The organism is Pseudomonas sp. NPDC088429, from assembly GCF_044753305.1.
GTDB lineage: Bacteria > Pseudomonadota > Gammaproteobacteria > Pseudomonadales > Pseudomonadaceae > Aquipseudomonas > Aquipseudomonas rustica.
The window spans coordinates 1-57,049 of record NZ_JBIVMX010000011.1; the positions used below are offsets into that span (position 1 = coordinate 1).

Annotated in this window: 52 protein-coding genes; 21 read left to right on the plus strand and 31 right to left on the minus strand. The window is 60.2% G+C overall.

The features are described 5' to 3' along the window. On the plus strand, window positions 1-961 hold a 961-nt coding region (gene lipA / locus ACIP66_RS08640; RefSeq protein ID WP_400647159.1), incomplete at its 5' end, for a lipoyl synthase. Between the two features lie 107 nt (window positions 962-1,068). Beyond that, window positions 1,069-2,016 carry an LD-carboxypeptidase gene (locus tag ACIP66_RS08645; RefSeq protein WP_400647161.1) on the plus strand — a complete coding sequence of 316 codons (948 nt, stop codon included), beginning with the start codon at window positions 1,069-1,071 and terminating at the stop codon, window positions 2,014-2,016. Window positions 2,017-2,103: 87 nt separating this feature from the next. Here ACIP66_RS08645 and ACIP66_RS08650 read toward each other — a convergent pair whose 3' ends face one another. The 5 genes from ACIP66_RS08650 to leuS form a co-directional block, all read right to left on the minus strand. Continuing rightward, window positions 2,104-3,426: a lytic murein transglycosylase gene (locus ACIP66_RS08650; protein ID WP_400647164.1), complete on the minus strand. Its 1,323-nt coding sequence runs from the start codon at window positions 3,424-3,426 to the stop codon at window positions 2,104-2,106. Window positions 3,427-3,487: 61 nt separating this feature from the next. Next, entirely contained in the window at window positions 3,488-3,652 is a 165-nt protein-coding gene (arfA, locus tag ACIP66_RS08655) for an alternative ribosome rescue factor ArfA (protein WP_053124158.1), read from the minus strand. A 175-nt stretch (window positions 3,653-3,827) separates the two neighbouring features. Continuing rightward, a complete protein-coding gene (holA, locus tag ACIP66_RS08660) occupies window positions 3,828-4,865 on the minus strand; it encodes a DNA polymerase III subunit delta (protein ID WP_400647167.1) in 1,038 nt (345 codons plus the stop codon). Between the two features lie 39 nt (window positions 4,866-4,904). Then, on the minus strand, window positions 4,905-5,510 hold the full coding sequence (lptE, locus tag ACIP66_RS08665; RefSeq protein WP_053124154.1) for an LPS assembly lipoprotein LptE: 606 nt from the start codon (window positions 5,508-5,510) through the stop codon (window positions 4,905-4,907). Between the two features lie 87 nt (window positions 5,511-5,597). Further along, window positions 5,598-8,087, minus strand: coding sequence for a leucine--tRNA ligase (gene leuS / locus ACIP66_RS08670; protein WP_400647171.1), 2,490 nt, complete (start codon window positions 8,085-8,087; stop codon window positions 5,598-5,600). Between the two features lie 254 nt (window positions 8,088-8,341). Between leuS and ACIP66_RS08675 the strand changes: the two genes are divergently transcribed. Together ACIP66_RS08675 and ACIP66_RS08680 are read left to right on the plus strand one after the other, a co-directional pair. Then, window positions 8,342-8,665, plus strand: a complete 324-nt coding sequence (locus ACIP66_RS08675; protein ID WP_053124151.1) for a hypothetical protein — start codon at window positions 8,342-8,344, stop codon at window positions 8,663-8,665. A gap of 104 nt (window positions 8,666-8,769) precedes the next feature. Continuing rightward, complete coding sequence (locus ACIP66_RS08680; protein ID WP_053124148.1) at window positions 8,770-9,531, plus strand: YdcF family protein; 762 nt, start codon at window positions 8,770-8,772, stop codon at window positions 9,529-9,531. A gap of 88 nt (window positions 9,532-9,619) precedes the next feature. Here ACIP66_RS08680 and lnt read toward each other — a convergent pair whose 3' ends face one another. From lnt to miaB, 5 genes are all read right to left on the minus strand, one after another. Beyond that, window positions 9,620-11,143, minus strand: coding sequence for an apolipoprotein N-acyltransferase (gene lnt / locus ACIP66_RS08685; protein ID WP_212545748.1), 1,524 nt, complete (start codon window positions 11,141-11,143; stop codon window positions 9,620-9,622). A 17-nt stretch (window positions 11,144-11,160) separates the two neighbouring features. Beyond that, window positions 11,161-11,667, minus strand: a complete 507-nt coding sequence (locus ACIP66_RS08690; protein ID WP_400647175.1) for a transporter associated domain-containing protein — start codon at window positions 11,665-11,667, stop codon at window positions 11,161-11,163. A 5-nt stretch (window positions 11,668-11,672) separates the two neighbouring features. Further along, entirely contained in the window at window positions 11,673-12,167 is a 495-nt protein-coding gene (gene ybeY / locus ACIP66_RS08695; protein WP_400647177.1) for an rRNA maturation RNase YbeY, read from the minus strand. Beyond that, window positions 12,160-13,158, minus strand: coding sequence for a PhoH family protein (locus ACIP66_RS08700; protein WP_400647180.1), 999 nt, complete (start codon window positions 13,156-13,158; stop codon window positions 12,160-12,162). The genes ybeY and ACIP66_RS08700 overlap by 8 nt, the downstream gene beginning before the upstream one ends. A 284-nt stretch (window positions 13,159-13,442) precedes the next feature. Further along, window positions 13,443-14,771, minus strand: coding sequence for a tRNA (N6-isopentenyl adenosine(37)-C2)-methylthiotransferase MiaB (gene miaB / locus ACIP66_RS08705; protein ID WP_053124140.1), 1,329 nt, complete (start codon window positions 14,769-14,771; stop codon window positions 13,443-13,445). Window positions 14,772-14,904: 133 nt separating this feature from the next. Between miaB and ACIP66_RS08710 the strand changes: the two genes are divergently transcribed. Then, a complete protein-coding gene (locus ACIP66_RS08710) occupies window positions 14,905-15,234 on the plus strand; it encodes a DUF1820 family protein (RefSeq protein WP_003185742.1) in 330 nt (109 codons plus the stop codon). 122 nt (window positions 15,235-15,356) lie between these two features. Here the strand turns inward: ACIP66_RS08710 and ACIP66_RS08715 are convergent, their stop codons facing one another. The 4 genes from ACIP66_RS08715 to ACIP66_RS08730 form a co-directional block, all read right to left on the minus strand. After that, window positions 15,357-15,911 carry a tetratricopeptide repeat protein gene (locus tag ACIP66_RS08715; protein ID WP_003228518.1) on the minus strand — a complete coding sequence of 185 codons (555 nt, stop codon included), beginning with the start codon at window positions 15,909-15,911 and terminating at the stop codon, window positions 15,357-15,359. A 225-nt stretch (window positions 15,912-16,136) separates the two neighbouring features. Further along, complete coding sequence (gene hemL / locus ACIP66_RS08720) at window positions 16,137-17,420, minus strand: glutamate-1-semialdehyde 2,1-aminomutase (RefSeq protein WP_053124138.1); 1,284 nt, start codon at window positions 17,418-17,420, stop codon at window positions 16,137-16,139. A 17-nt stretch (window positions 17,421-17,437) separates the two neighbouring features. Further along, entirely contained in the window at window positions 17,438-18,061 is a 624-nt protein-coding gene (gene thiE, locus ACIP66_RS08725) for a thiamine phosphate synthase (RefSeq protein ID WP_400647184.1), read from the minus strand. Window positions 18,062-18,079: 18 nt separating this feature from the next. Further along, window positions 18,080-18,877: a hydroxymethylpyrimidine/phosphomethylpyrimidine kinase gene (locus tag ACIP66_RS08730; RefSeq protein WP_007909650.1), complete on the minus strand. Its 798-nt coding sequence runs from the start codon at window positions 18,875-18,877 to the stop codon at window positions 18,080-18,082. A 345-nt stretch (window positions 18,878-19,222) separates the two neighbouring features. On the opposite strand from ACIP66_RS08730, the gene ACIP66_RS08735 reads away from it, so the two are divergent. From ACIP66_RS08735 to ACIP66_RS08750, 4 genes are all read left to right on the plus strand, one after another. Beyond that, window positions 19,223-21,577, plus strand: a complete 2,355-nt coding sequence (locus tag ACIP66_RS08735; protein ID WP_053124136.1) for a hybrid sensor histidine kinase/response regulator — start codon at window positions 19,223-19,225, stop codon at window positions 21,575-21,577. Between the two features lie 95 nt (window positions 21,578-21,672). Continuing rightward, on the plus strand, window positions 21,673-23,322 hold the full coding sequence (locus ACIP66_RS08740; protein ID WP_400647187.1) for an acyl-CoA dehydrogenase family protein: 1,650 nt from the start codon (window positions 21,673-21,675) through the stop codon (window positions 23,320-23,322). A gap of 170 nt (window positions 23,323-23,492) precedes the next feature. Beyond that, window positions 23,493-24,992: an AMP nucleosidase gene (amn, locus tag ACIP66_RS08745; protein ID WP_400647190.1), complete on the plus strand. Its 1,500-nt coding sequence runs from the start codon at window positions 23,493-23,495 to the stop codon at window positions 24,990-24,992. 73 nt (window positions 24,993-25,065) lie between these two features. After that, window positions 25,066-25,701, plus strand: coding sequence for a pseudouridine synthase (locus ACIP66_RS08750; protein WP_053124132.1), 636 nt, complete (start codon window positions 25,066-25,068; stop codon window positions 25,699-25,701). Here the strand turns inward: ACIP66_RS08750 and ACIP66_RS08755 are convergent. Further along, entirely contained in the window at window positions 25,696-25,905 is a 210-nt protein-coding gene (locus ACIP66_RS08755) for a DUF2788 domain-containing protein (protein ID WP_003228500.1), read from the minus strand. The genes ACIP66_RS08750 and ACIP66_RS08755 overlap by 6 nt on opposite strands. A gap of 267 nt (window positions 25,906-26,172) precedes the next feature. Beyond that, on the minus strand, window positions 26,173-26,652 hold the full coding sequence (locus ACIP66_RS08760) for an Lrp/AsnC family transcriptional regulator (RefSeq protein ID WP_008081091.1): 480 nt from the start codon (window positions 26,650-26,652) through the stop codon (window positions 26,173-26,175). A 447-nt stretch (window positions 26,653-27,099) separates the two neighbouring features. Here ACIP66_RS08760 and ACIP66_RS08765 point away from each other — a divergent pair, with 447 nt between their 5' ends. Beyond that, window positions 27,100-28,218 (plus strand): DUF6515 family protein, encoded by a 1,119-nt coding sequence (locus tag ACIP66_RS08765; RefSeq protein ID WP_400647194.1) that lies wholly within the window; start codon window positions 27,100-27,102, stop codon window positions 28,216-28,218. Here ACIP66_RS08765 and ACIP66_RS08770 read toward each other — a convergent pair. Next, a complete protein-coding gene (locus ACIP66_RS08770) occupies window positions 28,212-29,108 on the minus strand; it encodes a cation diffusion facilitator family transporter (protein WP_400647197.1) in 897 nt (298 codons plus the stop codon). The genes ACIP66_RS08765 and ACIP66_RS08770 overlap by 7 nt on opposite strands. A 12-nt stretch (window positions 29,109-29,120) precedes the next feature. Beyond that, window positions 29,121-29,540 (minus strand): hypothetical protein, encoded by a 420-nt coding sequence (locus ACIP66_RS08775; protein ID WP_034153788.1) that lies wholly within the window; start codon window positions 29,538-29,540, stop codon window positions 29,121-29,123. Between the two features lie 362 nt (window positions 29,541-29,902). On the opposite strand from ACIP66_RS08775, the gene hrpB reads away from it, so the two are divergent. Next, a complete protein-coding gene (gene hrpB, locus ACIP66_RS08780) occupies window positions 29,903-32,422 on the plus strand; it encodes an ATP-dependent helicase HrpB (RefSeq protein WP_400647200.1) in 2,520 nt (839 codons plus the stop codon). Between the two features lie 25 nt (window positions 32,423-32,447). Here the strand turns inward: hrpB and ACIP66_RS08785 are convergent, their stop codons facing one another. The 9 genes from ACIP66_RS08785 to ACIP66_RS08825 all read right to left on the minus strand — a co-directional run bounded on the left by ACIP66_RS08785 (window position 32,448) and on the right by ACIP66_RS08825 (window position 42,564). Next, window positions 32,448-33,641, minus strand: a complete 1,194-nt coding sequence (locus tag ACIP66_RS08785) for a hypothetical protein (protein ID WP_400647203.1) — start codon at window positions 33,639-33,641, stop codon at window positions 32,448-32,450. Between the two features lie 113 nt (window positions 33,642-33,754). Beyond that, complete coding sequence (locus ACIP66_RS08790; protein WP_400647206.1) at window positions 33,755-35,041, minus strand: aminotransferase class V-fold PLP-dependent enzyme; 1,287 nt, start codon at window positions 35,039-35,041, stop codon at window positions 33,755-33,757. Between the two features lie 80 nt (window positions 35,042-35,121). Next, a complete protein-coding gene (locus ACIP66_RS08795) occupies window positions 35,122-36,018 on the minus strand; it encodes an EamA family transporter (RefSeq protein ID WP_053124120.1) in 897 nt (298 codons plus the stop codon). Between the two features lie 31 nt (window positions 36,019-36,049). Beyond that, window positions 36,050-37,279: an acetyl-CoA carboxylase biotin carboxylase subunit family protein gene (locus ACIP66_RS08800; protein WP_400647208.1), complete on the minus strand. Its 1,230-nt coding sequence runs from the start codon at window positions 37,277-37,279 to the stop codon at window positions 36,050-36,052. A 31-nt stretch (window positions 37,280-37,310) separates the two neighbouring features. Further along, on the minus strand, window positions 37,311-38,642 hold the full coding sequence (locus tag ACIP66_RS08805) for an acetyl-CoA carboxylase biotin carboxylase subunit family protein (RefSeq protein WP_400647210.1): 1,332 nt from the start codon (window positions 38,640-38,642) through the stop codon (window positions 37,311-37,313). 59 nt (window positions 38,643-38,701) lie between these two features. Continuing rightward, window positions 38,702-40,054 (minus strand): acetyl-CoA carboxylase biotin carboxylase subunit family protein, encoded by a 1,353-nt coding sequence (locus ACIP66_RS08810; protein ID WP_053124113.1) that lies wholly within the window; start codon window positions 40,052-40,054, stop codon window positions 38,702-38,704. A 15-nt stretch (window positions 40,055-40,069) separates the two neighbouring features. After that, window positions 40,070-40,822: a hypothetical protein gene (locus ACIP66_RS08815; RefSeq protein ID WP_053124111.1), complete on the minus strand. Its 753-nt coding sequence runs from the start codon at window positions 40,820-40,822 to the stop codon at window positions 40,070-40,072. Window positions 40,823-40,910: 88 nt separating this feature from the next. Continuing rightward, window positions 40,911-41,207, minus strand: coding sequence for a 2Fe-2S iron-sulfur cluster-binding protein (locus ACIP66_RS08820; RefSeq protein WP_158960136.1), 297 nt, complete (start codon window positions 41,205-41,207; stop codon window positions 40,911-40,913). Window positions 41,208-41,301: 94 nt separating this feature from the next. Then, entirely contained in the window at window positions 41,302-42,564 is a 1,263-nt protein-coding gene (locus ACIP66_RS08825; protein ID WP_212545761.1) for an MFS transporter, read from the minus strand. A 149-nt stretch (window positions 42,565-42,713) separates the two neighbouring features. Here ACIP66_RS08825 and ACIP66_RS08830 point away from each other — a divergent pair, with 149 nt between their 5' ends. Next, the gene (locus tag ACIP66_RS08830) at window positions 42,714-43,169 is read left to right on the plus strand and encodes a helix-turn-helix domain-containing protein (protein ID WP_053124106.1); all 456 of its coding nucleotides are present in this window, start codon (window positions 42,714-42,716) and stop codon (window positions 43,167-43,169) included. Between the two features lie 21 nt (window positions 43,170-43,190). Here the strand turns inward: ACIP66_RS08830 and ACIP66_RS08835 are convergent, their stop codons facing one another. Continuing rightward, window positions 43,191-44,105 (minus strand): LysR family transcriptional regulator, encoded by a 915-nt coding sequence (locus ACIP66_RS08835; protein WP_212545762.1) that lies wholly within the window; start codon window positions 44,103-44,105, stop codon window positions 43,191-43,193. A gap of 221 nt (window positions 44,106-44,326) precedes the next feature. Between ACIP66_RS08835 and ACIP66_RS08840 the strand changes: the two genes are divergently transcribed. The 4 genes from ACIP66_RS08840 to ACIP66_RS08855 all read left to right on the plus strand — a co-directional run bounded on the left by ACIP66_RS08840 (window position 44,327) and on the right by ACIP66_RS08855 (window position 48,794). After that, complete coding sequence (locus ACIP66_RS08840) at window positions 44,327-45,817, plus strand: aldehyde dehydrogenase (protein ID WP_400647213.1); 1,491 nt, start codon at window positions 44,327-44,329, stop codon at window positions 45,815-45,817. 352 nt (window positions 45,818-46,169) lie between these two features. After that, window positions 46,170-47,156 (plus strand): ABC transporter substrate-binding protein, encoded by a 987-nt coding sequence (locus tag ACIP66_RS08845; protein ID WP_400647215.1) that lies wholly within the window; start codon window positions 46,170-46,172, stop codon window positions 47,154-47,156. A gap of 10 nt (window positions 47,157-47,166) precedes the next feature. Beyond that, window positions 47,167-47,970 (plus strand): ABC transporter permease, encoded by an 804-nt coding sequence (locus tag ACIP66_RS08850; protein ID WP_008081110.1) that lies wholly within the window; start codon window positions 47,167-47,169, stop codon window positions 47,968-47,970. Then, window positions 47,958-48,794 (plus strand): ABC transporter ATP-binding protein, encoded by an 837-nt coding sequence (locus ACIP66_RS08855; protein ID WP_158960125.1) that lies wholly within the window; start codon window positions 47,958-47,960, stop codon window positions 48,792-48,794. Before ACIP66_RS08850 ends, ACIP66_RS08855 begins: the two co-directional genes overlap by 13 nt. 98 nt (window positions 48,795-48,892) lie before the next feature. Here the strand turns inward: ACIP66_RS08855 and ACIP66_RS08860 are convergent, their stop codons facing one another. Both ACIP66_RS08860 and ACIP66_RS08865 read right to left on the minus strand, forming a co-directional pair. Next, window positions 48,893-49,972 carry an endonuclease/exonuclease/phosphatase family protein gene (locus ACIP66_RS08860; RefSeq protein WP_400647217.1) on the minus strand — a complete coding sequence of 360 codons (1,080 nt, stop codon included), beginning with the start codon at window positions 49,970-49,972 and terminating at the stop codon, window positions 48,893-48,895. 75 nt (window positions 49,973-50,047) lie between these two features. After that, window positions 50,048-50,722: a YciC family protein gene (locus ACIP66_RS08865; protein WP_053124097.1), complete on the minus strand. Its 675-nt coding sequence runs from the start codon at window positions 50,720-50,722 to the stop codon at window positions 50,048-50,050. A 178-nt stretch (window positions 50,723-50,900) separates the two neighbouring features. Between ACIP66_RS08865 and ACIP66_RS08870 the strand changes: the two genes are divergently transcribed. From ACIP66_RS08870 to ACIP66_RS08890, 5 genes are all read left to right on the plus strand, one after another. Then, window positions 50,901-51,647: a DUF2076 domain-containing protein gene (locus tag ACIP66_RS08870; RefSeq protein ID WP_400647218.1), complete on the plus strand. Its 747-nt coding sequence runs from the start codon at window positions 50,901-50,903 to the stop codon at window positions 51,645-51,647. A gap of 215 nt (window positions 51,648-51,862) precedes the next feature. Continuing rightward, complete coding sequence (locus ACIP66_RS08875; protein ID WP_007949802.1) at window positions 51,863-52,342, plus strand: NYN domain-containing protein; 480 nt, start codon at window positions 51,863-51,865, stop codon at window positions 52,340-52,342. A gap of 22 nt (window positions 52,343-52,364) precedes the next feature. Further along, window positions 52,365-52,970, plus strand: a complete 606-nt coding sequence (locus ACIP66_RS08880) for a PolC-type DNA polymerase III (protein WP_053124223.1) — start codon at window positions 52,365-52,367, stop codon at window positions 52,968-52,970. A 231-nt stretch (window positions 52,971-53,201) separates the two neighbouring features. Beyond that, complete coding sequence (yedA, locus tag ACIP66_RS08885; RefSeq protein ID WP_400647221.1) at window positions 53,202-54,137, plus strand: drug/metabolite exporter YedA; 936 nt, start codon at window positions 53,202-53,204, stop codon at window positions 54,135-54,137. 52 nt (window positions 54,138-54,189) lie between these two features. Further along, on the plus strand, window positions 54,190-55,527 hold the full coding sequence (locus ACIP66_RS08890; RefSeq protein ID WP_007909704.1) for a DEAD/DEAH box helicase: 1,338 nt from the start codon (window positions 54,190-54,192) through the stop codon (window positions 55,525-55,527). 86 nt (window positions 55,528-55,613) lie between these two features. On the opposite strand, the gene ACIP66_RS08895 is transcribed toward ACIP66_RS08890, so the two are convergent. After that, window positions 55,614-56,861, minus strand: coding sequence for a TIGR03862 family flavoprotein (locus tag ACIP66_RS08895; protein ID WP_400647222.1), 1,248 nt, complete (start codon window positions 56,859-56,861; stop codon window positions 55,614-55,616). Between the last annotated feature and the right edge of the window lie 188 nt (window positions 56,862-57,049).

The window sequence follows — 57,049 nt, forward strand, 5'->3', positions numbered from 1 at the left end:
GCGTCCCAAGGTAGAAGCGGGCGTCAAGCTGCGCGGCGCCGAGAAGGTTGCACGCATCCCGGTAAAGATCATTCCGACCACCGAACTGCCGAAGAAACCTGACTGGATTCGTGTGCGCATCCCGGTTTCGCCGGAAGTCGACCGGATCAAGAGCCTGTTGCGCAAACATAAGCTGCACAGTGTTTGCGAAGAAGCGTCCTGCCCGAACCTCGGCGAGTGCTTCTCCGGCGGCACCGCGACCTTCATGATCATGGGCGACATCTGCACCCGTCGCTGCCCGTTCTGCGACGTCGGCCACGGTCGTCCGAAGCCACTGGACGTCAACGAGCCGGAAAGCCTGGCCATCGCCATCGCCGACCTCAAGCTCAAGTACGTGGTGATCACCTCGGTTGACCGCGACGACCTGCGTGACGGCGGTGCCCAGCACTTTGCCGACTGCATCCGCGAAATCCGCAAGCTGTCGCCGAACGTGCAACTCGAGACTCTGGTTCCGGATTATCGTGGCCGCATGGACGTCGCGCTGGAAATCACCGCCGCCGAGCCGCCGGATGTGTTCAACCACAACCTGGAAACCGTGCCGCGCCTGTACAAGGCTGCGCGTCCGGGTTCGGATTACCAGTGGTCGCTGACCCTGCTGCAACGCTTCAAGCAGATGCTGCCGCACATCCCGACCAAATCCGGCCTGATGCTGGGTCTGGGCGAGACCGACGAAGAAGTCATCGAAGTCATGAAGCGCATGCGCGAACACGACATCGACATGCTGACCCTCGGTCAGTACCTGCAGCCGTCGCGCAGCCACTTGCCGGTGCAGCGTTTCGTGCACCCGGACACCTTCGCCTGGTTCGCCGAAGAAGGTTACAAGATGGGCTTCAAAAACGTTGCCTCGGGCCCGCTGGTGCGTTCTTCGTATCACGCTGACGAGCAAGCGAAGCTGGTCAAGGCTGAGTTGATGGGTTCCTGATTCAGCACTGAATAAAATGCCCGCCGCGGCTTTAAGTCCGGCGGGCTTTTTTTTGCCTGCTTTCCTGACTACTGTGTGCGCATGACTTCACACTGGGAGCCCCATGGATGACCGTTCGACCGACCCACAGCCTTTTTCCGCATAAACCCGTGCCGGCGCTGCCGTCAGAGGGCGTGATCGGCGTTATCGCGCCTGCGGGGCCCGGTGCGCTGGACACCGACAAGGCGGTGCAGTGGATGCGCGCTCGCGGTTATGCGCTGAAGGTGTTTCCCGGCGTCTATGAAAAGGATGGCTATCTGGCTGGCAGCGATGAGGTGCGGCTTAACGATCTGCACGCAGCGTTCGCAGATGCCGAGATCGATGCAATCATTTGCCTGCGCGGCGGCTACGGCACGCCGCGCCTGCTGGATCGGATCGACTACGACCTGCTCAGCCGAAACGCCAAACCCTTTGTCGGTTACAGCGACATCACCGCGCTGCACCTCGCGATCAGTCGTTACGCCGGGTTTGTGACCTTCCACGGGCCGCTGCTCAACGCTGACCTGCTTGGTGACAAAGAGCCGCCAACGGTGACTTCATTCTTCGCCATGCTGCGCGGTCAGTTGAAAGCGGGGAGTGTGCTCAGCCATCCGGTGGCATATCCGTTGACCACGGTTGAGCCCGGCGTTGCCCATGGGCGTTTGCTCGGTGGCAATCTGGCGATGATCGCGGCGACGTTGGGCACGCCTTACGAAATTGATGTCGAAGGGGTGATCCTGCTGATCGAAGACATCAACGAGCCGCTGTATCGCATCGATCGATTGCTGACGCAGATGCGCCTGGCCGGGAAACTGGCGAGGTTGCGTGGGGTGTTGGTTGGGGATGTCGCGGGGGTGGATGTCGAGGCGTTGAACCGTTTGCTCAAGCAGACGTTCGAGCCGTTACGGATTCCGGTGTTGTCGGGGTGGCGCAGCGGGCATTGTGATCCGAACCTGACATTGCCGATGGGCGCGCTGGTAAGGCTGGATGCCGGGAAGAAGGAATTGATGCTGGAGCAGGATGTAGTGACCCGATAAAGCAAAAGATCGCAGCCTTCGGCAGCTCCTACAGGGAACGCATTCCAATGTAGGAGCTGCCGAAGGCTGCGATCTTTTGATCTTGCTTTACTGGGTACGCAAGCTCTCAAGCAGCTTGTGCGTCGGATACCCATCCGCCGGCCAGCCAAACGACTGCTGCGCACTGCGGATCGCCTTACGCGTGTTAGCGCCGATAATCCCGTCCGCTGTGCCCGCATCAAAGTTGCGCGCGCTCAACAGGTTCTGCAGTTCAATGCGCTCGCTGCGGCTGAGCGGCATGTCGTCTTTCGGCCAGGTGCCGTTGATCAAACCACCGCCACTGAAGCGCTCAGACAACAAACCGACCGCCAACGCATACGACGAAGAATTGTTGTATTTGAGGATCGCGCGGAAGTTATCCAGCACCAGGAACGCCGGGCCACGATAACCGGCCGGCAGCAGCAGGGCGGCGGACAGTTGCTCGGAGCCCGCCGGAGCCTGACCGCCATTCGGCAGAATCACACCCAGTTGGCGCCATTCAGCGACGGTTTTACGCATCACACCGTCAGCCAGTGTGTAGTTGAAACCGCTCGGCAGTTGCACCTCGAAACCCCACGGCTGACCCCGCTGCCAGCCGGAGCTTTGCAGGTAGTGCGCGGTCGAGGCCAGCGCATCGGCCGGGCTGCCCCAGATGTCGCGGCGACCATCACCGTCAAAATCCACGGCGTGCGTGTTGTAGGTAGTCGGAATGAACTGGGTCTGACCCATCGCGCCAGCCCAGGAGCCAAGCATCTTCTCCGGCGTGATATCGCCCTGTTGCAGGATCTGCAGCGCGGCAATCAATTGCGCATGGGCAAAGCCAGGACGGCGACCTTCGTAGGCGAGGGTGGCCAGCGAATTGATCACTGACTTTGTGCCCTGGAACTGGCCGAAGTTACTTTCCATGCCCCACACCGACACCAGCGCCTGACGGTCGACGCCGTAACGCTGTTCGATGCTTTGCAGAATGTCGGCGTACTGATTGATCAGCGCCTGACCTTTGCGTACGCGCAACGGCGAAAGCGCGCCATCGAGGTATTCCCACACTGGGCGGGAGAACTCCGGCTGGCTGCGGTCAGCGCGGATGATGCTCGCGTCGAAGCTGACGTTGGCAAATGCGCGATCAAACAGCTCAGGGCTGATGCCGGCGGCCAAGGCATCCTTACGGAAGCCTGCTTGCCATTCGGCAAAGGTCTGGGTTGGCTGAAGATCGAGAGGGTCGGCGGACGGCACTACCGGCGGGATGATCGCTGGGGCCGTGGCGACAGGGGCAGCTTGAAGAGGTTGCGCATCGGCGGCGGTGGGTTTTTCCGCGCAGGCGACAAGCAGGATGAAGCTGGAGGCAGCGATCAATTGGCGAACGGGCCAACGATGGGAAAGACTTAGGGGCATGCACAGTTCCAGGGGAAACGAGTCAAGTGCAGACCTTAACATGAGCGGGGGGTACTGCGCTTTAAGCAGCCAGAAAGTAAGAAGCCTCCCAGCTGTCAGACTGGAAGGCTTCGCGGCGGTAGCTGCCTTTACCCTTGGTTGGTCGTTCCTGGCGACTGCGGAACAGGGGCTGGGCGACGATGGATTTGGCCTTGTTGGGGCCATGCTTTGCTGGCTTTTTGCTCATGAGGGTTCTCTCATTGGGGTGGGTTTTGCGGGGGAAATAATCTGCCGATGTTGGGCGTCTGTCTATAGGGCAAATGTGGGCGCGCATTGTAGGAAACAAGAGCAAAAGATCGCAGCGTGCCGCAGTTCCTACAAGGATCGGTGTAGGAGCTGCCGAAGGCTGCGATCTTTTGCTCTTATTCAGCAGGCAGTGTCAGACGCTGCCCAGCCATCAACAATGCCAATCGGCTCAGGCTCATCCACGGCGAACCCGCCGCCTGGCCCTTGATCTGCGCATCAATGCGCTGAGCTTCCAGCAGCAACTGCGCCCAGCGTTGCGCCGAGTAGCGTTGCAGGGCTTTGCTCATCAGCGGTTTGCGCTTGTCCCAGACCGGCGGTTTCGCCTGACTGAAACATTTGTCCAGCGGCGTGCCCTGACTGTACTGCAGCGAGATATTGGCCAGCAGGCGCAATTCCCGCGCCAGTGCCCAGAGAATCACCGGCGGCTCGACACCTTCACCGCGCAAGCCTTCGAGCATGCGCAGAGCATGCGCTGGTTCGCCGTTGAGCACCGCATCGGTCAGGCCGAACACGTCAAACCGTGCGCTGTCGGCCACAGCGGCCTGCACGGTTTCAACGGTGATCTGTCCGCCTTCCGCCATCAGCTTGAGCTTTTCGATTTCCTGCGCGGCGGCGAGCAAGTTGCCCTCGACACGCGCGGCAATCAATTCGACCGCGTCCTGACTGGCCGACAAACCGGCCTGCGACAGACGCTGACGAATCCAGCTCGGCAACTGACTGGCATCCACCGGCCAGATCTGAATGAACTGGGTCTGCTGGCCTTCAACCAGCGCCTTGCCCCACTTGGTTTTCTGCGCACTGCCATCGAGCTTGGGCAAGCTGATCAGCAGCACCGTGTCTTCAGCGGGGCGCGAGCAATATTCGATGAACGCGGCAGCGCCTTTGTCACCGGGTTTGCCCGAGGGCAGACGCAGTTCCAGCAGGCGTTTTTCCGCGAACAACGACATGCTGGCGCCGGCCTGCAACAACGTACCCCAATCGAAATTGGCGTCGGCGGCAAAGACCTGGCGTTCGTCAAAACCTTGCTCGCGGGCAGCGCGGCGGATGGTGTCGGCGGCTTCCTGACACAGCAGCGGGTCATCGCCGCTGATGATGTAGACCGGCGCGAGGGCGCCTTGCAGGTGTTTACCGAGTTGGGCGGGAGCGAGCTTCATAAGAAAGGTCGAACGGGGCGCCTGAGCGCCCCGAACATCTTACTGCTGCGGTACTTCGAGCGGCGACTGACGCGGGGTTTCCGCTTCAGCTTTCTGCGCCGCTTCCAGGGCCTGGGCTTCTGCCTTGGCGCGGGCATCGGCGGTCGCCTGCAGTTGATCCAGTTGCGCCGGAGTCAGCTGTTGCAGACGCAGCATCATGCGCTGTACCAGTTCGCGACGGGTTTCGCGACGGGCGTCGTTGGCTTCCTGATCGGAACCGACGAGGTTGTTACCGTCGTGAATGAACACCTTCTGCACTTCAAGCTTGTCGCTCAGCAGGTTCAGGTTGTTGGCGCCGAGAATGTCGTAGCTGAGCACGGTGCTCACCTGATATTCGCCGGTGGTGCCGTTACCCGAGTAGCTGAGGATGCGCTGGTTTTCCTGCTCGTTGGACAGGAACAGCTTGTACGGCGCGCCGGAAACAACCTTCACGCCGCTGGATTCCAGCACTTGGCGCAGTTGCGTCACGGTTTCGCCGTAAGCGTTACGGGCGCTCAGGTCGAGCTCCTTGATCGCCAGTTCGTTGGTGCCGGTGCCGCGCAGCTGGAAACCGCAGGCGCTCAACAGAACGGCGAGGCCCATCACCAGCAGATTGCGTTTGATCATTGTGTTGCTCCCCTTGAAACCAGGTGGGCCGACCGTGCGGCCCGAAAGGTTTTACTTGGCGTCAGGCGAACCTGACGCCCGATCCAATTAGCTGGCGACGATGTTGACCAGTTTCCCCGGCACAACGATCACTTTACGAATAGTCAGACCGTCGACGAAACGCAAAACGTTTTCGTTGCCACGGGCTGCCGCTTCAACTTCTTCACGGGTGGCGCTGGCCGGCATTTCGATCTGGCCGCGCAGCTTGCCGTTGACCTGGATCACCAGGGTCAGGCTGTCCTGCACCAGCGCGCTTTCGTCCACGGCTGGCCAACCGGCGTCGATCACTGCATCGGCGTGACCCAGTTGATTCCACAGTTCGTGGCTGATGTGCGGGGTGATTGGCGCCAGCAACAGCGTTACGGCTTCCAGACCTTCGTGAACCAGAGCGCGATCCTGTTCGGTGCCTTGGGCGGCTTTTTCCAGCACGTTCATCAGCGTCATCACCTGAGCGATGGCGGTGTTGAATTTGTGGTTCTGGCCGACGTCGTGGCTGGCTTGTTTGATGGCCACATGGATCGAACGGCGAACGGCTTTCTGCTCGTCATTCAGGCTGGCGATGTCGAGCTTGCCCGGCAGGCCCTGACCAACGTGGGCTTGCGCCAGACGCCAGACGCGCTTGAGGAAACGGTGCGAACCTTCAACGCCGGAGTCCGACCATTCGGCGCTCATGTCAGGCGGCGAGGCGAACATCATGAACAGACGGCAAGTGTCAGCGCCGAACTGATCGATCATCGACTGAGGGTCGACGCCGTTGTTTTTCGACTTGGCCATTTTCTCGGTGCCACCGATTTCCACCGGCAGACCGTCGGATTTCAGTTTGGCGCTGATGACCTTGGCTTTGCTGTCACGCTCGAGTTCTACGTCCGCCGGGTTGAACCAGGTGTAAGCACCGTTGGCTTCGCGACGATAGTAGGTTTCGGCGATCACCATGCCTTGGGTCAGCAGGTTCTTGAACGGCTCGTTGGAACTCACCAGACCTTCGTCGCGCATCAGCTTGTGGAAGAAGCGCGCGTACAGCAGGTGCAGAATCGCGTGTTCGATACCGCCGATGTACTGATCGACCGGCAGCCAGTGATCCGCTGCGGATTTTTCCACCAGACCGCCTTCAAAGTGCGGCGAGGCGTAACGGGCGTAGTACCACGACGACTCGACGAAGGTGTCCATGGTGTCGGTTTCACGCTTGGCAGGCTGACCGCATTTCGGGCAGCTGCATTCGTAAAACTCAGGCATGCGCGCCAGCGGCGAACCAGCGCCGTCCGGCACCACGTCTTCCGGCAGAACGACAGGCAGTTGATCTTCCGGCACCGGCACGTCACCGCACGCATCGCAGTGGATGATCGGGATCGGGCAGCCCCAGTAGCGCTGACGGCTGATGCCCCAGTCGCGCAGGCGGAACTGAGTACGCGAGGCGCCCAGTTCTTTCTTGATCAGGGCGACTTCCATGGCGTCGAACGCGCCAGCGAAGTCCAGACCGTCGAACTCGCCGGAGTTGATCAGTGTGCCGTGCTCGCCGTAGGCGTCTTGCCACGGCGCAGGGTTGCTGTCGCCAGTGCTGGTACGTACGACCGATTTAACCGGCAGGTTGTACTTGTGGGCGAATTCGAAATCGCGCTCGTCGTGCGCCGGTACCGCCATCACAGCGCCGTCGCCGTAGTGCATCAGCACATAGTTGGCGACCCACACCGGCAGTTTCTCGCCAGTCAGCGGGTGCTCGACGAACAGGCCGGTCGGCAGGCCTTTCTTTTCCTGCGTGGCGACGTCGGCTTCAGCGACGCTGCCGCCCTTGCATTCAGCGATGAACGCTTGCAGCTCAGGGTTGTTTTTCGCGGCCAGGGTGGCCAGCGGGTGCTCGGCAGCCACGGCGACATAGGTCGCGCCCATCAGGGTGTCCGGACGGGTAGTGAAGACTTTGAGGGTGCCGGCTTCGCCGATCGAATCGACGTTGTACGGGAACTGCACTTCCATGCCGCGGGATTTGCCGATCCAGTTGCGCTGCATGGTCTTGACCTGTTCAGGCCAGCCAGTCAGTTCGTCGAGGCTCTCCAGCAGCTCATCCGCGTAGGCGGTGATCTTGAAGTAGTACATCGGGATTTCGCGCTTTTCGATCAGCGCGCCGGAACGCCAGCCACGACCGTCGATCACCTGTTCGTTAGCGAGAACGGTCTGGTCGATCGGATCCCAGTTCACGGTGCCGTTTTTACGGTAGATCACACCTTTTTCGAACAGGCGAGTGAACAGCCATTGTTCCCAACGGTAGTAATCCGGCTTGCAGGTGGTGACTTCGCGCGACCAGTCGACCGCCAGACCCAGGCTGCGCAGCTGGGTTTTCATGTAGGCGATGTTTTCGTAGGTCCACTTGGCCGGGGCTACGTTGTTCTTCATTGCGGCGTTTTCTGCCGGCATGCCGAAAGCGTCCCAACCCATCGGTTGCAGAACGTTCTTGCCTGGCTGTTCACTGACTTCAAAGGACTTTTGCTCGTCCCAGAACGACTGGGCGGCGGCTTCAATTTCACGGGGCTGATATTGTTCGTGCATGGCTACTTTTGTACTGGATAGGGGTGGCCTAATCCTCTTCAACGCAGGTTCCGGGGTTGGCCCGGACGAGCTGGAAGTGGAATTACAGGAAGCGCCGTAGCATACATGACCGCGCTTGGCCTAGGGAAACCCTGATTACAGCTACATGTCCCGCAATACTTGCGTCGGGGCCGTTGGTCGCGGCGTACAGCCGGTTTGTGCAGCGAAGCTAAGCTCTAACTGGGGAGTGAGTCTTATCTTCAATGAGGTGAGGGATGGTGGAGCAACGGCAAAAAAACGTGAATAAACCCGAGTTGTACGAGAGGTTGATCGACCGTCTGGGTATGGCCCTGGACGCAGTAAAAACCGCTGACCGGCTGCGCGACGAGCGCCCCCTGGAACTGGAATTGCGTGGCTTGAGCCCCGCTGAGTTCAAACTGGTCAAGGCCTATCTGGATCGCAGTGAGCGTGAAACGCACGGCTGCCTGTCACAAGCAGTGAAGCAGCTCGATGCAGCACATTCGGCCAAGGTCATCTGGCTCAAGGACAAGGCGCCCGGCAGAGACACCGTCAAAGTACGGGCTATGCAGGCCAAGTAAGCGCATGGCAGGTCAAGAAACGGATCTTTTTCAACGGGATCCCACCTACTGGTTGTAACGCGTTATTAACACTCTTAGGCTTCGGGCATCTTTGGAGATGCCCGATGCCCTTTCGCTATTTCATCAAACAACTTCTATTGCCGCCCGGCATTCTTTTGCTGCTGTTGCTGGCTGCGTGGTGGCTGCGCCGCTCGCGACCGCGATTGGCTGGGTTGTGTTTTGCCATTGGTTTTGGCGGGTTCTGGCTGATGAGCCTGCCGGTGGTAGTGCAATGGGGCGCCAAGGCGCTGGAGCGTGAGCCGCCGCTGGCGCGTGAGGAATGGGCGACGCTGGCGCAACGGGCTGACGCGATTGTGGTGTTGGGCTCCGGACGTGAGCGTGGCGATCTGGCCTGGGGCGAAGACCAGCCGACCGGCGTCGGGCTTGAACGTCAGCGTTATGCGGCGCGCCTGGCCAAGGCCTCGGGCTTGCCGATTTTGACCAGCGGCGGGCTGCACTATGGAACGCCGCCGACCGAGGCGAAGTTGATGGCCGATTCGCTGCGTGATGACTTTGGCGTCACCGTACGTTGGCAGGAAGGGGAAAGCCGTACGACGTGGGAGAACGCAAAACTAAGTGCTGACATTCTATTGCCGCAAGGGATCAAGCGCGTGGTCGTGGTGACGCAGGCGTGGCACATGCCGCGCTCGGTATGGAGTTTTGAACAGGCAGGATTTGAAGTGGTGCCGGCGCCGGTGGGCTTTTTGGGCACTGATAACGCGAGGCCGTTTGGTGGCTGGTTGCCGGAATTCAAATCGATCTGGCAGAGCGGGCAGTTGCTGAATGAAGCGGTGGGGCAGGTGGGGTATTCGCTGTTTTACCGCTGAAGATCAAAAGATCGCAGCCTTCGGCAGCTCCTACAAGGGTTGAATACAAATCCCCTGTAGGAGCTGCCGAAGGCTGCGATCTTTTGCTTTAAAGGGTTTTTGAGATCCGGCTAGCCATCAGTGCCCAGCCAAACAGCAGCAAACACAAAATCATCAGCGGCCACGAGCGGTATTGCAGATACGGCGTCAGGTTGTGCATCGGCACCACTTCGCCGTACAGCACACCCTGTTCAAACTGCGGAATCTGCTCGGTGATCTGCCCGAACGGGTTGATCAAACCGGTCACGCCATTGTTGGTCGCGCGGATCATCCAGCGACCCGCTTCCAGTGCGCGCATCTGCGCCATCTGCAAATGTTGCAGCGGGCCGATCGAGGTGCCGAACCAAGTGTCGTTGCTGATCGTCAGCAGCAAATCACTGCGCGCCGACAGGCCGGCAGCGAAGTCCGGGTACACCACTTCGTAGCAGATAAACGGCGCAATCTGATACCCCTTGGCTTGCAGCAACGCCTGGTCGGCCGGGCCACGGGCGAAGTCAGACATCGGCAAATCAAAGAACGCGATCAACCCACGCAGGACATCCTGCAATGGCACGTACTCGCCGAACGGCACCAGTTTCTGCTTCAGGTAAGTGCCATCACCTTCGCCGACCACGGTGATGCCGTTGAAGAAGCGTTTTTCGTGACGAACCATCTCGCGGATCGGCACGCCGGTAATCAATGCGGATTTACGCTCGGCGGCGAAGTTGCCCATCATGCTCAGGTAGCCTTCGGCAGATTCCTTGAGCACCGGCACGGCGGTTTCCGGCCAGATCAGCAGATCCACCGGTTTCGAGCGGAAACTCAGATCACGGTACAACGCCAACTGTGCGTTGAGCTCGGCCGGATCCCATTTCATGCTTTGCGCGACGTTGCCCTGAATCGCAGCAACGCTCAAAGGCGCGCCCGACGGACTCGTCCAGGCATGACCCTTAAGCGCGAAACCCGCCACCCAAGGTCCGACCAACAGCACCAGACCGGCGACGACAAAAGCTTTGCGGCGGCTTTGCAGCAAACGCGGCGCGTTGTAGATCAGCGCAGCGGTCAGTGCCAGCACGAACCCCACCAGCCACATGCCACCGACCGGCGCGAGCCCCGCTAGCGGGCCGTCGAGCTGGCTGTAACCCGAGTACAACCACGGGAAACCCGTCAGGAACCAGCCACGAAACATTTCCTGACCAACCCACAGCGCAGCAAACGCGAGGGCGTCGGCCAGCGGTGCTTCGTTGCGACGCAACCAGCGCGCCCAAATCCAGGCGGGCAGGGCGAAGAACCAGGCAATCGCGGCGGTAAACAGCAGCATCAGGAACCCGGCCAGCAGCACCGAAGCGCCGCCGAAATGGTGGATGCTGTAGTAGATCCAACTGGTGCCGGCGCCGAACAGGCCGAAACCGAAGCACCAGCCACGGCCCAGCGCCTGACGTGGGCTTAGCTCGCGCAGTCCGGCGTAGAACAAGCCGACTGCGAGCAAGGCCAGCGGCCAGATGTTGAAAGGCGCCAGAGCGAAGGTGGTGATTGCACCGGCCGCCACGGCCAGCAGGTTACCGGGCCAGCCGGGGCGGGTTGTCCAGCGCATTTCAATCCTTAGAGGTATTACCGGGCGATTGGCGTGAGTCGCAGCAAATGAATCCGACGGCTGTCGGCGTTCAGGATGCGGAAACGATAGGCGCCGATTTCAGTGATTTCGTTGCGTTTTGGCAAGTGCCCGAACGCGCTCATCACCAGACCGCCGACAGTGTCGAACTCGTCGTCGGAGAATTCACTGTCGAAGAACTCGTTGAAGTTCTCGATCGGCGTCAGGGCCTTGATCAGGAAATCACCACTTGGCAGCGGCTTGATGTAGCTGTCTTCTTCGACGTCGTGCTCGTCTTCGATGTCGCCGACGATCTGTTCGAGCACGTCTTCGATGGTCACCAGACCGGCCACGCCGCCGTATTCGTCGATGACGATGGCCAGCGCTTCGCTGTCCAGCAGTTTGTTCTGATGTGCATCACGCAGCAGCTCGAGGAGCTCCTGGCGGTTCTTCGGCTCGTGGGCAAAAGCCTGGGTGAGTTTACCCAGCCATGACTTCTGCCCGTTGCTCGATCGATCTTCGCTCATAGCGATTACTCTGAATCCTTTGTTGTAACGATAGGGGATGTTTCGGTTTCGTCGTCCGCGTACGGATCGGGATAGCCCAATTCGGCAAGCAACTCGCGTTCCAGTGCTTCCATTTCTTCGGCTTCGTCGTCATCTATATGGTCGTAACCAAGCAGATGCAAGCAGCCGTGAATGACCAGATGCGCCCAGTGGGCCTTTAGTTCCTTGCCTTGCTCGGCGGCTTCGCGCTCAACCACCGCCACGCAGATCACCAGATCGCCGAGCAACGGGATGTCGAGAAACTCGTCGGGCACGTCAGCGGGGAACGACAGGACGTTGGTCGCGTAATCCTTTTGGCGCCAGGTGTGGTTGAGCTCGCGGCCTTCTTCCTCGTCGACCAGACGAATGGTCATTTCCGAGTCAGCGGTGCGCTGGCGCAGGGCCAGTTCGCACCACAGACGGAATTCGGCTTCACTCGGCGCGTTCGCTTCAGTCGCGATTTGCAGGTCTAGCTCAAGCATTTCGCGAGGCGTCCTTGGGTGCTTCGTCACGGTTTTCGAAGCGCTCGTAGGCTTCGACAATCCGCTGTACCAAAGGATGGCGCACGACGTCTTTCGGCTGGAAGTGCGTGAAGCTGATGCCCGGCACGTCTTTGAGCACTTCGATCACATGGTGCAGACCCGATTTGGTGCCTTTCGGCAGGTCGACCTGGGTAATGTCACCGGTGATCACCGCTGTAGAACCAAAGCCAATCCGCGTGAGGAACATTTTCATCTGTTCAACGGTGGTGTTCTGGCTCTCGTCGAGAATGATGAAGCTGTTGTTCAGCGTGCGACCGCGCATATAGGCCAGCGGTGCAACTTCGATCACCTGGCGTTCGATCAGCTTGGCGACGTATTCGAAACCGAGCATCTCGTAGAGCGCGTCGTAGAGCGGGCGCAAATACGGGTCGATCTTCTGCGACAGATCGCCGGGCAGGAAGCCGAGTTTTTCACCCGCTTCAACCGCCGGACGCACCAGCAGGATGCGGCGGATCTGCTCACGCTCCAGTGCATCGACAGCGCAAGCCACTGCCAGATAGGTCTTGCCGGTACCGGCCGGGCCAATGCCGAAGTTGATGTCGTTACCGAGGATTTCCTTCACGTAGCGCAGCTGATTCAAGCCGCGCGGGCGAATCATGCCTTTCTTGGTGCGCAGGGCAACGGAAGCTTCGGCGGGGGCGTGGTTGTCTAGCTCGACCACGGCCGATTCCTGCAGGAACAGGTGCACCGTATCTGGCGACAGCTCTGAACCTTTGGTTTCCCGGTACAGGCGACGAATCAGATTTTCCGCAGACGTGGTGTGTTTGGGGTCGCCGATCAGCTCGAACTGGTTTCCGCGGTTGCGGATCTCGATCGTCAGGCGCTGTTCGATCAAGCGCAAATGCTCGTCGAATTGCCCGCACAGATTGGCGAAGCGGCGAGCCTCAAAGGGCTCGAGGATAAAACGATGTGGTTCTATGGGTGCGTTCAAGGTCGTATTTAGCCGCCCTGGGGCAATTAAGATGAAATCAAGGATAACGCCAGAGGCTTGGGTGCGAAAGCTCTTAAATATGGATGCTGCTTTCGAACCCATTCTCTGCGGCTGGCGGGGTCTTTTGTGGTGAGGGGATTTATCCCCGATGGGGCGCGAAGCGGCCCTGAAACCATTATCCGAGGTGTATCAGATTCACCCGGATTGCAGGTTTTGGGTCGGCTGCGCCAACCATCGGGGATAAATCCCCTCACCACAGAAGCCCCATCCACAATGCGATGGTGTTACTGAATCAACGAGCCGCGCAGCGAGTGCGGTTGGGCCGCGTCGATGTGCACGTCGGCGAACTGGCCGATCAGGGTTGGATTGTCGCAGCGGAAGTTGACGATACGATTATTCTCGGTACGCCCTTGCAGCTCGCCCGGGTCTTTCTTCGAATAATCGGTCACCAGAATCCGTTGCGTCGAGCCGACCATTTGTCGGCTGATCTCGAAACCTTGCTGATTCAGGCGATGTTGCAGCGCGTTCAAGCGCTCCTTTTTCAACTCTTCCGGCGTCTCGTCAGCCAGATCGGCGGCCGGAGTGCCCGGACGTTGGCTGTAAACGAACGAGTAGGAAAAGTCGAAACCGACGTCGGCAATCAGCTTCATGGTCTGTTCGAAATCTTTCTCGGTCTCGCCGGGGAAACCGACGATGAAGTCCGAGCTGATGCAGATCCCCGGCACCGCCGCACGCAATTTGCGCAGCTTGGATTTGTACTCCAGCGCGGTGTGGTTGCGCTTCATCGCCGCGAGAATCCGGTCGGAGCCCGATTGCACCGGCAAGTGCAGATGCTTCACCAATTCCGGCACGTCGGCGTGGGCCTGAATCAGGCTGTCGGAGAATTCCAGCGGGTGCGAAGTGGTGTAGCGAATGCGGTCGATGCCATCGATGGCCGCAACGACGCGGATCAGCTCGGCAAGATCGGCCAGACGACCATCATGGGTCGTGCCGCGATAACCGTTAACGTTCTGCCCCAGCAGCGTCACTTCACGAACGCCGTTTTCAGCGAGGTGAATCACTTCGGCGATCACGTCATCGAACGGCCGGCTGACTTCTTCGCCGCGGGTGTAAGGCACCACGCAGAACGTGCAGTACTTGCTGCAGCCTTCCATCACCGACACATAGGCGCTCGGGCCATCGATGCGTGGCTCGGGCAAGTGGTCGAATTTTTCGATTTCCGGGAACGAGACGTCGACTTGCGGCAGCTTGGTGATGCGCGCGGCGTCGATCATTTCCGGCAGGCGGTGCAGGGTCTGTGGTCCGAACACCACGTCAACGTACGGCGCGCGATCGCGGATCGCCGCGCCTTCCTGGCTGGCCACGCAACCGCCGACGGCGATCACCATGTCCGGGTTGGCCAGTTTCAGTTCGCGCCAGCGGCCGAGCTGCGAATACACGCGATCTTGCGCGCGCTCGCGGATCGAGCAGGTGTTGAGCAGAATCACGTCGGCGTCTTCCGCGCGCGCGGTGACTTCCAGGGCCTGATGTTCACCCAGCAGATCGACCATGCGCGAGCTGTCGTACTCGTTCATCTGGCAACCGTGGGTTTCGATGTAAAGCTTCTTGGCCATGGATTAGTGTCGTCACGTGATTCAAAGAACCCGGCATTATAGGGAACAAGCCCTCAGGTTCCTACCGCTGTGCGTCCGGAGGCTATGCTATAGTTTGCGCCCTCATTTTTATCCCCGATGTTATCCCCCCGCCATGACCAAACGCGAAGCTCCAATCTATAAGGTGATTTTCCTCAACCAGGGCCAGGTGTTCGAAATGTACGCCAAGCAGATCTATCAAAGTGATCTGTGGGGTTTTCTGGAAGTGGAAGAGTTCGTCTTTGGCGAGCGCACGCAAGTGGTCGTCGATCCGAGCGAAGAAAAGCTCAAGGCGCAGTTCGAAGGCGTGGTACGCAGCTTTGTGCCGATGCATTCGATTGTGCGCATCGACGAAGTGGAACGTCTGGGCACCCCGAAAATCAGCGAAGCCCGCGGCGCGGTCGGCAATGTGATGCCGTTCCCGATGCCGATGCCTGAGAAGTAACAACAGATCCTGGATTGATCGTTCCCACGCTCTGCGTGGGAATGCCGCTTTCGACGCTCTGCGTCGGTGACGCGGAGCGTCACGGGATGAATTCCCACGCAGAGCGTGGGAACTATCGGCGGTCAGGGAAGAGGGGAGAAAGGCGTACGCCCATCGGCGCTCTGCAGTTCCATCAGGTATTTACGGAAAATTTGCCCAAGCACCTGCGTGGCCGTCTCAAGGTCTTCGCGGGACATTTTTTCGGACACTTCGTCAGCCGTATCCAGCGCATCTTCCGCGCCGTTGACCGCAGCCATCTTCAGCACGATATACGCCTGAATGTTGTTGGCCTGCACGCCTTCACCGTGGAAGAACATCGTGCCGAGTTTGAATTGCGCCTGAGCGTGGCCTTGCAACGAGGCTTTTTCGAAGTAGCTCAGGGCTTGATTGAGGTCGCGCGGCGCATTTTTGCCGTCGTAGTAGAACTCACCCAACTCGTATTGCGCTTGCGCATCCCCTTCGTCCGCCGCTTTCTGGCAGGCGGCCAGTGCCTGCGTGACGTCTTGCGGCTGAGTATTGAGGGTGCAACGACCCATCGCCGGGATCAACAACGAGTTGCCGCCTGCTTGTGCATGCGCGAGCAGGGGCTGAAGGAGCAACAGGCAGCCCAAGGCAAGGGTGCGGCCGGTGCGGTTCATGGGAATCGACTTACCTCTGAAGGGCACGCGGACCCATCGAGGGATCCAATAAGCGCGCATTATGAAATAAGCAGGGCCAACCTTACAAAGTCTTTACTCGTTTTTCTGCTGCGCGGGGAATATATCGCCCACTTTAGGGGAGATTTTTAGCAGGAGCATCGGAAAAACAGCGCGGATGTAGGTGAATGCTGACGCTGGCGATAGCCAACGTCAGCGGTACGGCGATTATTTCAGTGCGGCGAAGGCGCGTTCGGCAGCGTCCAGCGTCAGTTGCAACTCGGCTTCGCCGTGAGCGATCGAGGTGAAACCGGCTTCGAAGGCGCTCGGTGCGAGGTACACGCCACCTTCCAGCATCAGGTGGAAGAAGCGACCGAACAGTGCCGCGTCGCTGGCCATCACGTCTTCAAAAGTGACGATGTCGTCGGCGCCGCTGAAGTACAGACCGAACATGCCGCCCGCCTGGGTGGTCACGAACGGAATACCCGCAGCATCGGCGCGTTGTTGCAGACCATCGAGCAGGCGCGTGGTGTAGTCGGTCAGCTCGGCGTGGAAACCCGGACGGCTGATCAAACGCAACGTGGTCAAACCGGCGGCCATGGCCAGCGGGTTACCCGACAGCGTGCCGGCCTGATACACCGGGCCCAGCGGCGCGATGCGTTCCATGATTTCGCGCTTGCCGCCGAAGCAACCGACCGGCATGCCGCCACCGATGATCTTGCCGAAAGTAGTCAGGTCAGGGTTTACGCCGTAGTAAGCCTGAGCACCGCCGAGGGCAACGCGGAAACCGGTCATCACTTCGTCGAAAATCAGCACCACGCCATGTTTGTCGCACAGCGAACGCAGGCCTTCGAGGAAGCCCGGCGCTGGCGGCACGCAGTTCATGTTGCCGGCTACCGGCTCAACGATGATGCATGCCACTTCGTCGCCCACTTCCGCCAACATCTTTTCAACCGCGTCGATGTCGTTGAACGGCAGGGTCAGGGTGTGTTTGGCGAACGCCGCCGGCACGCCGGCCGAGCTCGGTACGCCTTGGGTCAGCGCGCCGGAACCGGCCTTGACCAGCAGACTGTCGGAGTGGCCGTGGTAGCAGCCTTCGAACTTGATGATGCTGTCGCGGCCGGTGTAACCACGGGCCAGACGGATTGCGCTCATGGTCGCTTCGGTGCCGGAGCTGACCATGCGCACCATGTCCATCGATGGCACCAGCGAGCAGACCAGGTCGGCCATCTCGGTTTCCATCGCGGTCGGCGCGCCGTACGACAAGCCGTGTTGCAGCTGATTGCGCACCGCGTCGAGCACGTCCGGGTGGCTGTGGCCGAGGATCATCGGGCCCCACGAACCGACGTAATCGACATAACGCTTGTCGTCTTCGTCAGTGACGTAAGCGCCTTCAGCGTGTTTGAAGAACAGCGGGGTGCCGCCCACGCTCTTGAATGCGCGGACTGGCGAGTTCACGCCACCGGGAATGTGTTTCTGAGCGTTGGCAAACAGGGTTTCGGAACGAGACATGATCGGGCTCTCAATCTTCAGGATTTGAACAATTCGTTGAACGCGCGGGCGCGGCGGGTCACTTCGGCGGCGCTCTCGGCACCGAACAAACCGTGAACCACGGCGAGCAGGTCGACGCCGTGGGCTACCAGCGGCGCAGCGTTGTCGAGGCTGATGCCGCCAATCGCGCAGATCGGCAGGTGCAGCGTGCGTTTGGCATCGTCGAGCAGATCGAGGCTGCAGGTCGGCGCGCCAGGCTTGGTGTTGGAATTGAAGAAGCGGCCGAAGGCGACGTAACTGGCGCCTTCTTTGGCGGCTTGTTCAGCCAGCGCGATTTGCGCGTGGCAGGTCGAACCGATGATCGCTTTCGAACCGAGCAGGGCGCGGGTCGGCGACAGCGGGCCGTCGGTCTGGCCGAGGTGCACGCCGACGTTGAGGCGCGCGGCGAGTTCGGCGTCATCGTTGATGATCAGTTGCGTCTTGTAGCGCTCGCACAGATCGCGCAACGCTTCGGCCTCGCGCAGACGGCGGGCCTCGTCGTTGCTCTTGTCGCGGTATTGCAGCAGGGTGACGCCGCCTTCCAGCGCCGCCTCCACATAAGAGAGAAACTTGCCGGCCAGCAATTCGCTGTCGGTAATGGCATACAGGCCACGTAGTTTCATCGGGCAGACCTCACGACGTTACGAGCAGAAATCCAGCGGCAGGCGACGCGGGACGAACTGGCCTTTGCCCAGTTGTTCGGCATCGCGCAGGGTGCGCCAGGTGTAATCCAAAGCACTGCGCACGGCGCTGGCCAGGTGTTCGCCCTGAGCCAATCGACCGGCCAAAGCACTGGCCAGTGTGCAACCGGAACCGTGATAGCTGCCCGGCAGGCGCTGGCAGATAAAGGTTTCACGCAGGCCGTCGCGGCTGTACACGCGGTTGTGGATTTCAGTTTCGTCGCCATGGCCGCCGGTGATCAGCAGGTTTTTGACGAACGGCAGGAGTTTTTCAGCGCACTCATCCGCGGTGCCTTCGGGCAGTTCGGCGAGGATGCGCGCTTCAGGAAGGTTAGGCGTGGCAATGATCGACAGCGGCAGCAGACGCTCGCGCATCGCATAGCCGACCTCGTCCTTGCCCAGGCGTCCGCCGCCACCGGCGCGCAGCACCGGGTCGCAGACCACCGGCAAGTGCGGGTGCGCCGAGAGCAGTTCGACAACGGTGTCGACCATTTCCAGTGAACCGAGCATGCCCAGTTTGACCGCAGCGACTTCGGAGTCGTTGAGCACGGCATTGGCTTGAGCCAGTACCCACTCACGGTCGAGGACGCGGAAGTCAGTGACGTTGACGGTGTCTTGCACGGTCAGGGCGGTGACGGCCGGAGCCGCATGGCAACCCTGCGCGAGCAGGGCTTCGATATCTGCCTGCAAGCCGGCGCCACCACTTGGGTCGTGGCCGGAGAGACAGAGGACAACGGGGCGGGAGCTGTAGATATTCATGGTGCGCGAGCTTACCACCAAAGCTGATTTACGGGTGTGGCTGGCGGAGCAAGATCAAAAGATCGCAGCCTTCGGCAGCTCCTACAGGAAATCCAGATCAATGTAGGAGCTGCCGCAGGCTGCGATCTTTTGATCTACCTGACCAACCCAACAGCTCTAGTCCGCTGCTTTGCTCTGAAACGACCGTTCTAGAGCCTTTGTAGGAAAAATTTCGATGGTGCTCAATGGCCAGCAGCGGCTATGCTAGTCTGGATCCAAACCAATAACAGGTAATACCGGTTTTACGTCTACTCAAGGAATGGGGGGGCTTCCTGACATAACCGGACGAGCCACGCTGGGGCTTCAATGCGCTATTTGCTGATGTTGCTGTTTTGCTTGCCCCTCATGGCGAGCGCCGTCGAATTCGACGAATTCACCCAGAACCTGCCTTTGGGCCGGTCGCTGCAAGTGTTCGAAGACCCGAGCGGTCAGGCGAGCATTGCCGACGTCCGCGCGCAGGCCGCTGCCGGCAATTTCAAAGCCCACGATAAAGCCACGCTCAACGCCGGTTACTCGCGCTCGGCGTTCTGGCTGAAAATCGATCTGCATTACCGCCCGAGCAACCCCGCCGCCCAGCGCACCTGGTTGCTAGAGCTGGCTTATCCGCCGCTCGACCATCTTGATCTGTACTTGCCCGACGCCAATGGCGACTATCAGCTGATCCGTCAGACCGGCGACGCCTTGCCGTTTGCCAGCCGTGAAATCCGCCAGAACAACTACCTGTTCGATCTCGCCTTCGAACCCGACCAACAACAAACCGTATACCTGCGACTGGCCAGCCAAGGCTCGATCCAGGCGCCGGTGACGTTGTGGTCGAGCACCGCGTATCTTGAAGACCAACCCGTGCGCCTGTATGTGCTCGGTATCATCTATGGCGTGCTGCTGGGGATGGTGGTTTACAACCTGTTCATCTACCTCAGCGTGCGCGACACCAGCTATCTCTATTACATCTTCTATATTGCCTCGTTTGGCCTCTATCAACTGTCGGTCAATGGCGCGGCGGTCGAGTACTTCTGGCCGAACAATCCGTGGTGGGCCAACGCCGCGACACCGTTCTTCATCGGTTGCGCCGGCCTGTTCGGCAGCCAGTTCGCGCGCAGTTTCCTGCAAACCAAAACCCATAGCCGTGGACTCGATCGCGTCTTGATCGGCCTGATCGCGTTCGGTGCGCTGGTCATCGGACTGTCCTTGATGACCAGTTACGCCCTGGCCCTGCGCCTGGCGACGACGCTGGCACTGACCTTCACCGTGGTGATTTTTGCCGCAGGGATTCTGGCCTGGTGGCGCGGTTTGCGGGTGGCGCGTTATTTCATCATTGCCTGGTCGGCGTTTTTGCTCGGCGGTATCGTCAACACGCTGATGGTGCTGGGCCTTCTGCCAAACGTGTTCCTGACCATGTACGCCAGCCAGATCGGTTCGGCCATCGAAGTGGCGCTGCTGTCGCTGGCGCTGGCCGACCGCATCAACGCGATGCGCGAGCAACAGGCGCAGACCCTGTACGACGCCGGGCAGAAACTCGAAGTGCTCAACCAGCAACTGGCCCACAGCAACAAGCTCAAAGATGAATTTCTGGCGACCCTGACCCACGAACTGCGCACACCGATGAACGGGGTGATCGGTTCGCTGGAATTGATGCAGACCGTCGAGATGGATCCGGAGCTGGAGCAATATCAGCAAACCGCCGCCGGCTCCGCGCGAGACATGATGCGCATGGTCAACGGCATCCTCACCCTCACCGAATTGCAGGCCGGCAAGCTCAAGGCCTCGCCGGGCAGTTTCAGTTTGCGTGGCGTGGTCGAATCGTTGCGCGCGCAGTTCGACGGCAACGCGGCGAGCAAGTCGCTGGACTTCAAGGTCGACGTGCTGCCAACCCTGCCTGATCGTCTGCACGGCGACAGCGCCAAACTCGCGCAGTGCCTGGAATGCCTGCTGGATAACGCGATCAAGTTCACCCGCGTGGGCGGGCTGGCGCTGCGGGTTACCGGCAAACCGTCGACGGGCAATCGTCTGGCGCTGTCGTTCGCGGTGATCGACACCGGCATCGGTTTCACCGATCTGGGCGAGGCGACGATGTATCAGCGTTTCTTCCAGCTCGACGGTTCGATGACTCGCGAATACGGTGGCCTCGGCGTCGGTCTGGCGATCTGCCGACAACTGGTGGAACTGCTCGGCGGCAAACTCACGCACCGTTCCGAACCTGGCAGCGGCAGCCGTTTTCAGCTGGATGTCGAGTTTGAATTGCCGGTGGTTGAGCCTGCGCCGAATTCTGCGCCTGGCGGTGATTGCATTCGCGCGCCGCAGGACTGCACGGTGTTGCTCGTGGATGACAACAGCGTCAATCAACTGGTGATGCGCGGCATGCTGCTCAAGCTCGGTTTCCGCGTGCGCACCGCCGACAGCGGCGCGACGGCGCTGGACTGCCTGCGGCGAGAAACCTTCGACGCGGTGCTGATCGATTGTCAGTTGCCCAGCCACGAAGGCGCGTCATTGTGCTGCCAGATTCACGCGCTTCCGGGTTGTGCGAACTTGCCGGTGTTCATGCTCGCATTGGGTGCCGATCGAGAGGTCTGTGCCACGGGCGTCGCGGTCGATTACCTGAACAAACCAGTGAAATTCGAGGATTTGCAGTCGGCGCTGGAGCGTCGGGTGTTGTCCTGCTGATAGGGTAAAAGCGCCGCGAATTCGGCGCCTATGACACTTTGATCGACAGGGAGCCGGTGCTTAACTGAGCTTTCTGGAGAGCCAAGGAGCCCGTCATGAACCTGCATCAGTTCGCCGAAACCCACGAAGTCACCAACCAGCCGCCGTCGCTGGACGGCACCAACCTGTACCGCATCGACCTGCCGTTGCAGGAGTGGTCGCGCAGGTTCGGCGCCGGTTGGGCCGAGTCGCGGATCGATGCTTACGGCGCGCTGGCCGGCGGGCCGTTGATGGAAGCCGGGTTCCTCGCTAACCAAAACAAACCCATATTTGTCAGCCACGATCGCTACGGCCATCGCATCGATCTGGTGGAATTTCATCCGGCTTATCACGAGCTGATGCGCACGGCGATCGAGCGTGGTTTGCACTCGATGCCGTGGACGCATCCGCAGGACGGCGCCCACGTCGCCCGCGCCGCGATGAGTTACCTGCACAGCCAGGCCGAGGCCGGCAGCGGTTGCCCGCTGACCATGACTTTTGCCAGCGTGCCGGCCCTGCGTCTGCAACCGAATCTCGCCGAGCAATGGCTGCCAAAAGTCCTCGCCACGGAATACGACCCACGCAACGTCGGCATGGCGCACAAGGCTGGCGTGACCATCGGCATGGCCATGACTGAGAAACAGGGCGGCACCGACGTGCGCGCCAACACCACCAAGGCTTATCCGGTCGGCGCCAGCGGCCCGGGCGAGGCGTATGAGTTGGTCGGACACAAATGGTTTTGCTCGGCACCGATGTGCGATGCATTCCTCACGCTGGCGCAGACCGACCAGGGTTTGAGCTGCTTCCTGCTGCCGCGCCATCGCCCGGACGACACGCGTAATCAGTTCTACATTCAGCGCCTGAAAAACAAACTCGGCAACCAGTCCAACGCCTCCAGCGAAGTGGAATTCCGTGGCGCGCTGGCGTGGATGGTCGGCGAAGAAGGACGCGGCGTACCGACCATTATCGAGATGGTCGCGATGACCCGTTTTGATTGCATGGTCGGTTCCAGCTCGCTGATGCGCCAGGCGCTGACCCAGGCCAGCCATCACTGCGCGCACCGCAAGGTCGGCGGCAAACTGCTCAGCGAGCAGCCATTGATGCAAAACGTGCTGGCCGATCTGGCCCTGGAAAGCGAAGCCGCGCTGGCCCTGAGCTTGCGCATGGGCAAGGCGTTGGATCATCTGGACGATCGCCACGAAGCGCAATTTGCACGGCTGGTGACAGCGGTGGGCAAGTATTGGATCTGCAAACGCGCGCCGGGAATGATCAACGAAGCGGCGGAATGCATGGGCGGCGCCGGGTATGTTGAAGAGAGCATCCTGCCGCGTTTGTATCGCGAGGCGCCGGTGAACTCGACGTGGGAAGGTTCGGGGAATGTGCAGTGTCTGGATGTGCTGCGCGCGTTGTCGAAAGAACCGGGCGTGCTGGATGTGTTGTTCAGCGAACTCGGAAATGGCCACGGCGACAAACGCTTGGCCGCGCATATTCAACAGTTGCAGGCGCAGTTCAAGGATACGAGCGACATTCAGTATCGGGCGCGGCAACTGACCGAAGACATCGCGCTCGGTTTGCAGGCCAAGCTATTGCTGGAGGCCGGGAACTCAGCCGTCAGCGATGCCTTCATCGCCAGCCGGCTGAGCGGTGGTGGCCGCGCCTACGGCGCCTTGCCACGCGGCCTCGACATCGAGTCCCTCGTCGCCCGCTCAACCCCACAAATCCTCTGACCCCCCACAAATCCCCTGTAGGAGCTGCCGAAGGCTGCGATCTTTTGATCTTATAAACAGCAAGATCAAAAGATCGCAGCCTTCGGCAGCTCCTACAAGGATTGGGGTGGCCCATATATTGTGCGGTTGCCAACATGCCACTGTTCCCGTGACGCCACGATGCAGGCAAGATGAAGCTCTGCAAGTCAGAACACAGGAAGCTGATCGTGACCGAAGCGTTTATTGTTGTTCAAACCGCCGAACAAGCCGTGGATCGTCTCGCCGAGCTGCATGAGCGGGCCACCACTGCGCTGAACTCGGCGCTCAAGCGTTACCTGAAAGATCGCGTCGAACCCGACGCTGCGCAGCGTGCTCTGTTTCGTTATCCCGAACTGCGTCTGACCTACCATTGCCAGGGCGAAGTCCCGCAGACCACCCGCGCGTACGCCAAGGTGCAACTGCCGGGTACTTACAGCGTCACCGTCACCCACCCGGCGGCGTTTCGCAAATACCTGCTCGAACAACTGGTGCCGTTGATGCACGACTTCACGGTGACCGTGGAAGTCGGCGTCAGCCAGCAAAACATTCCGTATCCGTACGTGGTCGAGCAGGGCGATGAACTCGCCGGTTCCGGCGTTACCGCTGCCGTGCTGGCGCGGGTGTTCCCGAGTACCGACCTGTCCGCCGCCACCGATGGCATCGCCGACGGTCTCTACGATTGGGAAAACACCGATCCACTGCCGCTGGCGCTGTTCGATGCGGCGCGCGTGGATTTCTCCCTGCGTCGCCTGGTGCATTACACCGGCAGCGACTGGCGCCATGTGCAACCGTGGATTCTGCTGACCAACTACCACCGTTACGTCGATCAGTTCATCGTCCATGGTCTGGAGCAATTGCGCAGCGATCCGCGTTTCGTGCGCATAGTCTTGCCGGGCAACGTGATCATCGAAAAGAGCATGGATCACGGCGAAGCCTCGGCAATCGCGGCGGGTGTGGTTTGGCACCGTTATCAGATGCCGGCGTATCACCTGATCGCCAACGATGGCCACGGCGTGACGCTGGTGAACATTGGCGTCGGCCCGTCCAACGCCAAGAACATCACCGACCACTTGGCTGTGCTGCGTCCGCACTGCTGGCTGATGATCGGTCACTGCGGCGGGCTGCGTCAGTCGCAGACCATTGGCGACTACGTGCTGGCCCACGCTTATATGCGTCGCGATGGCATTCTCGACCGCGTCGTACCGCCGAATATTCCGATCCCGGCGCTGGCCGAAGTGCAAATGGCGCTGCAACAGGCAGCGGCGAATGTCACTGGCGAGAAGGGCGACGACCTGAAAAAACGCCTTCGTACCGGCACCGTGCTGACTTACGACGACCGTAACTGGGAATTGCGTTGGGCGCAGGAACGACCGTTGATCAACCTGTCCCGCGCCGTCGCGGTGGACATGGAAAGCGGCACGATTGCCGCGCAGGGCTACCGCTTGCGGGTGCCGTACGGCACGTTGTTGTGTGTTTCGGACAAACCGCTGCACAGTGAAATCAAACTGCCGGGTTCGGCCAACGCATTTTACGAGCGCGCGGTCAGCCAGCACTTGAAGATCGGCATCGAAGCGGTCGATCTGCTGCGCACCGAACTCAACTCGCTGCACTCGCGCAAACTGCGCAGCTTCGACGAACCGCCGTTCCGTTAACGGTTAGTCGTGGTCATTTGGCGGTCGGGGCACTAGCATTGTCAGCCCTGATCGCTAAATGTTTGCTCTCTCTATGTCTCGTCCCCCGCGTCCACCTTCCCGCCGCCCTGGCGCGAAGCCTCAGTCGTCTTCGCCGCGCCGTGTTGCCAAGGCGCCACCGGCCGAGCCGAAACTGATCCTGTTCAACAAGCCGTTCGATGTGCTGACGCAATTCAGCGACGGCGAAGGGCGGGCGACGCTCAAGGATTACATTGATGTGCCCGGCATCTACCCGGCCGGACGTCTGGATCGCGACAGCGAAGGTCTGTTGTTGCTGACCAATGATGGACAGTTGCAGGCGCGCATCGCTGATCCGAAGCACAAACTGGCGAAGACTTATTGGGTGCAGGTCGAAGGCGTGCCGAGCGCCGAGCAGTTGCAGCGTCTGCGTGACGGCGTTGAGTTGAACGACGGCATGACCTTGCCCGCTGAAGCGCGGCAGCTGGACGAGCCTGAGCTGTGGCCGCGCAACCCGCCGGTGCGTTTTCGCGCGTCCATACCGACGTCGTGGCTGGAGTTGGTGATTCGGGAAGGGCGCAATCGACAAGTGCGCCGCATGACCGCGGCGGTCGGGTTGCCGACGTTGCGGCTGGTGCGGGTGAAGATTGGTGACTGGACGATCGAAGGGCTCGATCAGGGCCAGTGGAAGGAAGTGCCGGCGCGCTTATAGAGCGCCGGATTCGATCAGGCCGATCACCACACTTTTGATGATGAATGCGGCCACGCCCAGGCCCAGCACGAAGAACAAAATGAACGAACCAAAGCGCCCGGCCTTGGACTTCTTCGCCAGATCCCAGACGATAAAACCCATGAAAATGATCAGGATGCTGACCAGACCGGTCATCATCCACTCTTCAAATACGGCTGGATCCATTGGGGTTCTCCGGCATGGGCGCGGCTAAAAGGGCGCGGCGAGTATACGCCAAGGGCGGATGGCGGGGCATTGACCTGCGTCGGTGTGCCGCAGTCATTGGTCTGCAACACCAATCCTGCCAGTGCTGCGCACTGGAACGGGGATAAATCCCCTCGCCGCAAAAGCGATCTGTAGGAGCTGCCGAAGGCTGCGATCTTTTGATCTGGATTTTAAAAGATCAAAAGATCGCAGCCTCGTTTCACTCGTCAGCTCCTACAGGGGGCGGTATCAATTGCGCAGGTGGGTCAACGGCAGTTCGGTGCTGTTGAGCACCTGATTCAGCACAAAACTCGAGCGCACGCTGGTCACGCCTTCAATGCGTGTGAGGTGCCCCAGCAACAACTTCTGATAGTGATCCATATCCGGCACCACCACTTTCAACTGGTAATCCGCATCCACACCGGTCACCAGGCTGCACTCCAACACCTGCGGCAATGTGCGAATCGCCGCTTCGAAATTCTCGAAGCGCTCCGGCGTATGCCGATCCATGCCGATCAGCACATAGGCAGTCAAACTCAGCCCAAGCATCTTGCGATCGAGCAAAGCGACCTGGCGCGAGATATAGCCGTCGTCTTCCAGTTGCTTGACCCGGCGCGAGCAAGGCGAGGGTGACAGACCGATGCGCTCGGCCAACTCCTGGTTGGAGATGCGGGCGTCGCGCTGCAATTCCGCCAAAATGCTCAGGTCGTAACGGTCGAGTTTGCTCATCAATCTGTCCTTGGTTGTAACTATTGCGGCGGATTATCTATCCAGGGTTAAAAATTGCGCAAGTGGTGTTTATTTCAGCAATCTTCGCAATCCTCTGTCGCAGCCTCAGGCCTATTCTTATTACCAGAATCACTGCTCGGTAACACAGTCCACGCGGCCCGCCCTATAAGGCCTGCCGCGGCCGCCACCCCCACCGGGGTTGTGCCGGCCCCCGAGCTGCACACTGTCCAGAAGACGGCGTGAGGTGAGCCGACGTCATAAGCGTCGAGCCAGGACGAAGTTCTCTAAAGGGAGGCCGACGGGTCTCCCTTTTTTCTTGCCTGCGATTTCATCTTGCGGCGCTCAATAAATAAGTTGCGCGACTGATAACCTGTTGCAGAACCGGATGTTCCCGACCCGGTCTTAGTTACAGGCCGCCCTTAATTACAGGCCTCAGTGAGGAAAAGCATGAAGTCGCGCATCTGGCGTCTGGCCGGTGTTGGTGTGTTGTGTGTGAGTGTCAGTGTGCAAGCGCTGGCCGATGATCCGGAAAGCCGCAGCCCGAATGGCGGGCAGCACGGGCAGGGGCATCAAGGCAATAACCAAGGGCATGGCGGCGAGAATCAGCCGCGTCCACAGAATAATCCACAGCAAAACCAGCCGCGTCCGCAAAACCAGCCGCCGCAGAATCAACCGCGCCCGCAGAACAACGAAGTCATTCGTGGCGACAACAGCCGCCAGTTCGAACACAACGGCCAGCCGCACAATAACAATGGTCAATGGCAAAACCATGACCAGAACCGGCCGGGCTACAACCCCAACCCGGTGCGCCAGCCACCACCGCCGCCGCAAATGCCGGCCAACAGTTTGCCGATCCAGTCGCGGCCCGACACCGTGCGCCAGACTCAGGAACCGCGTCAGGGTTACTACCGCGACGAGCGTCCGCAAAATGGTTACAACAATAACAACCAACATTGGCAGACCAACAACCGGCCCAATGACTACCGGCCCAACGACAATCGCTGGCCGGGACGTCCCGACGGACATGGCAACGGTTGGGGGCCGGGCCCGCAATATCGGCCGGGGCATGTGATCGACCGTTTCCCGGATCGTGACTATCGCGTGCCGTATCGCGGACAGGATTACTTCTATTCCGGTGGCTACTGGTATCGCCCGCAAGGCCCGCGCTACATCGTCGTGCAGCCGCCGCGCGGGATCCGCATTCAGTACTTGCCGGACTATTCGCGAGAAGTGTGGATCGGTGGTTCGCTGCTGTTTCTCGCCGCCGGTTCCTATTACGCCTATCAGGAAGCGACGCAGGATTACGTGGTGGTCGAGCCGCCGGTGCAGCAACAGCCGCAACCACAGCCGCAATCTCAGGGCTATGACGTCGAGGCCTATCCGGCCAACGGTCAGTCGCCGGAGCAAGTGCAGCAGGACGGTTATCAGTGCTATCAGTACGCGGTGCAGCAAAGCGGTTTCGACCCGCGCACCGCGACCTATCAACCGGCGCCCGAAGTGGTTCAGGCGTACCGTCAGGCTCAGGGCAATTGCCTGAGCAGTCGCGGTTATCAGGTCAGTTACTGAGCCCTAGCGGCCTGCACCACTTCTTGCGGATCGGCGTGCACCAGCACTTCGGCGCGCGGGTAGGCTTGGTGGATGGCATCGGCGGCTTGATCGCTGATGCCGTGCGCCACTGACAGGGTCAACTCTCCCGGCAATTCCAGGTGCAACTGCACGAACCAGTGGTTGCCGGAGATCCGCGTGCGCAAGTCATGCGCGCCCAACACGCCGGGCACGCTGCACGCGAGTTCGAGCATGTGCTGACTGACGTCCGTCGGCAGCTCTTCATCCATCAACACCGAAAAACTTTCCCGGGCGATCTGGATCGCGCTCCACAGAATGTACGCAGCAATCCCCAGACCGAACCACGCATCCAGTTGATCAAAACCAAACCCGGCCAAAATCAGCGCAATCAGAATGCTGCCGTTGAGCAACATGTCCGAGCGATAGTGCAGCGAATCCGCGCGCACGGCATTAGAGCCAGTCTGCTTGATCACCCGATGCTGCAACACCAGCAGCGCCGCCGTCAGCAGCAGCGAAAAAACAATCACGCCGATGCTCAGCCATGGCGCGCCAAGCGGCTGCGGATCGTGCAGTCGTTCGTACGCCTGAAACGCGATCAACACCGCACTGCCACCGATGAACAGCGCCTGCGCCATGCCCGCCAGCGACTCTGCCTTGCCGTGGCCATAACGGTGATCGTCATCCGCCGGACGCAACGCGTAATGCACCGCCAGCAGATTGAGCATCGAAGTGATGCCATCCAGCGCCGAGTCGGTGAGCCCGGCGAGCATGGCCACCGAACCGCTCAGCCACCAGGCGATGGCTTTGGCGATGATCAGCGTGCAGGCGACCGCCACCGAGGCGCGGGTCGCCAGCCTTAGCAGGCGAGCGTGTTCGGGGCTGGAGGTCATTGCGTTTCCTTATTAAGCGGCAGGTTGCAGGCCGAACATTGCCAGTTGCTGCGTGCTGCCCTTGTGTTGAATCAGGCGCGGGTCATCCAGAGGGAAGTCACGTCCCAACTCGCTTTCGAGAATAGCCTGCAACTTGTGATTATCGACCTGACCGTCCGGGCCGATGGCTTGTTTGAGTTTGGCCGGATCGATCTGCGCGGTGTGGCCCGGTTCGAAATAAATCGCGCCAGTGGCGAAGTCGACGGCAAACGCGATCAGGCCCGGGATGATGTAGAACAGCAGGCCCACGGCATCGAGCACGGCGATCGCCGGGTCGACTTTGCCGTCAATCTGACCGCGACGATCCGGATAGAAAATCGAACCGCACGCCGTGATTTGCGTGAGCAGGGTGGCGACCAGTACACCGCCGATCAGGCGAAAAGGTAAGCGCATGGGAAATCTCCTGATTGATCTAAGAACGAAGAGTCGTCGAGTGAAGTTAAGACCCTGACGAACGCCTTGCAGTTCGCCGTTATACTCGGCCTGGCAGGGCGTGCCCACAGTAAATTGCGGCCTCGTCTCACCCCTACCGAAATACGTTGAGGATTGAAGTTGTTTTCTCCAGATCGACACCGCGTGAAGGCTAATGAATCCTATCGGGGTTCGGCCCTCCGGGCTAAAGCTGTGAGCGCGCCATGCTGCGTTGCGGGACTTGGCAAGGAAACGACCCTTACCTGCGTCCCGCGCCTTGCCTTGCACGCTCACAGCTTTAACGCGACTCGCAATTTACTGTGGGCACGCCCTGGGGAGCCAGCATGAATTCTTTGCCGATCGATGAAGTTTTACCCGCCCTGCGTGAAGCCTTGGCGACTCGCCATGAAGCCGTGCTCGAAGCACCGCCCGGCGCCGGTAAAACCACCCGCGTGCCGTTGGCCTTGCTCAATGAAGAGTGGCTGGCCGGGCAGACCATTCTGATGCTCGAACCGCGCCGCCTCGCCGCGCGTGCCGCCGCAGAACGGCTGGCCAGCGAGTTGGGCGAGAAGGTCGGTGAAACCGTCGGTTATCGCATTCGCCTCGACAGCAAGGTCGGCCCCAACACACGCATCGAAGTGGTCACCGAAGGCATTCTCACCCGGCGTTTGCAGGATGATCCGGCGCTCGAAGGCGTCGGCCTGCTGATCTTCGACGAATTCCACGAACGCAGTCTTGATGCCGATCTGGCGCTGGCCCTGAGTCTGAACGGTCGCGAGCTGTTTCGAGCTGAACAGCCGCTGAAGATTCTGCTGATGTCGGCCACCCTCGAAGGCGAGCGCCTGGCCGGGTTGCTCGATGACGCGCCGATCCTGCGCAGCGAAGGCCGCATGTACCCGGTGACGATGCGCTGGGGCCGGCCGTTTCAGCCTGGCGAATACATCGATCAACGTGTCACGCAAACCGTACTCGAAGCGCTGCACGATGAAACCGGCAGCGTCTTGGTGTTTCTGCCGGGGCAGGCGGAAATCCGTCGCGTCCATCAACAATTGGTCGATGCGATCGGTGAGCGCAGCGATGTGTTGCTCTGCCCACTGCACGGCGAACTCGACCTCAATGCGCAACGCGCGGCGATCGATCCGGCGCCGCCCGGTTCGCGCAAAGTGGTGCTGGCGACCAACATTGCCGAAACCAGTTTGACCATCAACGGCGTGCGCGTGGTGATCGATGCCGGGTTGGCGCGGGTGCCGCGTTTCGATCCCGGCAGCGGCATGACCCGGCTCGATACCCAACGGATTTCCAAGGCCAGCGCCACGCAACGTGCCGGCCGGGCAGGGCGTCTGGAACCGGGCGTTTGTTATCGCTTGTGGTCGCAGGATCAGCACGAGCAATTGGCTGCGTATGGCAGTGCGGAAATTCTTTCGGCGGATCTCGCCAGTCTTGCTTTGCAACTCGGACGTTGGGGCGTGACGCCGGGGGAACTGGTTTGGCTCGACGTTCCGCCAGCAGCGGCATATGCGCAGGCGCAGGATTTACTGCAACGGCTCGGCGCGCTGGAGGGTGAGGCGCTGACGACCCACGGTCAGGCCATGGCTGAGTTGCCGGCGCATCCGCGCATTGGTCATTTGTTATTGCGCGGTCAGGCATTGGGTTTGGCCAACATGGCGTGTGACGTTGCCGCGTTGCTCGGCGAGCGCGATATCTTGCGCGGCGCCGGCGCGGATCTGCACAGTCGTCTGGTGCTGCTATCCGGCGAAGAACGCGCCGCCCGTGGTGCTCAGGGCGGTGTGCAGCGTGCCCGGCAATTGGCGCGGCAATATCGCGGTTATCTGCGCGGCAAAGCGAGCGAGCCGGTCAGCGATCCTGATCATCCGCGCTGGCTCGGTGCGTTGCTGGCGCTGGCCTATCCCGATCGCGTCGCGCAACAACGGCGTGCCGGTGGCGCCGAATATCGTCTGGCCAACGGTCGTGCGGCGCTGTTCGCCGAAGCCGACAGCCTGATGAAAGAGCCGTGGATCGTCATCGCCGACCTCGGCAGCCGGCAGGGCCAGCGTGAAGAACGTATTTATCTGGCGGCGGATTTTGATCCGGCGCTGTTCGATTCCGTGCTCGTTGAACAAGTGCGCAACGTCGATCAACTCGACTGGGACGAGCGCGAAGGTGTGCTGCGCGCCGAGCGTCAGCGCAAGGTCGGCGAGCTGATTCTCAGTCGCGAGCCGCTGACCGGTCTCGACGAAAATGCGCGCAGTCAGGCGCTGGTCAATCTGGTGCGACGCAAAGGTCTGGAGCTGCTGTCGTGGACTCCGGAACTGCGTCAGTGGCAGGCGCGGGTGGCGCTGTTGCGGCAACTTGATCTGACTAATCAAAACGACAGTCAGTGGCCAGACGTCAGCGATGCAACCTTGCTCAACACCCTCGAAGATTGGCTGATGCCTTATCTGGGCAAGGTCTCGCGGCTCAGCCATTTTGCCAATCTGGATCTGTCGAGCATCGTGCGTAATCTGCTGCCATGGCCGCTGCCGCAGAAGCTTGACGAGCTGGCGCCGCATCATCTGAGCGTGCCGTCGGGGTCGTCGATTCGGCTGGACTACAGCGAGTTTCCGCCGATTCTCGCGGTGCGTTTACAGGAACTGTTCGGGCTGGCGGATACGCCGCGGATTGCTGGCGGGCGCCAGGTGGTCAAGTTGCATCTGCTGTCGCCAGCACGACGTCCGGTGCAGGTGACGCAGGATCTCGCCAACTTCTGGCGCAGCACTTATGCCGAGGTGAAGAAGGATTTGAAGGGGCGGTATCCGAAGCATTACTGGCCGGATGATCCGTTGGTGGCGGAGGCTACTGCGCGGGCAAAACCCCGGGGCACCTGACCCGGGGCTGCGCGTTGCGCCAGTTTCAGACGCTGACAACCTCGCCGCGCGAATGGCCTTGGGCAAAGCGCGTCGCCGAGGTTTGCAATAACAGCCCGACGCTCAAGGTCACCAACAAGAACGGCAGCAGCCAGGCATTCTCGATCATTGCCAGTTGCAGGCTGAGGATCAGCAGCAGCACCGGCGTGGCCAATGCATTCGCCCGGCTGACATACAAACCGACGGCCGCTTCACTGTAGCGGCAGGCAATGGCCACGCGGATGTGCACCCGTGCGCCACCGAACGCCATACCGAGAATCAACAGGCTCAGCGCCTTGAGCAGTAGCGTGTCTGGCATCAGCAGCCACATCGAGGTGGAAATCACCGCCAGTGCGATCAGGCCGGACAAGTACGCCATCAGGTTGCGCCCGGTATTGGCGATGATCACCAACACACCGATCAGCGCCATCCCCATGCCGAATACCGCATCCAGCACGCCCAACTCAAACAGCGCCCAGCCATGGTTCGACACATACACCGGGAGCATGAAGTTGAATGCGCCGAGGATCGGCCAGATCAGGACCATCGGAATAAACAGCGTCAGCGGCAGTTTGGCCGGTGCGACGACTTGGTCTGTTTCGGTCACCACCGTCGGCAGGCTGGCGCGGGTGAAGCAAATCGCCGCGACCATGAAAAACCCGCCGCTAAGCACCAGCGAAAAGCCCATCCCGGGCAGGATCGGCATCAATCCCGCCGCCAGCAATGGACCGATCATCAGCGCCGCCTGACTGGTGGCAGTGGTTGCACCGCTGATGCGTCGCACTTTGGTTTCGTCCATGCCCCGTTGCAGTTGGGTGAACCACATGTCCAGGCTGGCCTCGAGCGACATGATCATCAGCCATACGAACAGATTGGTGATCAGCAAACCAACAGTGAAGTCACGCGACACACCGGAAACCAGCGCCAGGCCGGTCAGCCCGAATACAAACCAACTGCTCATCTGGCGGCCGTTCATACGGATCGCCAGACGTTTGATGATTGCCGGCGTGATAAATGCGGGGATGAACGAGCAGAAAATCGCTAGCGCCAGCGGCCAGTATCCGCCCTCGTTCTGGTTGAGGATCGTCCACGTCAACGAGACGAGCAACGCCCCGGAAAACAACCGATAAACCGTCGAGCAGAACAGGAACATTGCCAGCTCTTTGGCGGCACTATGAGTGACAGCGGGGTTTTTATTCATGTCATCGATCCTTGCCCTTGAAGACGCGGCGATTGTTCAATTAAACAACGGACACCCGCGACTGCACCGGCGGTGAGCCAGTGCAGGAAGCAGACGTTGATTCGGTCTGGGTGTCAGACCAGCGAGCGCATGACTTTGAGGGTCTTGTCGATGTCTTCGGGCGTGTTGATGATCCCGGCGGAGAAGCGCACCGTCGAATGGCGGTAGGGCGTGGCGCTGGCGATGATCTTCTGCTCTTTGAGCCGCGCGACGATCTCTTTGGGGTCGCGATTCTTCACATCACAGCAGACGAATCCGGCAGAGAACTGCTCGGCCTGTGGCGTATGCAAGTAAACAGCGGGCAGCTTGGCCAGGCCTTCCTTGAGCTGGCCATTGAGTTCAGACACGCGCTCGGCAATGCGCTTGCGGCCGATCTTTTGTATGAACTCGAAGGCGGCGATCATCGCCCACTGGTTTTCGAACGCGAGGAAGCCTCCGGGGCTGACCCAGGCCGCTTGCGTCTGGCCCTGTGGATCCCGTTGCTGGCGCCAGGCATTGGCCGGTTCGGCGGCCATGATCGTCGGAATGGTCGGTGTGATTTGTGCCCACTGACCTTCACGGGCCCAGACCAGCCCCGTGCCGTGTGGGCCCAAAATCCACTTGTGAGTGCCCGCGCTGAAAAAGTCGCAGCCCAGACTCGCCACTTGCGCCTCGGAACAGCCGAAGCCGTGCACGCCGTCGATCACATAGATGATTCGGTCGGCCTCGGCGCGATCACGATTGATGCTCGCCACCAGAGTACCGATCTCACGCACCGGCAAGCGCACGCCAGTGCCTGAATGTACCCAGGTCATGGCAAGAATACGGGTGGCAGGTTTGATGGCTTGTTCAATGCGCGTGACGATGGCATCCGTGCTGACATCCTCGGGACCTTCGTACAGATCGATCCGGCGAATACTGCCGCCCCATTTGACCACCGCCAGGCGCATCGCCTCGTCGTGGGTGTACCACTCGTGATGAGTGGTGAGAATTTCCTGGTGCGCAGCGAGTTTCAAACCGTTGTAGACCATCGCCAGACCCTGAGTGGTGCTGGTCGTCAGGGCGATGTCTTCGGGGCGTCCGCCGGTGTACTCGGCCGCGGCCGCACAGACCTTGCGCCAGACCATGTCCTCCGGTTTGGCAAACATGTTGTCTTCGAGGTAGGTGTACGGGTTTTCATCGAAGGCCTGGCGGTGGCGGGCCATCGCATCGCGCACCGGTTTCGGGTTGGAGGCGAGGAAGAAGTTGGAGAGGTGCACGAACTCCGGCGACAGGTTGAACTGCGCCCGCACTGAAGCCCAATCGTTGGGGTTCAGGGGTGTTACCGCGTCTTTGTGAACAGGCGAATTGCTCGCCTGTGCATTTGCCACACTTGCAATCATGCTGCCTCCAGCCAGGGTCGCGCCCACGGCGGCCCCCACGAATTCACGTCTTCCCAGACCCATACGGACTCCCTGTCGATTCATATTGAACTGCGCGCAGGACGCGCAAACATAGCATTGAAAATACGCTGGCCATAGAGACCGACCGCCAGGCCGAGCACGATCAGAATCACCGCGAGGACTTTGCTCGCCGGCACGCTTTCGTGAAAGATCAGCACCGAACCGAGCATGCCGAAGATGGGTACCAGCAACGACAACGGCGCGACGGTCGATACCGGATAAGTCTTGAGCAACGAGTTCCAGATCCAGTAGGCGAATAGCGTGTTGGGGTAAACCTGAAACAGGATCGACAGCACGGCGGTCGTATCAACCTGACTGACGAACGTGGTGTAGCCGGCGCTGCCGTTAACTGCGTAGTCGAGGGCAAACAACGGGATCGGCGCGAAGGCGCTAGACCAGACGAGGAAAGCAAAAACCTCCTTGGTGCTGGCCTTCTTGTTGATGATATTGGCGATGCTCCACGACACGGCACCCAGCAGCACCAGCAGCACGCCGGGCAGACTCACCGAGCCGTCGCTGATCAAGATGATGCACAGCAAACCGCCGAGCGCGATCAGCATGCCCAGCACCTGAAAACGCGTCAGCGCTTCCTTGAACACCCAACCACCGAGGAGGATGGTGAAGAAGGCGCTGAATTGCAGAACCAGCGATGCAATCCCCGCCGACAGCCCGGCCTTGATACCGAGGTTGACGATGCCCCACAGGCCGATGCCGAACACCAGTCCGTAACCGATGATGTAGCGCCACGGCACATTCGGTTTGCGGATGAAAAAGATCGCCGGTAACGCACAAAGGCTGAAGCGAATCCCCGCGAGGATGAACGGGTCTACGGTGGCCAGTCCCAGTTTGATCACCGAGAAATTAACCCCCCAGATTGCCGTGATCAGTACAGCCAATACGACGTGCAGTGGTTTCATAAAAGAATCGCCTTGATAAGGGTGGGCGGTGTCACGCGACGGATGTCAGGTGTTCGGCAAGGCTCACTCGGGCAAACAGCGTTTGCATCCAGGCGCGGGTCTGTTGCGGGTCGGCGGTCTTGACGATCCCGGCCAGCGGTGCCTCGAACGCCGAATAGGTCACGTGTTCCGGCAGCCGCGCGCCCGGCTGCAGTTCGTTCCACTGCACCACGACGGGACTGGCGCGCAGTTCTTCTGCGCCGTTGAGGCCTTGGTAGTTGCGCTCGGACAGCGTGTGTCCGGGGAACACAAACCAGCCAAAACCCAGGTCGGGTGTTTGAAGGTTCAGGTGTTCGAGATCGAGTGCGCCTTCAACATGGATACGCAACTCCAGCGACGGCAAATGAATGCCGGTGGCCAACTCGTAGGTCGCGACGACATCAGCGCCGCCGACCCGGTTGCCGACCTCGAGAAACACCGGCTCATCACCTTCCATGATGGCTTCAAGATGGAATGCACCGTTGCGAATCTGCACCGCTGCCAGCGCAGCACTGACCCACGCCTTCATGGTCGCCGTGGTTTCAAGATGCCAAGAGCCCAACGGCTGACCACGCTCCATGTAGTCCAGACAGGTGCCGACGTATTCACTGGAGAGCAGGGTGAGGATTTGTCCGTCCTGCACCAGACCGTCAAAATGCCGGATCGGGCCGCTGATGAATTCTTCGACCTGAAATTCTTCGATGCGCAACGACAGCTGGCTGACCTTGTGGCGAATTTCATCGAAGGCGCAGGCCGGTTGCTGGTGGATGCTGACATCAAGACTCGACGCGCCACTGTGCGGCTTGAGCACGGTCGCCCCGCGCCATGGCACGTGGCCCTGCAATGCCAGATAGCGTTCCAGCGACATGAAGCGTGGCACGCGCAATTTGCGCGCCTGCACGGCGGCCTTCATGTCGAGCTTGTTGCGTGCCAGATTGACCGCCGCCAGCGATGCGCCTTCGACATTCAATGCTTCGCGCAGGCGTGCAGCGTCGAGCAGTTCGTATTCGGACATCGAAATGATCCGCTCAAAACGTTGCGGATCATTCGCAAGCAATGCCATGGCTTCATCGTAAGCGCTGGCCAGCCCCGGCCGGACGATCCGGGTGCAGCGCAGTTGCGGTGGCAGCGTATCGATCGCCGACTGTTTGCCCAGATAGGTGACCTCGTGCAGGTCATGATCGATGCCACGGTGGTACTCGATGCGCGGGTAGGGCACTCGATGCAGAATCAGAATTTTCATGCGCGTACTCTCGAAACGTTATAGACGGAAGTCAGGACGCCACTTTGAACAGCAGCTCGACGCTCAGAACGCGATCAAGCACCTGCAGCCACTGCTCGCGCAGGACTCGCACCAGATCACGGATGTCCACAGACGGGTTGTGCAGCGCGACACAGGCATGGGCGACGAAGTCGCTGTTGTCACGCGGTGTCGCATGGATCAGCCGCGACTCGCCGGCCACCCACGCGCTCTCGAGCAGGGCAATGTCGGCGCGCGCCAGGTTCAGGGTCTCTGCCGCCAGCTCCAGCGTTTCAGCGATCAGGCCTGCCAGGTCACCGAGTTCAGCGACTTCGAGCGTGACGTCGCGCGGCACCCCGAACATCACCGTGGCGGCACTGCAGGTAGCGGCAGGCAGCTGGTCTGCAACTTGTCCGGCAAACACCGAATCGACCCAGGCCGCATACAGGTCAAGCCCGTACACGGCTTGCGCCAGCGTCCAGATTTTCATTCCACCGGGGCGTCGGTTCGGTTCAATCACCGCAGTGTTCTTGCCGTCGTCGCTGAGCTTGATCTCGTTATGAAACGGGCCGATACGCTGGCCGACCAAACGGTTGACCTGCTCGCCCGCGACGTGAATCGCCAGCCGTTCCTGCTCGCTCAGACGCGCTGGCAGAATCTGTGCGACTTCGACCGGATAGCGGCCGGTGGCGCTGACTTTCTCGGTGATGAACCACAGCTTGCCGAGGCCATCGTAAGAGTATTCGCGAGTGAACGAGATGAACGCTTCGGCCAACACACCGCCGTGCAGATAGGGTGCGACTTCGGCAAACGCCTGCTCGCAATCACCGCCCGGCGCGACCATCACGACCCCGCGATTGTTGCCTTCGCACGCAGGCTTGATGACGAAGCCACGCTCCTGGCGGCCGGCAAAATGGCGCACATCGTCGATGCAGCCGATCTGTGCGAAATCCGGCAGGTTCACACCCAACTGGTTCAGCGCCGGGCGCAGGCGATTTTCGGCGATGCGGTATGCCAGTTTGTCGAACGCGCCGAGTGCCAGGCGCGCACAGTCCACCGCCAGGCCGAGACGCTCGAGCAGCCCGGCACCACTGGCCACCGCGTTGTCGGAAAAGACGATGCCGGCGCTGACCCGCGCAGCGTCATCGCCCAATTGATTCAATACGAGGTTGACGAAATCGGCGGCCAGAGGATCGGCATCGATCACCCGGTCGCTGATGCCTTGATCATGAGCCTGTGGATTGGCCCTGACGAGCCAGGTCTGCGCGCCCCATTGTTGGCGCGCATGGTCACGCAGGTGGCGGACGTCGGAGATCCGGCTTAGGTTGTAGTCCACAATCAGCAATACAGGCGCTCGCAGCGACATGTTGTTCTTCCTCATCCATGGGGTGTGGCATCGACAGCGGTGATGTTCCAGGCGATTGCTCAGCGATGTTCCAGGGCGCTATCGGCCTCGTAGCGGATATCCAGCGCAGTGGCGGAAATGTGCGCCAGGCGTTGCAGTTCGGCGACGCGATCAGCGCGCTTGAACGTCCACAACAATTGCCCCAGAAACACTTCACGCGCATGGGCCGGAATCACATCGCCGGCTTTCAGCAGGATGTGCTGCACCACCGGATCCAGCGGTAACGCGTTGAGCGTCACTGAACTCAGGGTTCCCGGGTGAGCGAAGTACACCCGAAAGAAGGTCGCCAGGGTTTGCTCGCAGCTGCCATCGGCCTGCCATTCAAACGCCGCCAGATGTTGGAGCAGTGCCTCGCGTGGCTGACTCTCGTCCTGACTGGCCAGCAGCAGATCCAGCCACAGCGAAAGCATGCTGTGGCCGTTCGTCACCGCCGCGACACTGTGCGAGATCAGGCTGCCACCCACGCGTGGATTGATTTCGATCAGATCCCAGTGCTTGCCAGTGAAACGGGCTTCGATGTGATAGCAGCCCCATTTCAGTTGCATACAATCGAGTACCTGTTTCAGCCAATCCAGGCCGGCAGCGATCTGTGCCTGGTCAAGGCTGGCAGGGGGCGTGGTGCAGCTGTCTTCAAGTACCGTTTCGGCGGTCTCGGTTACTTCGTGTTTTTCATGGATGGCCACGACGTGCACCTGACCATCCACTAACAGAGTCTCGAAGCTGAACTCGTGGCCGGGAATGTAGTTCTCCGCCATGAATGTCAGTCCATCGTTGAATGCCGAGGCGTACACCGTGTCCTCGGCAGAGGCCAGACGCAGCGCCTCCAGTGCATCCCAAGTGGTGTCCTGGCGCAGCGCAAATGCTGCGTAGGAAGCAATACCGTAAATTGGTTTGATGAAATACCGCTGATCCTGTGCCTGCAAGGTTTCCAGCACCGCAGCCGTCAGCGCAAATGCGTTGGCTTGCGACAGACCCGCTTCAGCCAGTCGGTTACGCACGTTGAGCTTGTTGCGCAGAGCCAGCGCCTGCCCCGGATCAATGTCATAAGTACCGAGCGACGCATTGGCTGTGGCCATCAAGTGGCGATAGCCTTCCCATACGCTGATGCAGCAAGTCACCTGTTCGCCCGACTTGCGCAGGGCCTCCAGTGCGTTTTGCACATCCCCCGGCTTCAACTGATGGTTGTCAGTGGTGTATAGCCGGTCCGCCCAGGCGTGAATCTGTTCCAGGCGAGCCGGTACATGTTCCGGAAGCGGCAATGAAGACAGCACGAAACACCGGAGCTGGCGGCGTTGCAGCTCCTCCTTCAGATCTTCGAGAAAAGAAAAGCCGCAGTGGCTCAGGATCAAAACACCGGGTTGGTTCGAATTCATTGCCTGCTCCATGGCTTAAGCGGCCTTGTCTTGCGGCTTGGCCAGGGTGTTGATGTACAGCTCGCTGAAGTACATCGCGAGGATTTTCTGGTGCTCCTCGAGGTAGCGTTTCAGCGCGGCAATGTCTTGCTCGCCTTTGATCAGGAAGCGCAGGGCTGCCCAGACTTCACCCGGGTGGTCATCGTTGATGTCGGTATGCGAATGGGACACTTGGCCAACAATCTTGGTCTCGCCCACCGATGCCTTGAGTGCTTCGAGCTTGCGCGGCTCAAGCTTCACGTTGACGTATTCAACCAGGTAGGAATAGGCGATTACGCCGAGCGGGCCTTCATGGTCGAGCAGGTAGGAGAAGAAACCGGCCAGCAGCTTCGTCGACAGGTACGGTTCGGTGGCGAGGAACTCTTCGCGGCTGACACCGACACGCTTCAGGTCATCGATGAACAGTTCGTCATGGAGCATCTCTTCCTGTTCGTAGTGCGCCCAGATCTGCGCGGCGGCAGGGCTGACCTTGGCCACTTCGACCAGTGCCTTGGCTTCGGCAACGCGCAGCAGACGGATGCGCCATGCGGTTTCGATCAAGTGACGCTTGTAGTACTCGCTGTTAACGTCCTTGCCTTCCAGATGCGCGGCCTGGGGGACGGTGGCGTACCACTGCTCGACTTGCACGTCGATGATCTTGTCGATCTCGGCGCGCAGATTGACCGAGCCAGCAGCGTTGAGGAAAGGGGTGGTATCACCATAGCCAACATTCTTTACACGGTTAAGCATCATCAAGTCCTTTTTAGTTTATGGATAACGGTTTAAACAATGACCAAACTTTCAGTGTTACTTGCACAACGATTTCAACAGCGTTACATCAGCCAATGATGTCAATGGCCACTTCACCTCTCAGCAGGCACTGGCATGCCAGGCGGTATTCTTCACCGCTGTAACCCAGTACTTCGATAAATGCTTCTTCATCGTCATCCCGAGGATTCAACGCCTCGATACCTGACGTCACCTTGATCAGACAGGCCCCGCACGCCCCGACCCGACAGCCCAGCGGGATCAGATTCTTCCCGCCGGCTTCGTATTCGATATCGGTAAAGGGCGCGTTAGTCGGTAACTGAAATTCAAGTTGGTGCGCATTAATGGTTAATGTGTGCAGCGCCATACATGCCCCTATCAATAGTAAAGTTCGTGTGGCAGGCACACAGTTTCACGCCGGACTGTGTCGGCTATGAACGTTACTTGTCGCGATGGAAAAGTTATCGAGAGGTCAGCTCGAGGTACATCCAGTAGAGCAAAGCAATGCCGCTGAAAGTTGCACCTAATATACAAACAGCCACCCAGCCCCAATGCGCATAGGTGTAAGTGGCTGCAATTGCACCGGCACCACTGCCCACCGAGTAGAAACACATATAGGCGCCCACCAGACGGCTTTGCGCGTCGGGCCGTGCGGCAAAAATCAGGCTCTGGTTGGTCACGTGTACCGCTTGCACGGCGAAGTCCAGCAGCACCACACCGACCACCATGGCGAGCAACGAGCTTTCAACAAATGCAGTCGGCAACCAGGACAGCGTCAACAGTGCCAGGGCAATGCCGGTGGTGCGATTGCCCAGACCCTGGTCGGCCAGACGTCCGGCGCGTGCCGCCGCCAGCGCACCCGCCACGCCGGCCAGACCGAACAGACCGATCTGCGTGTGTGAAAGTGACAATGGCGGCGCGCTCAGTGGCAAGACCATGGCGGTCCACAACACGCTGAAGGCGGCGAAGATCAGCAGAGCAAACGTGCCGCGGACGCGCAGCGTGGGTTCGCTGAGATATAACTGGAACACCGAGCCGAGCAGGCGCCAGTAGCTGCCTTTGGTGGGCGGCGTGGTCGAGGCCGGCATCGTTCGATACAGCACCAGCGCCATGCCGACCATCAAGGCCGCCGACACGAAGTAGACGCCGCGCCAGCCGGCGAGGTCAGCTACTGCGCCAGAAACGAAGCGCGCGAGCAGAATGCCCAGCACCACACCGCTGGTCACGGTGCCGATGGCCTGGCCACGTTGATCCGGGCTGGCGAGGGTCGCGGTGTAGGCGACCACCACTTGCACCACAACCGCCATCAAACCGACCAGCACCATCGCGCCGAGCAGCATGCCCCAGTCCTGAGCCAGCCCGACCGCACACAGCGCCACGGCACTCAGCAACATCTGCGTGAGGATCAGGCCTTTTCGGTTGAGCAAGTCGCCCAGCGGCACGATGAACAACAGACCCACTGCGTAACCAGCCTGTGTCGCTGTGACCACGATACCAATCGTGCTCGGAGCGACCGAAAGGCTGGCAGCCATCGACTCCAGCAACGGTTGAGCGAAGTAGACGTTGGCCACGGCCATGGCGCAGGTAATGGCGAAGAGAAATGTCTGGTAACGACTTAAACCGGCACGGTCTGGACTCTGTAAAGGCGCGCAAGCGGCGGCTCCGGCGCCCGTGTTTTCGGCTTCGACGTCCATCTTCGAAGGCTTTTGAGGGTTCAGCGACATCATTCCATCCTTGGGAATAACTGGTTTCTAAACGAAACCGATGCGTTGATTTTTAGCAAAACTGGTTTTAATCTACAACTAGTTTTTCAAAATATTTTTGTCTGACGTTAGAACTCTTTTGCAACGCACTTCCCTTAAATTGGAGAAACATGGCCAGACAGCAGCTACTGGCACAAAGCGAATGTCCTGTGGCCCGCACGCTTGAGGCTATCGGCGATCGCTGGGTGTTGATGATCATCCGTGACGCGTTTGATGATGTGCGGCGCTTCAGTGAATTCCAGAAGCGTCTGGGCCTGGCGAAGAACATCCTCACGGTGAAACTCAAGAGGCTGGTCGAGCTGGGTGTGTTCGACATCCAGCCCGCTTCCGACGGCACGGCCTACAAGGAATACGTGCTGACCGAGATGGGGCGTGCGGTGTTTCCCATCGTGATCAGCATGCGTCAGTGGGGGGAGCGTTACCTGTTCAGCAAGGGCGAGAGCTATTCAGTGCTTCTGGACAATGATCACGCGGAGCCGGTCGAGACCATTGCTGTGCGTTCCAGGGCGGGCAAGGTGCTGAGCCCGGCGGATTGCCACCGTCGCGTAGTCAAGCGCCGCACTTGAAGTCTGCGCGGGCTTGGGGCTTCAGCCCGCGGCTTTGGCCGTCAGGTGTTCGCGGCAATAATCGGCAAACAACTGCGCCGGTTTAGTCAGTTGCCCACGCTTGAGCCACGCGGCCACCAGACCCGACCCGGTGACGTCCTCGGCAATCTCCACGCACACCACTTTCTTGCCATCGTAGGTGCATTCGGAGTGAGGTTTGGTCACCAGAATCGAAAAACCAAACCCCTGACCGACCATCCCGCGCACCATCTCGATCGACGGCGAGCTGAATTCGATGCGCGGCGTCAGACCCAACTCTTCAAACAGGCTGACGAAGTAGGTTCGACTCGGTTGTACGTCCAGCAAAATCATCGGTTCCAGGCATAAATCCCTCAGCGAAACCTGCTTGTATTCGGCGAAGCGGTGGTCGGCGGGCAGCAGCGCGTAAGGCCGTTGCGCCGGCATCAACGGCTCGGTCTGAATAGTCGCATCGAGGTCGTGTTCGTAGAGGATGGCCAGATCAAACGCACCGGCGGTCAAGCCTTGCACCAGTTCCTGTTGCTCACCATCGCGGATGCGGATTTTCACTCCCGGATACAGCGCCGAAAACCCGGCGATCAATTGCGGCAGGTACAGCGGCGCGACGGTTTCGAAGCAGCCGATATCAATTTGTCCCGCGACAATGTCGTTGTCGGCCAGTGCGTTCTGCTCGAACTCCTTGGCCATGCGCAGCAGTTCTTGTGCCTTGCGGAAAAACCGCGCGCCGCTGGGCGTCAGTGACACGCCTTGGGCGTGATGACGGATCAGCAGTTGCACGCCGAAGCTGTCTTCCAGGCCTTTGATCGCAGTGGAAATTGCCGGTTGCGCGATGTACAGCTTGCGCGAGGCTTCGGCAACGCTGCCGCATTCGACGGTGGTGATGAAGTATTTCAACTGACGCAAATTGTAGGCGGCCACGGCAAACCTCAGGACGAGCGGACTCGACTTCAAAGCAATTTGTGCGCCGCCACGTCCGTTGCGCGACGATGTTTTTATCCTTCAACCATAGCCACCTGCGCAGCGATTGGGGGAAGTCATTGCCCAGTGTTTTTATTGCCTGCGAAGATATTTTTACTATTTTTAGCCCGCGCGGGCCTGAGCGACCATCGATTCACAATAACGTCTCAGGAGCATCCGTCGTGTTCGAGCTTGCAGAGTGGCAGCGCCGTGCCGTTGCGTTGAAATTTCCCGATCACGCCGTGATCGACGGCCAACATTGCGCCGCGCAGTCGGGGCAGACCTTCGCCGCAATCAATCCGGCGACCGGGCAGTGCCTGGCGAATGTCGCTGCGTGTGGCGAGGAAGATGTCGATGTGGCAGTGCGCAATGCGCGGCAAGTGTTTGAGGCGGGCACCTGGTCGCAACGCCCGCCCGCCGAGCGCAAGCAAGTGTTGCTGCGCTTGGCGGATTTGCTGATGAGCCATCGCGAAGAACTGGCCTTGCTCGACTCGCTGAACATGGGCAAACCGGTGATGGACGCCTACAACATCGACGTGCCGGGCGCCGCCGGGGTGTTCCGTTGGTACGCTGAAGCCATCGACAAGCTCTACGATCAAATCGCGCCCAGTGCGCCGAATGTATTGGCAACGATTACTCGCGAGGCGCTCGGTGTGGTTGCGGCGGTAGTGCCGTGGAATTTCCCGTTGGACATGGCCGCGTGGAAACTCGCCCCGGCGTTGGCGGCGGGTAATTCGGTGATCTTAAAACCGGCGGAGCAGTCGCCGTTTTCGGCGTTGCGTCTGGCCGAGTTGGCGCTGGAAGCAGGGTTGCCGGCGGGTGTGCTCAACGTGTTGCCGGGTCTTGGCGAGCAGACGGGCAAGGCGTTGGGTTTGCACGCGGATGTCGATTGTCTGGTGTTCACCGGCTCGACCCAGGTCGGCAAATATTTCATGGAATATTCCGCGCAGTCGAACCTCAAGCAGGTGTGGCTGGAGTGCGGCGGCAAGAGTGCCAATCTGGTGTTCGCCGATTGCCAGGATCTCGATCTGGCGGCGGAAAAAGCCGCGTTCGGGATCTTCTTCAATCAGGGCGAAGTCTGCTCGGCCAACTCGCGGTTGCTGGTGGAGCGTTCGATTCATGATCAGTTTGTTGAACGGCTGAAAGCGCAGGCTGAACGCTGGTTGCCGGGCGATCCGCTGGATCCGCAGAGCAGCGCGGGGGCGATTGTCGATAGCAAGCAAACGGCGAGCATCATGGGTTTTATTCGCAGTGCCGAGGAGTTTGGGGCGACGCGGATTTGTGGCGGGCAGCAGCGGCGGTTTAACGGGTCGGACAATTTTATTGAGCCGACGATTTTTACTGGTGTGACGGCGGATATGCCGCTGTTTCGTGAAGAGGTGTTTGGCCCGGTGTTGGCGGTGGTGCCGTTTGACACTGAGGAAGAGGCGCTGCGCTTGGCCAATGACAGTGTTTACGGATTGGCTGCTTCGTTGTGGACGGATGACCTCAACCGCGCACATCGCGTGGCGCGGCAGTTGCGCGCGGGTACGGTGTCGGTGAATACCGTTGATGCGCTGGATGTGACGGTGCCGTTTGGCGGCGGTAAACAGTCGGGGTTTGGTCGCGATTTGTCGCTGCACTCCTTCGATAAGTACACCCAACTGAAAACCACCTGGTTTCAGTTGCGCTGATTGTTGCTGCCTTGAGAAAAGATCGCAGCCTTCGGCAGCTCCTACAGGTTTAGTGGTGTTCACACGAACCCCTGTAGGAGCTGCCGAAGGCTGCGATCTTTTGCATTTCAGGCGCTTGCACCACTCTGGTTCGCACTGCTCTTTCACAGTGCGCACTACCCAGTTTTTTCATCATTTGCAGCCAACAATTTCCTGATTTTCCTCTCCGCGCACATGGGCCACCATCGATCTTGCCCGCCAGCCGAATGTTGTCCGCCCAAGCGTCCGCGAGAGACCAACGGCAGCAACTGCACAACGGCCGGCGACCGTACTGCCCATGACAAAACTAAATCAACAGCGTCGGGAGTGCTCCATGATCAAGTCCTTGTGTCTCCGTCTCACTCACCCTCTGGCAATCACTGCTCTTGCCGCCACGGTCGCGACCAGCGCCCAGGCCGGCACCCTGTCCATCGGCCACACCACGTGGGTCGGTTACGGCACGCTTTATCTGGCTCAGGATCTGGGCTACTTCAAGGAGAACGGTTTGACCGTCGAATTGCCAGTGGTCGAAGAGGCGTCGATGTACATGGCCGCGCAAGCGTCCGGGCAATTGTCCGGTTCGGCGTCGACCATCGATGAAGTGCTCAAGTACCGTCCGCAGTTTTGCTTCAAAGCGGTCGCGGCACTGGATGACAGCCATGGCGGCGACGGCGTGCTGGTCGGCAAAGACGTGAAGAGCCTGCAAGAACTCAAGGGCAAATCCGTGGCGGTCAACGAAGGCTCGACTTCGCAGTTCTGGCTCTCGTACCTGCTGAAAAAGAACGGCATGAGCATGAGCGACATCACCGTGCAGAACATGACCGCTGACGATGCCGCCACCGCGTTCATCGCCGGTCGCGTGCCCGCCGCCGTGACCTGGGAACCGCACCTGTCGATGGTGCGCGACAAGCAGCAAGGCAAAGTGTTGATCGACAGCAGCAGCACCCCCGGCGTGATCGTCGATGTGGTCGCGCTCAATTGCAGCGTGATCGACAAGCAACCGGAAGACGTCAAAGCGCTGGTCGCCGGTTTGTACAAAGCCGTGCAGTACACCAAGGATCATCCGGAAGACGCTTACAAAATCATGGCCAAAGGCGTCGGCGGCTACCTCTCCGATCCGAAGGAACTGGCCGCCGCTGCGCAAGGCGTGCGTTTCTACGATCAGGCGATGAGCGAGAAACTGCTCGGCTCACCGGGCAAACCGGGCGACAGCGCGCCGCTGATCAAACTGGCCAACGAAACCGCCAGCGAATTGCAGGGCAAGCCTTACAACGTCAGCAACGACGATCTGGTCGACAACCGCTTCGTCACCCCGCTCTAGGAGGCCTGCAATGTTCAAGCGCAATTCGTGGCTGAGCCGCAGCCTCACGCCGAAAACCGCATTGCCGGTGCAAGTGGTGTGGAGCGCCAGCGCTCTGGCCTGGGTGTTGTTGGTCGGTCTGTGGGCCGGACTTTCTTACGGCGGCATCGTGCCGGGAATGTTTTTGCCGACACCGGGCGCGGTGGTTGAAGCCGCCGTGCGCCTGAGCCGCGATGGCACGCTCGGCACACATGTGTGGGCGAGTGTCGAAGTGGTGATGGTCGGCTTCATCGTGTCGTCGTTGGTGGCGGTGCCGTTGGGGTTGCTGATGGGCAGCTTCCGTATCGTTCAGGCATTCCTTGAGCCGCTGGTGAACTTCATTCGTTACCTGCCGGTGACCTCGTTCGTGCCGCTGTTTATTTTGTGGATCGGCATCGGTCTGGAGCAGCGGGTTTCGGTGATTATTTTCGGCGTGTTCTTTCAGCAACTGGTGATGATCGCTGATGTGTCGAAGGGCATTTCCAAGGATCTGATCAACGCGTCCTACACCTTGGGCTCCAGCCGCCGCGATGCGGTGTTGCATGTGATCGCGCCGGCCTCGGTGCCGGGCGTGCTCGACACTTTGCGCGTGACCATGGGTTGGGCCTGGACGTATCTGGTGGTGGCTGAACTGGTCGCTGCGTCCAGCGGTTTGGGTTACTTGAGCCTAAAAGCCATGCGCGGTTTTCAGGTGGACGTGATTTTCCTCGCCATCGCGATCATCGGCCTGCTCGGTCTGGTCACCGATCAACTGTTCCGTTTTCTCCGACTGAGGGTTGCCGCATGGGCTCAGTGACTGCTGCCAATCATCGTTTTATCGAACCCGTTGCCACCCCTGCGCAAGCCGCGCCGCGTTTGCAGGTGGACAAGGTCAGCCTGCGTTACAAGAAGCCTGATGGCGGCACATTTACTGCGCTGGAAGAGGTCTCGTTCGAAGTGCCGGATCAGCAGTTTGCGGTGCTGGTCGGGCCATCGGGTTGCGGTAAATCCAGCCTGCTGTATTTGACCGCAGGCCTGGCCGAACCGACCTCCGGCGAAATCTACGTTGGCGGCCAGCAAGTGCAGGGGCCGGGCGCCGATCGCGGCATGGTCTTTCAGAGTTACACGCTGTTCCCGTGGCTGACGGTACGGCAGAACGTCGAGTTCGGCTTGAAACGTCGCGGCATGCCGGCGGCGCGGCGCAAGGAGATTGTTGATTACTACGTCAACGAAGTCGGTCTCGCCGGGTTCGCCGACAACTACGCCAAACAGCTGTCAGGCGGGATGATGCAGCGCGTGGCGATTGCCCGTGCACTGGCCAATGATCCGCAGATTCTGTTGATGGACGAACCGTTTGGTGCGCTGGACAGCCAGACGCGCTTGCAGATGCAGCAGTTGTTGCTGCGGGTCTGGGGCAACACGAAGAAGACTGTGTTGTTCGTCACCCATGACATCGATGAGGCGATTTTGCTGGGTGATCGGGTCTATGTGATGGGCGCGAAACCGGGGCGGATCAAACAGATTCTCGACGTGCCGATCGAACGCCCGCGTTCACTGGACATGGTGATGGAGCGCTCGTTTATCGACATGAAACGGCAGATCTTCGGGTTGCTGCATGACGACCTCGAAGAAGTGCACTGATCCCGTGTAGGAGCTGCCGCAGGCTGCGATCTTTTGATGTTGTTTTTGAAGATCAAAAGATCGCAGCCTGCGGCAGCTCCTACACGGGAATGTGTTGGTTATGGAGTGGCGGGGAGCAGGAAGCGGGCGATTACTGGCAGGTGATCGGAGATGCGCAATGTGTCGTCCTGCCGCACCGTCGCTTCCACCCGTTTGATTTTCGGGCTGTAGAACAGGTAATCGACCGTGCGATCCGGGCCTCTGAGGCCGGGGTCGTTGGGGTAGTGAGTCAGCCACTGCGCGCGGTCGATGCCGCTGGCTTCGTTGTTGTTCGGGATCATCGGGTACTTGTCCCACAGCAGGTGCAGTTCGCTGTCGGCGGAGTAGGGCGTGCGTTGCTCGGCGGGCAGGCGCCGATATTGTCCGAGTGGCAACAGATTGAAGTCGCCGCCGATGACCCACGGCAAACCCTGACTTTCGTACTTGTCGAGCACCTTGGTCATCGCTGTCACCTGCGCCTGCAAGGTGTCGTCCGGCTGCCTGGCGCGTTCCAGATGGGTATTGAATACCGTCAGTTGCCCGCCATCGCTGAGCGGCAGTTTGGTCGCGAGCAAGGCATCTTTCGGCTGAAACTGACGGCTGATGAAATTGGCCGGGGCCACCGGCAGTTGCAGGCGTTCGGCGTGTTCGATGCGGTAGCGGCTCAGGGTCGCCAGTTGCCGGCCAACGCTGCCAAAGATGTGCGGATCGGGGACGAAATCGGCCTTCCAGTCAAAGGCATGGGCGCTGCACGGGTACAGGTCGGCGACGCGCTCCTGCAACAGCTTGAGCTGGTTCTGGTAGTCGCTGGCCTTGGCGCCGTCATCGAGTTCCTGCAACAGCACCACATCGGGTTGCTCGTCGCGAATCACCCGAGCCACTTCGTCGAGGCTGAAGGCCATGTCTTCCGTGGTCGGCGCTTCATCATTGCCTTGCGCCAGATCATTCCAGAACACGTAACGCTTGCCGGCCAGGTATTGCACGTTCCAGGTCATGACCTTCAAGGCCTGGCCCGGCACCAGCGTCGGCGGCGTTCCGGTGCAACTGACCGGCAAGGTTTCGCGGGCGTCGGGGCGCCAGGTCAGGCTATAGATCAGCCCGCCGACAAGGACGAGGGCGAGCAGGGCAAGCGCAACGGTGTAGCGCAGTAGGCGGGTCATGGCTCGGCTTATAGCGTTACAGAAAGTGGCCCCGAGCATACCTGACGGCAGGCGCGAAGCCCAAGGGCTGCCGTGTCAGACCGCTCTGTCACGTTTGTCAGGCGATTCGCTGATCAGCATGAAAAGCCGGAACAAGACCACACTGGTGAACAGTTGCAGGAAGCTGTGAGCGCTGTCGATCAACACGGCGATCGCCGGGTTCTGCGGCTCCGGATAGACCGCCAGCGTCGCGCCTTTGAGCAGCCACAGCGGCGTCATCACACAGAGAATGCACAACAGAATCCGCCAGAAATGCCCTCGGGTCAGGCGCAGACTTTCCTTCATCGCCTGCAACGGGCCGAGGCCGCGCAGCACCAGCAGGTATTCGCCGAACGCGAGCATCACCATCAACATCAGGCCCGGCAGGAAATACAGCGACAGGCCGAGCAGGATCAGCAAGGTGTTGAGTGCGGTGAGCAGGGCGAAGCGCGGCCACAGGCGCGCCGACATCGCTAGCAGATCCAGGGTGCGCGGCGACTCGCCACGGGTGCGCGCGTCGAGAAACAGAATCAGGGCAGCGGTGTACAGCGGATACACCAGCAGGCCGACGACCACGCTGACCGAGGAAAAACTGTCCGGATCGGTATTGTGATCGACCACTTGTTGCAGCAGCGCTTCGAAGATCACCAACGGCAGGCACAGCTGCACGATGCTGGCCAAATGGCGTTTGAAGAAATACAGGGAGTCGCGCAGCACTTCGAAGGCATTCATCAGTCGGTATCGCAGGTCGAAAACAGTGGCTCACTTTAACCGATGCGGCGCGGGGCGACACAAACGTAAACATTCGGTAAAGGTCGTTGAAACATCCTGTCACTGTCTCCATTACAGGAGAGCACCTTGTCCGTCGTGGACGAGGGCAACGTTATCCCCGGCAATCTACGAGGTCGCCATGAACAGCGAAGAGCAAACCCTGATCGATGGACTGTTTTCCCGGCTGCAACAGGCCGAAACGGAGGCAGCCCCGCGCGACGCCCAGGCCGAGACGCGGATCAAGGAACACCTGACACGCCAACCGGCGGCAGGTTATTTCATGACCCAGGCGATTCTGGTGCAAGAGGCTGCGCTGAAGAGCCTTGATGAGCAGAACAAGCAACTGACCCAGCAAGTCCAGCGTTTGCAGGCTGAATTGCAATCGGCCAAGGCGCAGAGTGCTGCGCCAGCTTCGAGCGGTGGCGGTGGTTTTCTTTCGAGTATTTTCGGTGGCAGCTCGCGTCCGACTCCGACCCAGAGTGCAGCCCCATCGTCGACTGGCGGCTGGCGCGAACCGGCACCGCAGCAGAATTATGCGGCGCCCGCGCCACAACAGAATGTCGGCGCAGCGCCGCCTAACTACGCGCAACAAGCAGCCCCGGCGGCCGGCAGCAGCTTCCTCGGCGGCGCCATGAAAACCGCCGCCGGTGTGGCGGGTGGCGTGATGCTGGCGCAAGGCATCAGCAGCCTGTTCCACCACAACCAGCAGCCGGAAGAAATCGTTGAAGTGATCAAGGAAGAGCCGGCGCAGGTGGCCGACCAGAGCAACAGTGGCTGGGGCGATGATCAGCGCATGGCCGGCAACGATCAGGGCGGATTCACCGACACCGATTACAGCAACGACGACAGCTCATCGTTCTTCGATGACGACGATTCCTTCGTCTGACCAACGGTCAATCATCAAGCAACACAACCCCTGTGGCGAGGGAGCTTGCTCCCGCTGGACTGCGCAGCAGGCCTTCTTTTAAAAGAAAGGGCCGCTACGCGCCCCAGCGGGAGCAAGCTCCCTCGCCACAGTGCTTTTTGCTGGCATACTGAGCGCCTTTTTCGGGCCCCGCGCCTGATCCCGCTTCGTGCGCTCGCGCGCCCACAGGAACTCCGGTGAAAAAAATCGCAGTGTTCGCCGACGTGCAGAACCTCTACTACACCGTGCGTCAGGCCTATGGTTGCCATTTCAACTATGCCGCGCTGTGGGCCGATATCAGCAAGGACGGGCAGATCGTCGAGGCCTACGCCTACGCGATCGACCGTGGCGACAGCAAACAGCAGCAGTTCCAGCAGATCCTGCGCAACCTCGGCTTCACCGTGAAGCTCAAGCCTTACATCCAGCGCAGCGACGGCTCGGCCAAAGGCGACTGGGACGTCGGCATCACCCTCGACATCATGGACGCCGCCGACCACGTCGACGAAATCGTCCTGGCCTCGGGTGACGGTGATTTCGACATGCTGCTCGAACGCATCATCAGCAAACACGGCGTGCAAGCGGTCGCCTATGGCGTGCCGGGCCTGACCGCCAACTCGCTGATCCGCGCCGCCAGCCGTTACGTGCCGATCGAAGGCGCGCTGTTGCTCAAGAATTGATTTGAACGGAGTTGAACCCGGTTTGGAACGCATTGCAGTCATCGACTTTGAAACCACCGGCCTCTCGCCGAACAGCAGCTGTCGCGCCACGGAAATCGCCGTGGTCATGCTGGAAAACGGCCGCATCGTCGAGCGTTACCAGAGCCTGATGAACGCCGGCGTACGCGTCCCCGCGTTCATCGAACAACTGACCGGCATCAGCAACGCCATGCTGCGCACCGCGCCGCCGGCCGAGCAGGTGATGAACGAGGTCAACGAGTTTGTCGGCTGCACGCCGCTGGTGGCGCACAACGCCTCGTTTGACCAGAAGTTCTGGGACTTCGAACTGGGGCGAATCAAGCGCACGCGGTTGCAGAATTTTGCCTGCTCGTTGCTCTTGGCCCGTCGCTTGATGCCGGCAGCGCCGAATCACAAGCTCGGCACGCTCACCACCTTCGCGCGCCTGCCGCACACCGGCCAGGCTCACCGGGCCATGGCCGATGCCGAGATGGCGGCCAACCTGATGGCGCATCTGGCTGAAGAATTGCGCGGCAAGCATGGCGTGCGCGAGCTATCGCACGACCTACTGTGCAAACTACAAAAAGTCCCCGCCGCGAAAGTCAGCGAACACCTGCAGCGCTACCGCTGACCTGAATCAAGTACAAAACCCCTGTGGGAGCGAGCCTGCTCGCGAAAGCGGTGTATCAGACAACATCAATGTTGAATGAAAAACCGTATTCGCGAGCAGGCTCGCTCCCACTTTGATTCGGTGTTGCTTGCTCAAAAGTGTACCGGCGCGATTAACGGGTTTTGTAACTTATTTTTGCCCGCCAGCCTTTCTAGAATATCCAATCCCAAGACTCTGACTGTCGAGCTGCTCATGTCCGCCCTGCGCCGTTTTTCCCTACCGCTGATCGCCGCGTTTTTTGCGCTATACGTGATTTGGGGATCGACCTATCTGGTGATCCGCATCGGCGTTGAATACTGGCCGCCGTTGATGCTCGGTGGTGTGCGCTTCGTGATTGCCGGCACATTGATGTACGCATTCCTGCGTTGGCGTGGGGCGCCGGCGCCGACGTGGGCGCAGTGGAAAGCGGCGGGGATCATCGGGATTTTGCTGCTCAGTTTTGGTAACGGCGCGGTGAGTGTGGCCGAACACACCGGTGTGGCTTCGGGCGTGGCGGCATTGGCGGTGGCGACGGTGCCGTTGTTCACTTTGCTGTTTGGTTATTTCTGGGGCGCACGCAATACGCGTCTGGAATGGGCCGGGGTCGCGTTGGGGATTATCGGCATCGCCATGCTCAACATGGGCTCCAACCTGCAATCGAGTCCGCTGGGCGCGGCGTTGCTGATTTTTGCTGCGGCGACCTGGGCGTTCGGTTCGGTGTGGAGCAGACATTTGACGTTGCCGCAGGGCGCGATGGCCAGTGCGGTGGAGATGTTGGTCGGCGGCGTGGTGCTGCTGATCGGTAGCGCGATGACCGGTGAACGCCTGCAAGCCGTGCCGCCGATGGAAGGCTGGCTGGCGCTGGCGTACTTGATCTTCTTCGGCTCGATCATCGCCTTCAATTCTTATATGTACCTGCTCAAGCACGTGCGTCCGGCGGCGGCGACCAGTTATGCCTACGTCAACCCGGCGGTGGCGGTGTTGCTCGGGATCGTGTTTGTCGGCGAGACCATCGGCATCGAAGAAGCGCTGGCGATGCTGGTGATCATCAGCGCCGTGGTGTTGATTGGTCTGCCGCAGTGGCGTCGTCCGGTGCAGCCGCCAGTCGTGGCGCCGACAGCCGTTCCCACAGAAACGCGTACGAATTAGGGTAAACTGCGCGGCATTGCATGCCTGCGTTATTTTTTCCTACGGTACTTCCATGACTTTCGCCACCCTTGGCCTGATCGAACCCTTGCTGCGCTCCCTCGAGAAGCTCGGCTACCAGACCCCGACGCCGGTTCAGGCGCAAGCCATTCCGGCCGTGCTGGCCGGTCGTGACCTGATGGCAGCGGCCCAGACCGGCACCGGCAAAACCGCCGGTTTCGCCTTGCCACTGCTGCAGTTGCTGGCCATGGAAGGGCCGAAAGTCGCCGCCAATTCGGTGCGCGCACTGATTCTGGTGCCGACCCGCGAACTGGCCGAGCAGGTTCACGAAGCCGTGCGCCAGTACGCCGAAAACCTGCCGCTGCGCACCTACGCGGTGTACGGCGGCGTCAGCATCAACCCGCAAATGATGAAGCTGCGCGGCGGTGTTGACCTGCTGGTGGCGACGCCGGGCCGTCTGCTCGACCTGTTCCGTCAGAAGGCGCTGAAATTCAATCAGCTGCAAACCCTGGTGCTCGACGAAGCCGATCGTATGCTCGACCTGGGCTTCTCCGAAGAACTGTCGAACATCTACCGCGCACTGCCGAAGAAGCGTCAGACGCTGCTGTTCTCCGCGACTTTCTCCGACGACATCCGCCTGCTCGCCGGGCAGATGCTCGACGATCCACTGACCGTTGAAGTCAGCCCGCGCAATGTCGCCGCCAACACCGTTAAGCAGTGGATCGTCACGGTGGACAAGAAGCGCAAGGCCGAACTGTTCGTGCACCTGATGCGCAAGAACAAGTGGAAGCAGGTGCTGGTGTTCGCCAAGACCCGCAACGGCGTCGATGCGCTGGTGGAGAAACTTCAGGGCCTCGGTGTGAACGCCGACGGTATCCACGGCGACAAGCCGCAGGCGACCCGTCAGCGTGCACTGGATCGGTTCAAGCTCAGTGAAGTGCAGATTCTGGTCGCGACCGACGTAGCTGCGCGGGGGCTGGATATTGAAGACCTGCCGTTGGTGATCAACTTCGATCTGCCGATCGTGGCTGAGGATTATATTCACCGTATTGGCCGGACTGGCCGTGCAGGTGCGACCGGTGAGGCGATCTCGCTGGTGTGCGCGGATGAAGTGAACATGTTGTCGGCGATTGAAATGCTCACGCGCCAGACCTTGAAGCGTCAGAACGAGCCGGATTTTGAGCCTGAACACCGTGTGCCGGACACCGATGCCAGCGGTCAGGTGATCAAGAAGCCGAAAAAACCGAAGAAGCCGAAAGCTTCGGGTGGTGGCGGCAAACGTAATCTGGGCAAGTGGGTGGACAGCGGCGAGACGCAGGCGCCGGAGCCATCGGTCAAGCCTGTGCGTAAGGTGCCGGTGTTTAACACTGGGCCGCGTAAGCGTAAGCCGTAACTCCTGTAGGAGCTGCGGCACGCTGCGATTTTTTGATCTTGCTTTTGAAGATCAAAAGATCGCAGCCTCGTTTCACTCGTCAGCTCCTACAGAGGTAGGGGGTGTTTGAGCCATTGCAGTATCCCCAACCCTGCCGCTCGCCCGCTGGCAAAACACCCAGTCAGCAAATACCCACCCGTCGGCGCCTCCCAATCCAGCATCTCCCCCGCGCAGAACACCCCCGGCAACGCCTTGAGCATCAAACGCTCATCCATCGCCTCAAACGTCACGCCCCCCGCACTGCTGATCGCTTCGTCCAATGGCCGCGTTTTCACCAGCGTCAGCGGCAACGCCTTGATCGCCCGCGCCAACAGCGCCGGATCAGCGAACGTCGCCCCATCCGTCAGCTCCCGCAGCAACGCCGCTTTCACCCCATCAATTCCGACCTGACTGTGCAGATGCTTGGCCATCGAGCGCGAACCGCGTGGCTTGCTCAACGCCGCTTGTAATTTATCCACAGGCCGGCCGGGCAGCAGATCGATGTGGATAACCGCCGCGCCGTATTGATTGATCGCCTCACGAATCGGCGCCGACAGCGCGTAAATCAGACTGCCCTCAATCCCGGTCGCGGTGATCACGCATTCGCCCAAGCGCGGAACGTCGTCGTTCAAACCAATGGCGATATTTTTCAGCGGCGCGCCGGCGAATTTGCTGACCATCAATTCGCTCCAGGCCTGCACCTCAAAGCCACAATTACTCGGCTGCAACGGTGCAAGTGCTACACCGCGTTGCTCCAGTGCCAGCATCCATGCACCGTCGGAACCGAGGCGCGACCAGCTGCCGCCGCCGAGGGCGAGCAGGGTGGCGTCGGGTTTGACGGTGATTTCGCCTTCGGGGCTGTCGATGCGCAGTGCGCCGTGTTCATCCCAGCCGAGCCAGCGATGGCGGGTGTGGATAACCACGCCGCTGTCGCGCAGGCGCTTGAGCCAGGCGCGTAGCAGCGGGGCGGCTTTCATGTCGGTGGGGAATACGCGGCCGGAGCTGCCGATAAAGGTTTCGATACCCAGATCATGAATCCATGTGCACAACGCGTCGGCGTCGAAGCCGCGCAGCAGCGGGGCGATTTGCGGTGCGCGTTCGGCGTAGCGCGAGAGGAACGCCGGGTAGGCTTCGGAGTGGGTAATGTTCATGCCGCCGACGCCGGCGAGCAGGAATTTGCGGCCCACCGAGGGCATGCCGTCGTAAATATCGACGCGGATTCCGGCCTGGCTCAGCACTTCGGCGGCCATCAGGCCGGCGGGGCCACCGCCGATGATGGCGACGTGAGCGGGGGAGGAGGCGGAATTCTGGGTCATGGCGCGCTGCGGTATGGCGGGATAAGGCGCGCATTCTAACAGCGCAGATCCCTTGTAGGAGCTGAGCTTGCTCGCGAAAGCGGTGTGTCAGCCACCGACAATATTGAATGTAAGACCGCTTTCGCGAGCAAGCTTTGCTCCTACAAGGTTGTGATGGTTAAAAATTAATCAGTGTTTTGTAGGGCCCG

Coding starts and splice junctions, on each gene's coding strand:
- ACIP66_RS08645 (WP_400647161.1), top strand. CDS start 1,069: ATGACCGTTCGACCGACCCACAGCCTTTTTCCGCATAAACCCGTGCCG.
- ACIP66_RS08650 (WP_400647164.1), bottom strand. CDS start 3,426: ATGCCCCTAAGTCTTTCCCATCGTTGGCCCGTTCGCCAATTGATCGCT.
- arfA (WP_053124158.1), bottom strand. CDS start 3,652: ATGAGCAAAAAGCCAGCAAAGCATGGCCCCAACAAGGCCAAATCCATC.
- holA (WP_400647167.1), bottom strand. CDS start 4,865: ATGAAGCTCGCTCCCGCCCAACTCGGTAAACACCTGCAAGGCGCCCTC.
- lptE (WP_053124154.1), bottom strand. CDS start 5,510: ATGATCAAACGCAATCTGCTGGTGATGGGCCTCGCCGTTCTGTTGAGC.
- leuS (WP_400647171.1), bottom strand. CDS start 8,087: ATGCACGAACAATATCAGCCCCGTGAAATTGAAGCCGCCGCCCAGTCG.
- ACIP66_RS08675 (WP_053124151.1), top strand. CDS start 8,342: ATGGTGGAGCAACGGCAAAAAAACGTGAATAAACCCGAGTTGTACGAG.
- ACIP66_RS08680 (WP_053124148.1), top strand. CDS start 8,770: ATGCCCTTTCGCTATTTCATCAAACAACTTCTATTGCCGCCCGGCATT.
- lnt (WP_212545748.1), bottom strand. CDS start 11,143: ATGCGCTGGACAACCCGCCCCGGCTGGCCCGGTAACCTGCTGGCCGTG.
- ACIP66_RS08690 (WP_400647175.1), bottom strand. CDS start 11,667: ATGAGCGAAGATCGATCGAGCAACGGGCAGAAGTCATGGCTGGGTAAA.
- ybeY (WP_400647177.1), bottom strand. CDS start 12,167: ATGCTTGAGCTAGACCTGCAAATCGCGACTGAAGCGAACGCGCCGAGT.
- miaB (WP_053124140.1), bottom strand. CDS start 14,771: ATGGCCAAGAAGCTTTACATCGAAACCCACGGTTGCCAGATGAACGAG.
- ACIP66_RS08710 (WP_003185742.1), top strand. CDS start 14,905: ATGACCAAACGCGAAGCTCCAATCTATAAGGTGATTTTCCTCAACCAG.
- ACIP66_RS08715 (WP_003228518.1), bottom strand. CDS start 15,911: ATGAACCGCACCGGCCGCACCCTTGCCTTGGGCTGCCTGTTGCTCCTT.
- hemL (WP_053124138.1), bottom strand. CDS start 17,420: ATGTCTCGTTCCGAAACCCTGTTTGCCAACGCTCAGAAACACATTCCC.
- thiE (WP_400647184.1), bottom strand. CDS start 18,061: ATGAAACTACGTGGCCTGTATGCCATTACCGACAGCGAATTGCTGGCC.
- ACIP66_RS08730 (WP_007909650.1), bottom strand. CDS start 18,877: ATGAATATCTACAGCTCCCGCCCCGTTGTCCTCTGTCTCTCCGGCCAC.
- ACIP66_RS08735 (WP_053124136.1), top strand. CDS start 19,223: ATGCGCTATTTGCTGATGTTGCTGTTTTGCTTGCCCCTCATGGCGAGC.
- ACIP66_RS08740 (WP_400647187.1), top strand. CDS start 21,673: ATGAACCTGCATCAGTTCGCCGAAACCCACGAAGTCACCAACCAGCCG.
- amn (WP_400647190.1), top strand. CDS start 23,493: ATGAAGCTCTGCAAGTCAGAACACAGGAAGCTGATCGTGACCGAAGCG.
- ACIP66_RS08750 (WP_053124132.1), top strand. CDS start 25,066: ATGTCTCGTCCCCCGCGTCCACCTTCCCGCCGCCCTGGCGCGAAGCCT.
- ACIP66_RS08755 (WP_003228500.1), bottom strand. CDS start 25,905: ATGGATCCAGCCGTATTTGAAGAGTGGATGATGACCGGTCTGGTCAGC.
- ACIP66_RS08760 (WP_008081091.1), bottom strand. CDS start 26,652: ATGAGCAAACTCGACCGTTACGACCTGAGCATTTTGGCGGAATTGCAG.
- ACIP66_RS08765 (WP_400647194.1), top strand. CDS start 27,100: ATGAAGTCGCGCATCTGGCGTCTGGCCGGTGTTGGTGTGTTGTGTGTG.
- ACIP66_RS08770 (WP_400647197.1), bottom strand. CDS start 29,108: ATGACCTCCAGCCCCGAACACGCTCGCCTGCTAAGGCTGGCGACCCGC.
- ACIP66_RS08775 (WP_034153788.1), bottom strand. CDS start 29,540: ATGCGCTTACCTTTTCGCCTGATCGGCGGTGTACTGGTCGCCACCCTG.
- hrpB (WP_400647200.1), top strand. CDS start 29,903: ATGAATTCTTTGCCGATCGATGAAGTTTTACCCGCCCTGCGTGAAGCC.
- ACIP66_RS08785 (WP_400647203.1), bottom strand. CDS start 33,641: ATGAATAAAAACCCCGCTGTCACTCATAGTGCCGCCAAAGAGCTGGCA.
- ACIP66_RS08790 (WP_400647206.1), bottom strand. CDS start 35,041: ATGATTGCAAGTGTGGCAAATGCACAGGCGAGCAATTCGCCTGTTCAC.
- ACIP66_RS08795 (WP_053124120.1), bottom strand. CDS start 36,018: ATGAAACCACTGCACGTCGTATTGGCTGTACTGATCACGGCAATCTGG.
- ACIP66_RS08800 (WP_400647208.1), bottom strand. CDS start 37,279: ATGAAAATTCTGATTCTGCATCGAGTGCCCTACCCGCGCATCGAGTAC.
- ACIP66_RS08805 (WP_400647210.1), bottom strand. CDS start 38,642: ATGTCGCTGCGAGCGCCTGTATTGCTGATTGTGGACTACAACCTAAGC.
- ACIP66_RS08810 (WP_053124113.1), bottom strand. CDS start 40,054: ATGAATTCGAACCAACCCGGTGTTTTGATCCTGAGCCACTGCGGCTTT.
- ACIP66_RS08815 (WP_053124111.1), bottom strand. CDS start 40,822: ATGCTTAACCGTGTAAAGAATGTTGGCTATGGTGATACCACCCCTTTC.
- ACIP66_RS08820 (WP_158960136.1), bottom strand. CDS start 41,207: ATGGCGCTGCACACATTAACCATTAATGCGCACCAACTTGAATTTCAG.
- ACIP66_RS08825 (WP_212545761.1), bottom strand. CDS start 42,564: ATGTCGCTGAACCCTCAAAAGCCTTCGAAGATGGACGTCGAAGCCGAA.
- ACIP66_RS08830 (WP_053124106.1), top strand. CDS start 42,714: ATGGCCAGACAGCAGCTACTGGCACAAAGCGAATGTCCTGTGGCCCGC.
- ACIP66_RS08845 (WP_400647215.1), top strand. CDS start 46,170: ATGATCAAGTCCTTGTGTCTCCGTCTCACTCACCCTCTGGCAATCACT.
- ACIP66_RS08850 (WP_008081110.1), top strand. CDS start 47,167: ATGTTCAAGCGCAATTCGTGGCTGAGCCGCAGCCTCACGCCGAAAACC.
- ACIP66_RS08855 (WP_158960125.1), top strand. CDS start 47,958: ATGGGCTCAGTGACTGCTGCCAATCATCGTTTTATCGAACCCGTTGCC.
- ACIP66_RS08860 (WP_400647217.1), bottom strand. CDS start 49,972: ATGACCCGCCTACTGCGCTACACCGTTGCGCTTGCCCTGCTCGCCCTC.
- ACIP66_RS08865 (WP_053124097.1), bottom strand. CDS start 50,722: ATGAATGCCTTCGAAGTGCTGCGCGACTCCCTGTATTTCTTCAAACGC.
- ACIP66_RS08870 (WP_400647218.1), top strand. CDS start 50,901: ATGAACAGCGAAGAGCAAACCCTGATCGATGGACTGTTTTCCCGGCTG.
- yedA (WP_400647221.1), top strand. CDS start 53,202: ATGTCCGCCCTGCGCCGTTTTTCCCTACCGCTGATCGCCGCGTTTTTT.
- ACIP66_RS08890 (WP_007909704.1), top strand. CDS start 54,190: ATGACTTTCGCCACCCTTGGCCTGATCGAACCCTTGCTGCGCTCCCTC.
- ACIP66_RS08895 (WP_400647222.1), bottom strand. CDS start 56,861: ATGACCCAGAATTCCGCCTCCTCCCCCGCTCACGTCGCCATCATCGGC.